This window comes from Pseudomonas sp. 1176_21 (assembly GCF_052850635.1).
This window is the reverse complement of the sequence record NZ_VXCV01000011.1, coordinates 115343-172620: the sequence shown is the minus strand read 5'-3', so window position 1 is coordinate 172620 and position 57278 is coordinate 115343. Positions and strand designations below refer to the sequence as shown.

Sequence of the window (57278 nt, the reverse complement as noted above, 5' to 3'; positions counted from 1 at the left end):
CTGCACAGCCCGCACGCTCTCATCGCCCAGGCGTGCACGCAAACGCTCGCGCAACTGCTCCCAGCCCTGTTGCTGCTGGGGCCGCGCATTGAACAGCTCGCCCGGTTGCGGCACGAACGCCGGCAGGTCGTCGGCCACCAGGCGCACGCTGCGCACCGGTGCGGGCAGGGTCAACTGCTCCAGGCGCCCGCGTGCCAGCTCGAACAGCATGCCCGCCTCGCGTTCGGCGGCCAGCAGGCCGACCACCACCGGCGTGGCGACGCCCCGGGCATGTTCCAGGTGCAGGGTAAAACGCTGCACGCCGCCGTCACGGCTGGCCAGGAATGCCGCCAGGTCGGCAATCAGCCGGCGCAACGGAAACAACAGCGCCTGGTGCGACTCCACATCGAAGTTGAGTTCCAGCCGCGCCTCGAACCGGTCCGGCGGCCGGTAGCACGCCAGCGCCATGGGGCGCAGGCCCAGCAGGCGATCCAGGTGCACCTGCACGCTGGCGGCAAAACGCCTGGCCAGGGTGTCGCGCGGCAACCTCAGCACCTGCCCAAGGTCGCGCAGGCCCATGCGCGACAAGGCCGTGGCGGCCTCCACCGGCAGGCCGATGCGGTCCACGGGCATCTGCGCAAGGGCAGCGCGGGTGGCCTGGGGGTCGTTCAGTGCCAGCCCGTCATGGGCGTTGGCCAGCATGCGCGCCGCCACCGGGTTGCTGGCCAGCACGATGCGATGACGCAGCCCCAGCTCGCCCAGCTCCTTGCGCAGGCGGGCCTCGAACAGCGGCCAGGGCCCGAACAGGCCCAGGCTGGATTCGACTTCGAGCAACACGGTGCGTGGGTAATGCAGGCTGACCTGTGAACTGAACTGGTAGGCCCAGGCGGCCAGCAATTGCTGCAACTGCTCGACCGCCGCCGGGTCATGCTCGACGCAGGTAAAACTGCTGGCCAGGGCCTGCGCGGTGCTCAGGCTCTGCCCGGCGCGCAGCCCCAGGGCCCGGGCCGCCGGGTTGACCGCCTGCAATACGCGCCGCTGCGCCGGGCCGCTGAGCAGCACCAGCGGTGCCTGGGGGTCGTCGCGACCGCGCAGCACGCTGTCGAGTGCCAGTTGCGGCAGCAGGATGCAGGCCCACAGCATCGCCCATCACCCTCGCCCGGCCATGGCGATAGGGGTGGCCGGGGCCAGCCCGCCGCGACACTTGAGCACCCGCCACTGCGCCGGGTGCAGGTCGACGGCAATGCGCAGCGCGGCCGGCGACGGGTTGAGTGCCGCCTGCTGCGGGCGGCAGGCAAAGGCCAGGGTCTGGCCGGTTTCGGCAGCCACCTGCAGGCGGCGCAAGGCGCGGTCGTCGACCTGCTGCGGCCAGCACAGCACCGCGCCGCAACTGCCCGAGCGCAGGCACTGCTCGGCGGCCCACAGGGCCTCGACGCGGGAGGCCTGGATCAGCGACAGCCAGCGCAGGTCGACACCGGCTGCCAGCCAGGCGGGCGGGTACGGAATGAACGGCGGCGCCACCAGCACCACCCGTTCGCCGCTGGCAGTCAGGCGCGCCAGGCTCGGCCAGAGCAGGTGCAGCTCGCCGGCGCCCTCGGCAGCCAGCAGCAGTTCGCTGAGCGCACCCGGTGGCCAGCCGCCGCCGGGCAGCACCGCGTCCAGCGCGGCATGCCCGGTGGGTTGCAGGCCCCGGGGCTGGGCCAGCGGGCGCCCCTTCCAGACCCGCCGCTCGTCGAGCAGCCCGTCGAGGCTGACCACCGCGCCCATCAGTCGCGCCTCAACAGGCCGCAGAACACCCCTTCGATCACGAAGTCGCGTTCTGGCCCCACGTCTATCGGTGCATAGGCCGGGTTGCGCGGCAGCAGGCGGTAGTGCGTGCCTGCGCGCTGGAAGCGCTTGATGGTGACCTCGCCATCGAGCCGGGCCACCACGATCTGCCCGTCGCGGGCATCGGGCTGCTGGTGAATGCCCACCAGGTCGCCGTCGAAGATACCGTCGTCGATCATCGAGTCGCCGCGCACCTTCAGCAGGTAGGTGGGGGTACGGCTGAACAGGTGCGCATCGAGCATCAGCTGTTCGTGGATGTCCACGTCGGGCCCGATCGGGCGGCCGGCGGCCACCTGGCCCAGTACCGGGATCTCCAGCACCTCGGGGCGGCGCAGCGCACCGGCCAGGCGGATGCTGCGCGCCTGGTTGGGGGTGACCTCGATCAAGCCGGCCTCGCACAGCGCCTGGATGTGCTTGCGCGCCACGCTGCGCGAGGCAAAACCGAAGGCCTGGGCGATGTCGGCCAGGCTCGGGGGCTGCCCTTGCTGCGCGATGCGGTCGCGGATGAAGGTCAGGATGGCGGCACGTTTGGGCGATAGTCTGTTCATGGAGCACATTTGTACTCTTTTCGGGTTTATCTGACCAGCCCCGCTGATCGCCACGGCAAAATGGTTATGATGGCCCGCCGTGCAATGGAAACCGCGCCCCATGCTTGAAGCCCTGCTGTTCGACCTCGATGGCACCCTGACCGACACCGATACCCTGCATTTGCAGGCACTGCAGCAGTTGCTGCGTGAGCAGGGTCGCGAACTGAGCGAGGCCGAGTTCGACGCCCACGTCAGTGGCCGGGCCAACGCCGACATGTGCCGCTACCTGTTCCCCGGGCGCCCGGTGGCCGAGCATGAGGCATTCGCCGACCGCAAGGAGGCGCGCTTTCGCGCGCTGTCGCCGACCTTGCAGCCCACTGCCGGCCTCGAACGCCTGCTGGCGCATGCCGAGCGCAGCGGCATCGGCATGGCCGTGGTCACCAATGCGCCACGGGCCAATGCGCAGCACATGCTGGTAGCCATGGGCCTGGCCGAGCGCTTCGAGCATGTGCTGGTGGCCGAGGAACTGGCACGGGCCAAGCCCGATCCCCTGCCCTACCTCACCGGCCTGGAGCGCCTGGGGGCCAGGGCAGACCATGCGCTGGCGTTCGAGGATTCGGTGCCGGGCGTGACGGCAGCGAGCCGCGCGGGGATCCTTACCGTGGGCCTGTCGACCAGCCAGGCGCCACAGCTGCTGCTGGAGGCCGGTGCGCAGCTGGTGGTGAAGAACTTCGACGATGAGCGCCTGTGGCAACTGATTGCGCAGATGAGCGGCTGAAGCCACCCACCGCGCCGGTTTCGCCAGCCAGGCTGGCACGCGCACCATCGGGGGTCACCTTCGAGCGGTGCACGCTCGCTGTCGGTGCACCCCTGAGCCGGCCAATTCACAAAACATGACCAACGGGTCACATTTATCCCGCCCCTCTCCTACACTGTTCAATCGACCTGATACCGTCCGGAAAACTCGATCGAAAATAGTCGAAACTTCTGCAAACCCGGTAGGTCAGCAACTAAGTAGGCCAACGACTCTGGTTACCCAGGCGCAGCCCACCCCCCACTCGTCAGCACGCCATCGGCAGGAGCGCCGGCTGGCGTAGCGCTTGCACGTGTGTCCGGGGCGTTTCACCGCATCACATGACATAGCGAGAACAACAGTACAGACATGCAGCGGGTGGGATACGCCCGCAGAACAAGGGACGGAGACAAGTATGATCAGCGCCGCTGTCGAACCTCATGCAGAGCATTTCAACCCGGATACCAGCGCGCAGGTGCGTGCTGCCCAGATCGTCACGACAGCCAAGGCCCCTGCCCTCGATACCCGGCGCAACCCGAACAAGCGCAAGGTGCTGTTCGTGACCTCGGAAATCGCCGACCTGGTCAAGACCGGCGGCCTGGGCGACGTCTCCGCCGCCCTGCCCCGCGCCATGCGCCACCTGCACGATGTACGCGTGCTGATCCCCGGCTACCCGCAGGTACTCGAAAGCGACAACCCGATCCACCTGGTGGGCGAGCTGGGCGGCCATGCCGCACTGCCCCCGTGCAAGATCGGGCGCATGGACCTGGCCGACGGCCTGGTCATCTATGTACTGATCTGCCCCGAGCTGTACCAGCGCGAAGGTACCCCCTACGGCGCCAACAATGGCCGTGACTGGCCCGACAACCATATCCGCTTCGCCCGCCTGGGCCTGGCCGCCGCCGAAATCGCCGCGGGCGAGGGGATGGTGCACTGGAAGCCCGATCTGGTGCACGCCCACGACTGGCCTGCCGGCCTGGCCCCGGCCTACATGCACTGGCGCGGCCTGAACACCCCCACCCTGTTCACCATTCACAACCTGGCCTACCAGGGGGTGGTCAGCCGCGGCTGCTGCCCGGAACTGGCGATTCCCGAACACGCCCTGCAACAGGAAGGCATGGAGTTCTACGGCAAGCTGTCGTTTCTCAAGGCCGGCCTGGCCTACTCCAGCCACATCACCACGGTCAGCGCCACCTATGCCCGGGAAATCACCACCCCGGCCTTCGGCTGCGGGCTCGACGGTTTTCTTGGCAGCAAGGCGCAGCAGGGCCTGCTCAGCGGCATCCCCAACGGCATCGACGAAAGCTGGGATTCGGCCACCGACACCCACCTGACCCACCGCTTCAGCATCAACGACTGGGAAGGCAAGGCGGCCAACAGCAGCCAGGTGCGCGAACTGTTCGAGCTGGAGCCCTCCACCGGCCCGCTGTTCGCCGTGGTCTCGCGCCTGGTGTACCAGAAGGGCCTGGACCTGACCCTGGGGGTGGCCGAGTACATCGTCGAACAGGGCGGCCAGATCGCCATCATCGGCCGCGGCGAACCGGAGGAAGAACAAGCCATGCGCGAGCTGGCCAGCCGCTTCCCGGGCCGCGTGGGGGTGCGCATCGGCTTCAACGAGACCGACGCACGGCGCATGTTCGCCGGCAGCGACTTTCTGCTGATGCCCTCGCGCTACGAGCCCTGCGGCCTGAGCCAGATGTACGCGCAGCGCTTCGGCTCGCTGCCGGTGGCGCGCAACACCGGCGGCCTGGCCGACACCATCGAGAATGGCGTCACCGGCTTTCTGTTCGACGAATCGAGCGTGGAGAGCTACCGCGAAGCACTCTCGCGGGCCTTCTACGTATACGGCAAGAAACACCTGCTCAATGCCATGCGCTGCCTGGCCATGACCCAGCCATTCAACTGGTGTCAGGCCGTGGAACCCTATGCCCACCTGTACGAGGAACTGGTGACGCGCGCCACGCTCAACGCAGGCTGAGGAGAACTGCCGTATGCCCTTCAGGTCACAGGAACACGCGACCCACGGGGCCGTGATGCTGGACAGCCACACCACCCGCTTCGCCCTCTGGGCGCCCGATGCCCGGCAGGTGGAGGTGGAATGTGAAAACGCCGCCCCGCAACCCATGCAGCGCAGTGACGACGGCTGGTTCGTGCTGCGCCTGCCCTGCCCGGCCGGTACGCGCTATCGCTACCGTATCGACGGCGACCTGTCGGTCGCCGACCCGGCCAGCCGTGCCCAGCCCGACGGCGTGCACGGCCCCAGCCAGGTGCTGGGCACCGAGTATGCCTGGCAACACCCCGACTGGCAGGGCCGCCCGTGGCACGAGGCAGTCATCTATGAAGTGCACGTGGGCCTGCTGGGCGGTTACGCCGGCGTGGCCAGGCACCTGCCGCGCCTGGCCGCGCTGGGCGTGACCGCCATCGAGCTGATGCCCATCGGGCAGTTTCCCGGCCAGCGCAACTGGGGCTATGACGGCGTGCTGCCGTTCGCCCCGCAAGCGAGCTATGGCACCGCGCAGCAACTCAAGGCGCTGATCGACCAGGCCCACGCGCTGGGGCTGATGGTGCTGCTGGATGTGGTGTACAACCACTTCGGCCCCGACGGCAATTACCTGCACCGTTATGCCCAGGGTTTCTTTCGCGAAGACCGGCATACGCCCTGGGGCGCGGCCATCGATTTTCGTCGCCGCCAGGTGCGCGACTTCTTCATCGAGAACGCCCTGATGTGGCTGCACGACTACCGCTTCGACGGCCTGCGCCTGGATGCGGTGCACGCCATCGACGACCCTGACTTTCTGCATGAGCTGGCCCGCCGCGTGCGCGCCAGCACCGCACCGGGCCGGCAGGTGTGGCTCACCCTCGAGAACGAGCGCAACCAGGCGCACCTGCTTCAGGAGGGCTACGACGCCCAGTGGAACGACGATGGCCACAACGCCCTGCACGTGCTGCTGACCGGCGAGCAGGAAGGCTACTACGTCGATTACCGCGAGGCGCCGCTGAACAAGCTGGCGCGCTGCCTGAGCCAGGGGTTCGTGTTCCAGGGCCAGCCGGACCGCAACGGCGAACCGCGTGGCGAAGCCAGCGGCCACCTGCCGCCCAGTGCCTTCGTGCTGTTTCTGCAGAACCATGACCAGATCGGCAACCGCGCGCTGGGCGAGCGGCTCGAGCGCCTGTGCCCGCCCCAGGCCCTGCGCGCCGCCGCCGGGCTGCTGTTGCTGGCACCGATGATCCCGCTGCTGTTCATGGGCGATGACTGGGGGTGCCGCCAGCCCTTCCTGTTCTTCACCGATCACCACGACGACCTTGCCACCGCCGTGCGCGAAGGCCGACGCGCCGAGTTCAAGGGGTTCAAGGCCTTCGCCGACCCCGAGCAACGGGCGCGCATCCCCGACCCGAACGCCGCCCAGACCTTCCTCGACTCGCAACCGCAATGGGGCGAGGACAGCGAGCAATGGGTGGCGCTGTACCGTCGCCTGCTGTACCTGCGCCACCAGCACATCATCCCGCGCCTGCCGGGCACCCGCGCCCTGGGCGCCCAGGTGGTCGACGGCCAGGGCGTGAGCGCCCGCTGGCAACTGGGCGATGGCAGCGAGCTGCGCATCGACCTCAACCTCGGCCAGCAGCCACTGGCCCTGGACCTGCCGGCCCGCGAGCGGCACCTGTTCGAAAGTTGCGAACTGCCCCCGGGCCCACCCTGCCTGCCGCCGTTGAGCTGCGTGGTGAGCCTGACCCCTTCCTGCCCCACGGAGCCTGTGCATGCCTGACCTACCCTTGCTGCAACTGGCCGAACGCGCTGGCCTGGCGGTGGACTGGATCGACGCCAACGGGCGCGCCCAGCGTGTCAGCGAACCGGTCCTGCGGCGCATCCTGGCCGCCCTTGGCCACCCGGCCGCCGACGACATCGCCATCGCCAACAGCCTCAAGGCCCTGGAAAAAGCCCACGATTCCCGTCACCTGCCGCCACTGCTGACGGTCGACCAGCACCAGCCGCTGGACCTGTCGCGCTACTTCGCGGCCAACAGCCGCTGCGAGGTGCAGCACGAGGACGGCACCCGCCAGCAGCTGCAGCTGGATGCCCAGGCCCTGCTGCCGCCAGGGCTGCCACTGGGGTATCACCAGCTGCATATCGACGCCACCACCTTCACCCTAGCCGTGGCCCCGGCGCAGTGCTACAGCCTGGCCGATGCGCTGGGCACCCCGCACCCACGGTGCTGGGGCCTGAGTGCCCAGCTGTACAGCCTGCGCCGCCCGGGCGACGGCGGGCTGGGCGACTGCCTGGCACTGGAGGGCCTGGCACGCAGCGCCGCCGAGCGTGGCGCCACGGCCCTGGCCATCAGCCCGGTGCACGCCATGTTCACCCGCAACCACCCCAGCTACAGCCCCTATTCGCCATCCAGCCGGCTGTTTCTGAACAGCCTGTATGCCAGCCCCCAGGCAGTGATCGACGAGCGCACGGTGCGTATCACGGTCCAGGCCCTGGGCCTTGAGGCCCAGCTCGAACAGCTCGAAGGCCTGCCGTTGATCGACTGGCCACGGGCGGCCGGGGCACGCCAGCAGATATTGCAGGCGCTGTACCAGGGCTTTATCAAGGGCGAGCAACCGCAGCGCGCCGACTTCGACAGCTTTCGCCACGCCGGCGGCCAGGCGCTGGAAGACCACTGCCGCTTCGAAGCGCTGCTCGATGCCGCCGCCGAACGCGGCGAAAGCCAGGACTGGCGCCAGTGGCCGGCCGCCTGGCTCGACCCGCGCAGCGCCGAGATTGCCGCGTTTGCCGCCGACCACGTCGAGCAGATCGGCTTCTATGCCTTCTGCCAGTGGCTGATCGCGCGCAGCCTGGAACGTGCCCAGGAAGCGGCGCGCGGCAGCGGCATGGCGGTGGGCCTGATCGCCGACCTGGCAGTGGGGGCCGACGGTACCGGCAGCCAGGCCTGGAGCCGCCAGGACGAGCTGCTGGCCGAGCTGCACGTCGGCGCCCCGCCCGACATCCTCAACCGATCAGGGCAAAGCTGGGGCATCTGCGCGTTCTCCCCCGAGGGCCTGCGCCGCAACGGCTACCGCGCCTTCATCGAGATGCTGCGGGCCAACTTCGCCCACGCCGGGGGCCTGCGCATCGACCATGTGATGGGCCTGCAGCGCCTGTGGCTGATCCCCCAGGGCGCCGCCCCCAGCGAAGGCGCCTACCTGCACTACCCACTGGACGACCTGCTGCGCCTGCTGGCCCTGGAGTCGGTGCGCCACAAGGCAATCGTGCTCGGCGAAGACCTGGGCACGGTGCCCGAAGGCCTGCGCGAAAAGCTCGCGGCCCGCGCGATCCTGGGCATGCGTGTGCTGCTGTTCGAGCAGGACCCGCCCGGGCAGTTCACCCCCATCCTCGACTGGCCCGACAACGCCCTGGCCACCACCAGCACCCACGACCTGCCCCCGCTGGCAGGCTGGCTGCAGGCCCGCGACATCGACTGGGGCCAGCGCCTGGGGGCGATCGACGCGATCACCGAGCGCGACTGGCGCGACAGCCGCCAGCATGAAATCCAGGGCCTGCGTCGCCTGCTGCACAGCAGCTACGGCGACACCAGCAGCGAAGCCGACACCCTGATCGACGCCAGCCTGCGCCTGCTCGGGCATACCCGCGCGCCGCTGGTGCTGGTACCGCTGGAAGACCTGCTGGGCGTGGACGAACAACCCAACCTGCCCGGCACCGTCGACACCCACCCCAACTGGCGCCGCCGCTTCGCGTTGCCCGCCGCACAGCTGCTGGACGACAGCGATGCGGCGCGACGCCTCGAGCTGCTGGCCCAGGCCCGTGAACAAGCCTTCGAGCGTGACCGATGAACAGCCTCACCGCCACACTGCGCCTGCAATTTCATGCCGACTTCAGCCTCGACGATGCGGTGCCGCTGGTGCCCTACTTCGCCCGGCTGGGCATCAGCCACCTGTACGCCTCGCCCCTGTTGCAGGCGCGGCCCGGTTCGCGCCACGGCTACGACGTGGTCGACCCGACCCGGGTGAGCCCCGAACTGGGTGGCGAGGCGGCGCTGGAACGCCTGGTGGCCGCGCTGCGCCAGCACGGCATGGGCCTGATCCTGGACATCGTGTCCAACCACATGGCCGTGGGCGGCGCACACAACCCCTGGTGGCAGGACCTGCTGGCCTGGGGCCGGCGCAGCCCCTACGCCGAGTTCTTCGACATCCAGTGGCATTCGCCCGACCCGTTGCTCAAAGGCCAGTTGCTGTTGCCGTTCCTGGCCAGCGACTATGGCGCGGTGCTGCAGGCCGGGGAAATCCCGCTGCGTTTCGACGCCCGCCACGGGCGCTTTCACATCGAGCACCACGAGCACCGCTTCCCGATCAGCCCGCCGGACTATGCGCGCATCCTGTGCGTCAGCGGCCACCCCGAGCTAAGCGAACTGGGGGCACGCTTTGCCGCCTTCGAGGGCCAGCGCCACGCCCCGGCCAACGTCGAGGCGGTGCACCAGGCCCTGGCCGAACTGGCCCGCGAGCCGCGCATCGGCCAGGCCATCGACCAGGTACTGGCCGCCTTCGACGGGCGCACCCCCAGCGGTTTCGAGCACCTGCATCAACTGCTCGAACAGCAGCACTACCGCCTGGCCAGCTGGCGCACCGCCGGTGACGACATCAACTGGCGGCGCTTTTTCGACGTCAACGAGCTGGGCGGCCTGCGCGTGGAGCGCCCGGCGGTGTTCGAGGCCACCCATGCCAAGGTGTTCGAGCTGATCGAGCGCGGCCTGGTCGACGGCCTACGCATCGACCACATCGATGGCCTGGCCGACCCGCGCGGTTACTGCCGCAAGCTGCGCCGACGCGTCGACGGCCTGCTCTCACGCCGGCCGCTGAGCGCTGCGCTCGAGCACTTTCCGATCTACGTGGAGAAGATCCTCGGCCCCGGCGAGCGCCTGCACGACGACTGGCGGGTGGACGGCAGCACCGGCTACGAATTCATGAACCAGGTCTCGCTGCTGCAGCATGACCCGCAGGGCGAAGCCGAACTGACCGCGCTGTGGCACGACCTGAGCGAGCGCCCGGCGTTCGTCGAGGAACTGCGCCTGGCCCGCCAGCTGGTGCTCAATGCCAGCCTGGCCGGCGACTTCGAATCGGTGGCCCAGGCCCTGCTGCAGGTGGCGCGCAACGACATCATGAGCCGCGACCTGACCCTGGGCGCCATCCGCCGCGCGTTGCAGGCGCTGGTGGAGCACTACCCGGTGTACCGCACCTACATCAATGCCTGCGGGCGCCCGGCGATGGACGAGGGGTTCTTCCAGCAGGCCCTGGCCGATGCGCGTTCGAGCCTGGGCGAAGCCGACTGGCCGCTGCTGGACTACCTGCAGCGCTGGCTGGGCGGCCAGCCCTGGCGCGAGCTGGGCCCGGGGCGGGCGCGCAAGCAGTTGCGCCACGCCTGCGTGCGCTTCCAGCAGCTGACCTCGCCCACCGCTGCCAAGGCCGTCGAAGACACCGCCTTCTATCGCTCGGCGGTGCTGTTGTCGCGCAACGACGTGGGCTTCGACGCCGAGCGCTTCAGCGCACCGGCCGAGGCCTTCCATGCCAGTTGCCAGCAACGCCTGGCGCACTTCCCCGACAACCTGCTGGCCACCGCCACCCATGACCACAAGCGTGGCGAAGATTGCCGCGCACGCCTGGCGGTGATCAGCGAACGCAGCCACTGGTTCTGCCAGCGCGTGGAGCTGTGGCGTGAACTGGCCTCGCCCCTGCGCACACAACTGGCCGATGGCGTGGCACCGAGTGCCGGCGATGAACTGCTGCTGTACCAGACCCTGCTCGGCAGTTGGCCGATGACGCTGCGCTGCGATGACACCCAGGCCTTGCGCGGCTACGCCGAACGCCTGCGCCAATGGCAGCGCAAAGCCCTGCGCGAGGCCAAGCTGCGCAGCAGCTGGAGCGCCCCCAACGAGGCCTACGAGCAGGCCTGCGCACGCTTCATCGACGCCCTGCTGCTGGAGCCGCAATGCCAGCAGCTGCGCCAGTCGGTGGCCGAGGCGGCGCAGGCCCTGGCCTGCCCGGGCGCGCTCAACAGCCTTGTGCAGAGCCTGCTGCGCATGACCGTGCCGGGGGTGCCCGACCTGTACCAGGGCAACGAATGCTGGGACCTGAGCCTGGTCGACCCGGACAACCGCCGCGCGGTGGACTACGCCGCGCGCCGCCAGGCCCTGGACGACAGCCTGCCCCCCGCCGAACTGCTCGGGCACTGGCAGGACGGGCGGGTCAAGCAGGCCCTGATCGCCCAGGTGCTGGAGCAGCGCCGGGCCTACCCAGAGCTGTTTCGCCACGGCCGCTACCACCCCCTGGAGGTACGCGGCAAACACGCCGAGCGGGTGCTCGCCTTTGCCCGTATCGGCGAGGCGCAACGCGCGGTGGTGGTGGTGCCGCGGCTGGCCTCGGGCCTGCTGGGCAACGCCACGCAACCCTTGATCCCGGCACAGAACTGGGACGATACCCGTGTGCTTTTACCGTTCGCCTTGTGCGCTGCCAATTGCACGGGACTTTTCGCCCAGGGCGCAGTCACACCCTCTAACGAGCTGTGGCTGAGCACTGCGCTCAAAGCCTTCCCCGTCAATCTCTTCATAGAACAGACTGAGTCATCAGGAGCGTCGAGATGAGTGCTGAGGAAAAACGTATCCGCGAATTCGCCTACCAGATCTGGGAGTCGGAAGGTAAACCCGAAGGCCAGGAGGAGCGCCACTGGGAGATGGCGCGCAAGTTGGCCGAAGCCGAGGCCATTGCGCCCAAGGCCGCCCCGCGCAAGCCCCGTACCACCCCGCCAGGCGCACCGCCGGTAGCCCCTGGCGCCAAGCCAAAGCCCGGCGCCGCCGCGTCCAAGGCCAAGCCACCGGCCCCTGCGGCCAAGCCCGACCCGGCAAAGAAGCCGCGTACCGCGAAGAAGCCCGCCACGCCCTGACGCCGCCGTACCTTGCGTCACTACCGCCCCGGGGCAGCGCAACGCTGCCCCGGCGCCCAGTGCGTCGCCTTTCGCCCCCCAAGGATCGCTACAAGGATTGCCATGACCCAGCCCAAGTCCAAACACAACACCCAGCCCGACGCCATTGAACCTTCGCGCATCCGCGAGGGCCTGCCCTTCCCCCTGGGCGCCACCTGGGACGGCCTGGGTGTGAACTTCGCACTGTTCTCGGCCAACGCCACCAAGGTCGAACTGTGCCTGTTCGACGCCAGCGGCGAACATGAGCTCGAGCGCATCGAACTGCCCGAGTACACCGACGAGATCTACCACGGCTACCTGCCCGACGCGCACCCGGGGCAGATCTACGGTTACCGCGTGTACGGCCCCTACGAGCCGCAGAACGGGCACCGTTTCAACCCCAACAAGCTGCTGATCGACCCGTATGCCAAGCAGCTGGTCGGCGAGCTGCGCTGGTCCGAGGCGTTGTTCGGCTACACCATCGGCCACCCCGATGGCGACCTCAGTTTCGACGAGCGCGACAGTGCGCCGTTCGTGCCCAAGTGCAAGGTCATCGACCCGGCCTACACCTGGGGCCGCGACCAGCGGGTGGGCGTGCCGTGGGACCGTACCGTGTTCTACGAAGCGCACGTGCGCGGCATCAGCATGCGTCACCCGGCGGTGCCGGAAGCGGCGCGCGGTACCTTCGCCGGGCTGATGAACGACGAGCTGCTGGGGCACATCAAGGGCCTGGGCGTCAGCTCCATCGAGCTGCTGCCGATCCACGCCTTCGTCAACGACCAGCACCTGCTGCAAAAGGGCCTGAACAACTACTGGGGCTACAACAGCATCGCCTTCTTCGCGCCCCACCCGCGCTACCTGGCCAACGGCAAGATCGCCGAGTTCAAGGAGATGGTCGCGCACCTGCACGACGCCGGCCTGGAGGTGATTCTGGACGTGGTCTACAACCACACCGCCGAAGGCAACGAGCAGGGCCCCACGCTGTCGATGCGCGGTATCGACAACGCCTCGTACTACCGCCTGATGCCCGACGACAAGCGCTACTACATCAACGACTCGGGCACCGGCAACACCCTGGACCTGAGCCACCCCTGCGTACTGCAACTGGTCACCGACTCGCTGCGCTACTGGGCAGGCGAGATGCACGTTGATGGCTTTCGCTTCGACCTGGCGACCATCCTGGGCCGCTACCACGAAGGCTTCGACGAGCGGCACAGCTTTCTGGTGGCCTGTCGCCAGGACCCGCTGCTGAGCCAGGTCAAGCTGATTGCCGAACCCTGGGACTGCGGCCCCGGTGGCTACCAGGTGGGCAACTTCGCGCCGGGCTGGGCCGAATGGAACGACCGCTTTCGCGACACCGTGCGCGCCTTCTGGAAAGGCGACGAAGGCCAGCTGGCCGACTTTGCCGCGCGCATGACCGCCTCCGGCGAGTTGTTCAACCGCCGCGGCCGGCGCCCCTATGCCTCGGTCAACTTCATCACCGCCCACGACGGCTTCACCCTGCGCGACCTGGTGTCGTACAACGACAAGCACAACGAGGACAACGACGAGAACAACCAGGACGGCAGCAACAACAACATCTCCTGGAACCATGGGGTCGAGGGGCCCACCGACGACCCCGAGATCAACAGCCTGCGCCAGCGCCAGATGCGCAACTTCTTCGCCACCCTGCTGCTGGCCCAGGGCACGCCGATGATCGTGGCCGGCGACGAGTTCAGCCGCACCCAGCACGGCAACAACAACGCCTACTGCCAGGACAGCGAGATCGGCTGGATCAACTGGGACCTGGACGAGCAAGGCAGCGCCCTGCTCAAGTTCGTCAAGCGCCTGACCAAGCTGCGCCTGGCCTACCCGATCCTGCGCCGCAGCCGCTTCCTGGTGGGCGACTACAACGAGGCGATCGGGGTCAAGGACGTGACCTGGCTGGCGCCGGACGCCAGCGAGATGAGCGTGGAGCAGTGGGAAGACCCGCAAGGGCGTTGCCTGGGCATGCTCATGGACGGGCGCGCGCAGGTCAGCGGCATCCTGCGCCCGGGGGCAGACGCCACCTTGCTGCTGATCGTCAACGCGCACCACGACGGCGTTGACTTCACCCTGCCCGACGTACCCGAGGGCGAGTACTGGAACTGCCTGATCGACACCGACCGGCCGCAGTTGCGCAAGGCCCAGCGCCTGGAATTCGGCAGCGTGTTCAACGTCACCGGACGCTCGTTGCTGCTGTTGGAACTGCAACGGGACGAGGACGCCTGACGCTTTAGCAATCATTCGAAATAGCCAGCCGCGTTGTCATTCGCAACGCGGCTATGCCCATTCAGTAACCGCTATTTTTCAACCGCTTACCCCCTCCAACACAGCCATCACAAAATAATCACACTATCTTGACGCCTGCCTGCGACTCTCCTTAGCTACACCTAGAACCACCGTGTTCAACTTCATTCCGGGCCTCTGGCACGCGGCTTTGCGCGCGCCATGGGGCAGGTTTGCTGGTTTGGGTCGCTCTCTGTTCCTGCCTTACAGCCCGTGACATCAGGCCAGACCTTTGGCTGTAACACACAGAGGAGATCGGCCATGAAAAGCGCACCCTGCCCTTCGGGGCTCGAGTATGTTTTCTACGCACTGTCGACGTCGCTGCTGCTGGCAACCCCGCTGGAAAGCCTGGCGGCGGGGCTGGAAGACGACGACCCGATGTTCAACCCGGCACACGGCCTGGCACTGCCGTCGCTGGTCCCGGCCAGCGTGTCGGGGCTGAGCCTGGGCACGCTGGGGGCGTTTTCCGAACGCCTGGCAGAGCGCACGGCGGTGTTCGGCGACGAAGGCATTGCCAGCCAGTGGGCGCAGTTCTTTCCCACCCCGGTCAGGACCGCCCCGCAACGCCTGGATGCCCCCAACCAGAACCTGCAGATCGCCCCCGACCTGTTCGTGCGGGAAACCGCCGGCGGCAACACCCACCGCGCCGGGATCTTCATGGGCCACAGCAACCTGCAGGGCGGCCTGGACAATCGCCGGCCACAGCTGGGCGACAAGCAGAACGCCGTGCGCCTGGAAGGGCAAAGCCTGGGCATGTACTGGAGCCTGCAGCATGACCAGGGCTGGCATGTGGATGCGGTGGCCATGGGCACCCGTTTCGACGCCAGCGGGCGCGGCAGCGACGGCGAACGTCTCGATGGCAACGGGCACGCGCTGACCTTCTCGGTGGAGGGCGGCTTCCCCATCGGCCTGGGCAAGCACTGGGTGATCGAGCCCCAGGCGCAGTTGATCAACCAGCAGTACTACCCCGGCAACGACGCCCAGGCCCAGACCCTGCAGGCCTATGACAGCCAGCCGAGCTGGACCGGTCGGGTGGGGGCGAAGCTGTCGGCCCGCTACGAGGTGCGCGGCATGCCCATCGAACCCTATGTGCGCACCAACGTGTGGTACGACTTCTCGAACGCCGACACGGTGAGCCTGGACAAGGTCGACAAGATCAGCAGCGGACGCAACGCCACCACCGTGGAGGTGGGCCTGGGCCTGGTGGCACGGGTGACGCCCAAGGTGGCGCTGTTTGTCAGTGCCGATTACAGCAGCGACGTGGACGACAACGACTTGAACGGGTTGATCGGCAACCTGGGGGTGCGTGTGCGCTGGTGAGCGGCGCTGAATGCATCGCGGGTCAGGCCCGCGATGCGACACGCATACCCCCGTCAACCTGAGGTTGACAGCTTATGTATACTGGCCGGCCATGCCCTCGCCAAGGACACCCCAGCGCATGACCGAAAACAGCTTCGCCTTTCGCCTCAAGGAACTGCTCGAACACCACAAGCTGACGCTGCAGGCGGTAGGCACGGCCCTGGGGATCTCGCGCACCGCCGTGCACAAATGGACCCGCGGCGGCGAGATCGACTATGCCAACCTGCGCAAGCTGGCCGACTTTCTCAAGGTCAACTGGATCTGGCTGCGCTACGGCGAAGAAGCCCTGCAGGACGTGCAGCAGACCCAGGTGGTGGAGCTGCCGATGACCGACCTGCGCCGGCGCTACACCGCCGAGATCATGGAGAGCGAAACCCGCATGAAGCTGGCCCAGGAAGGCGCCCGCATCGTGACCTGGGAATGGAACCTGATCAGCGACGAACTCACCTACTCGCCCAACGTCGAGGCCGTGTACGGCTGGCAGGTGATCCGCAACGAAGACTTCTGGGTGCACCTGCCCCCCGAAGACGTCGAGATGCTGCAGGCGCTGTACAGCAAGACCCTGCTCGAAGGCGAAGGCTGCGAGTGCGACTTTCGCATCTATCGCCCCGACGGCGAGATGCGCTGGATCGCCTCCCGCGCCACGGTGGTGCGCGACAGCGCCGGGCGCGCGGTGAAAATGGTCGGCATCAGCATGGACAACACCGAGCGCAAGGTCGCCGAAGAGCAACTACGCAACAGCGAGGAACGTTTTCGCGCCATCTTCGAACTGGCCTGGGGCGCGCTGGCCTACATCGACCCGGACGGCACCTGGCAGCGGGTCAACGGCAGCTTCTGCGAGCTGCTGGGCTACAGCGCCGAAACGCTGTACGGCATGACCTTCCAGCAACTGACCCACCCCGACGACCTCGCCGCCAACCTGCAGTTGCTGCAGCGCCTGCTGGCCGGCGAGATCGAGCGCTACGAAGTGGAAAAGCGCGTGCGCCACAAGCAGGGCCACTACATCTGGGTACGTGCACGTACCGCCCTGCAGCGCCGCCAGGACGGCCAGCCGCAGCATCTGATCAGCGTGTTCGAGGACATCGGCGCCGAACGCCAGGAACGCGAACGCCTGCAGGCACGTATCGAGGCGCTTGAAGCACAGCGCGGGGCTTCGCAGGCATGAGCCGCTTCGTGGGGGTGTTTCACTTGCGAAGCCGGCATGCCGTGGACAGGGGCTTCAAGGTGCACGCGCTACACAGCGACAATCATGCCGATGCGCACCTTGAAGCGGGCGACATACGCAATGAACAGGGCTACCAGGACGATCAGACCTGCGACTTCACCGTGATCGAGATTGCCAGCACTGCCCAGGCGCCCCGGCGCCTGAGCTGGCTGGAGCGCATCACGGGCAAGCTGCATGCATGACCCCATCCCTGATCTGACTGCGGGGCGCACATGAGCCGCTTTGTCGCTGTGTTTCACCACTGGCATATCACCAAACGCAACCTTGGCTTCGAGGTGCACAGCCTGGCAGGTCGCGATCAGGCACAGGCGCACCGCGAAGCCTGCGCACGGTTGGCCGATCAGGAAGTGAGCGATATCGTGCGCTGCGCCTTCACCCTGGTTGAGATCGGCGCGCATGAACACGTTGCGCGCCCGCTGAGCTGGCGCGAGCGCATCACCGGGCGTTTCGAGGGGCGTGGCTAGAGGCAGGTGGCCAACGCCGCCATGCGCCGCTGGGCCAATGCATCGTCCTTGAGGGTGTAGAACTTGACCACCGTGCCGCCGGCTTCGGCGCGCACATCGGCGAAGTATTCGGCATCGCGTGTCGACACCGTGGCCCCACCGTTGGGGCCGGCGTCGAGGTAGCCGCTGGCATCCACGCCGAAGACGGCTTCGTCCTGCCAACCGAACTGGATGCACTCGGCCACCAGCGGCTCGGCCTTGGCCGAGGTGAAGGTCTTGTGCGGTGCGCCCAGGCGAGCCTGGTTCATCGTCGACGAGGCGCATCCGGCCAGCACCAGTGCCGTACCCAATAGCATTGCTGCGCGCATGGTTGTCTCTCCCGTTGGTTGTGTGTCGGCAGCACCGGGCTCTTCGCTGGCCCTGCAGAAGCTGGCCTTGCCAGCGAAGAGTCCTGGCCTGCTGATTGAAAAAGGAGCGACTGTAGCATTGCCCCGGCCCCCGGTGAGAGAATGCCGCGCAGAAAAACGGACCCTCCCCCCCTGTGCCAAGGAACAGCACCATCCGAATCCTCTCGCTCGCCCTCATCGTCTCCACCCTCGCCCTCACCAGCTGCGGCACCATGATGCGCGGTGGGTACTGCGCCGAATGTGCATCCCCAGGCATGTACCGGGGCGTGCGCAACAACTTCTCGTTCCTGTTCAGCGCCACCTCGGCGCAGTTCTGCTGGCCGCTGATCGTGTGCCCGCTGGCGTTTATCGTCACCGCGCCCGTGGATATCGTGATCGATACCGCGATGATCCCCGCCGACCTCTCGCGCTGAGTGCCAAACAATCGAATCCCTCTATAGGTTCATCGACAAGGTCGATTAGTCACAAATTAAGTAAGGGCATAAACTGCCCCCGATTGCGCGCAATACACCCACGATAGAAAGGGCCTTGGCGCGCACCCTCTGTGACTAGCCTGCATACCACTTACCGATCCTGACGCTGATCTCGGCGGGCCTGCGCGTGCGCGGCCGATTCTGGAGCTCGTTTGTACAAGGAGATAACCATGGGACTGGGCAGAAGACAGTTCTTCAAGCTGTGCACCGTCGGCGCTGCCACCGCCACTGCGGCCAGCCTGGGCTTCGCCCCGGGCATGGCCCAGGCCACCCAATCACGCCAGTACAAGCTGCTGCGCGCCAAGGAAACCCGCAACAACTGCACCTACTGCTCGGTGGGTTGCGGCGTGCTGATGTACAGCCTTGGCGACGGCGCCAAGAACGCCAAGGCGCGTATCTTCCACATCGAAGGCGACCCCGATCACCCGGTCAGCCGCGGCTCGCTGTGCCCCAAGGGCGCGGGCCTGGTGGACTACATCCACAGCGAACAACGCCTGCTCTACCCCGAATACCGCGCCCCTGGCTCGGACAAATGGCAGCGCATCAGCTGGGATCACGCCATCGAGCGCATCGCACGCCTGATGAAGGACGACCGTGACGCCAACTTCATCGAGAAGAACGACAAGGGCACCACGGTCAACCGCTGGCTGAGCACCGGCATGCTGTGCAGCTCGGCCGCCAGCAGCGAAACCGGCTCGCTGGACCAGCGCTTCACCCGCGCCCTGGGCATCCTGGGCACCGACAGCCAGGCCCGTGTGTGCCACGCCCCTACCGTCTCGGCCCTGGCGCCGACCTTCGGGCGCGGCGCCATGACCAACAACTGGGTCGACATCAAGAACGCCAACGTGGTGCTGATCATGGGCGGCAACCCCGCCGAGGCGCACCCGGTGGGCTTCAAGTGGGTGATCGAGGCCAAGATCCGCAATGGCGCCAAGGTCATCGTGGTGGACCCGCGCTTCAACCGCAGCGCCGCCGTGGCCGACATCTACTCGCCGATTCGCGCCGGCTCCGACGTGACCTTCCTGATGGGCGTGGTCAACTACCTGATCACCCACGACAAGATCCAGCACGACTACGTGCGCGCCTACACCAACGCCAGCCTGATCGTGCGCGAGGACTACAGCTTCGACGACGGCCTGTTCAGCGGCTACGACCCGGCCAAGCGCAGTTACGATCGCAGCTCCTGGACCTACGAGCTGGGCGCCGACGGCTTCGCCAGGCGCGACATGACCCTGAGCCACCCGCGCTGCGTGTGGAACCTGCTCAAGGCCCACGTCAGCCGCTACACCCCGGACATGGTCACCAACATCTGCGGCACGCCCAAGGCCGACTTCCTGCAGATCTGCGAGATCCTCGGCACCACCAGTGCCCCGGACAAGACCGCCACCTTCCTCTACGCCCTGGGCTGGACCCACCACACCAACGGCGCGCAGATGATCCGAGGCTCGGGCATGATCCAGCTGCTGCTGGGCAACATCGGCATGGCCGGTGGCGGGGTCAACGCCCTGCGCGGCCACTCCAACATCCAGGGCTACACCGACCTGGGCCTGCTCTCGCTGCGCCTGCCCGGCTACATGAACCTGCCATCGGATGCGCAGACCGACCTGGCCACCTACCTCAAGCAGACCACGCCCAGCGCGGTGCTGCCCGACCAGGTCAACTACTACAAGCACACCCCCAAGTTCTTCGTCAGCCTGATGAAGAGCCTGTGGGGCGACAAGGCCACCAAGGACAACGACTGGGGCTTCGACTGGCTGCCCAAGTGGGACGACAGCTACGACGTGCTCAACTACAGCAACCGCATGTACGAGGGCAAGGTCAACGGCTACATCGCCCAGGGCTTCAACCCGGTGGCGGCGTTCCCGGACAAGAACAAGGCCCAGGCCGCGCTGGAGAAGCTCAAGTTCCTGGTGATCATCGACCCGCTGGCCACCGAGACCTCGAGCTTCTGGCAGAACCACGGCGAGGAGCACGACGTGGACACCGCGGCGATCCAGACCGAGGTGTTCCGCCTGCCCTCCTCCTGCTTTGCCGAGGAAGACGGCTCGATCGTCAACTCCGGGCGCTGGCTGCAATGGCACTGGGCCGGCGCTGCGCCGCCCGGCGAGGCCTGGCACGACGGCAAGATCCTCGGCCACCTGTTCCTGAAGATCCGTGAGCTGTACGAGAAGGAAGGCGGTGCCAACCCCGAGCCGATCCTCAACATGGCCTGGGACTACGCCGACCCGTTCGACCCCAAGCCCGAGGAAGTGGCCAAGGAATCCAACGGCCGCGCCCTGGCCGACCTGCACGACGAACAGGGCAACCTGATTCTGCGCAAGGGCCAGTTGCTCGACGACTTCTCGCAGCTGCGCGACGACGGCACCACTGCCAGCTTCAACTGGATCTTCGCCGGCTCCTGGACCGAAAAGGGCAACCAGATGGCACGGCGCGACAACGCCGACAGCGGCCTGGGCTGCACCCCGGGCTGGGCCTGGGCGTGGCCGCAGAACCGGCGCATTCTCTACAACCGCGCCTCGGCCGACCCCCAGGGCAAGCCGTGGGACCCCAAGCGCAAGCTGATCGGCTGGGACGGGGCGCGCTGGAGCGGCGTGGACGTGCCGGACTTCGCCGTCACCGCTGCACCGGGCAGCAACACCAACCCGTTCATCATGCTGCCTGAAGGCCTGGGCCGGCTGTTCTCGGTGGGCGCGATGAACGACGGGCCGTTCCCCGAACACTACGAGCCCACCGAAAGCCCGCTGGCGAACAACCCGCTGCACCCGAACGTGACCTACAGCCCCACCGCGCGGGTGTACGAAAGCGATCGCAAGCGCATGGGCAGCCGCGAGCAGTTCCCGTATGTGGCCACCACCTACTCGATCACCGAGCTGTTCCGCCACTGGACCAAGCATGCGCGGCTCAACGCCATCGTGCAGCCCGAGCAGTTCATCGAGATCGGCGAGAAGCTGGCCGCCGACAAGGGCATCGTGCAGGGCGACCTGGTGCGCGTCAGCACCCAGCGTGGCTACATCAAGGCCAAGGCCGTGGTGACCAAGCGCATCCGCCGCCTGGCCATCGACGGGCAGGACGTCGATACCATCGGCATCCCCTGCCACTGGGGCTATGAAGGCACCACGCGCAAGGGCTTTCTGGCCAATACCCTGACCCCGGGGGTGGGCGATTCCAATACCCACACGCCGGAATACAAGGCGTTTCTCGTGAACATCGAAAAGGCCTGAGGGAGCGAACTTCATGTCCATGCAATCCCAAGACATCATCAAGCGCTCGGCCACCAACGTGCTGACCCCGGCGCCGCGTGCGCGCGACCACCAGGCCGAAGTGGCCAAGCTGATCGACGTGAGCATCTGCATCGGCTGCAAGGCCTGCCAGGTGGCCTGCAACGAGTGGAACGACCTGCGCGACGAAGTCGGCCACAACGTCGGCGTGTACGACAACCCGGCCGACCTGTCGGCCGAAACCTGGACGCTGATGCGCTTCGATGAAGTCGAAGATGAAAGCGGCAAGCTCGAATGGCTGATCCGCAAGGACGGCTGCATGCACTGCGCCGACCCGGGCTGCCTGAAGGCCTGCCCGCAACCGGGGGCGATCATCCAGTACGCCAACGGCATCGTCGACTTCCAGTCCGACCACTGCATCGGCTGCGGCTACTGCATCGCCGGCTGCCCGTTCGATGTGCCGCGCATCAGCAAGAAGGACAACAAGGCCTACAAGTGCACCCTGTGCGTGGACCGCGTGTCGGTCGGCCAGGAGCCGGCCTGCGTCAAGACCTGCCCCACCGGGGCGATCAACTTCGGCAGCAAGCAGGACATGCTGCACCAGGCCAGCGAGCGCGTGACCGAGCTGCAGGGCCGCGGCTTTGCCGGCGCCGGCATCTACGACCCGCAGGGCGTGGGCGGCACCCACGTGGTGTACGTGCTGCAGCACGCCGACAAGCCGCACCTGTACCACAAGCTGCCCACCGACCCGCGCATCAGCAGCGCCATCCATGGCTGGAAGGGCTGGCTCAAGCCGGTGGCGGCCGTGGCCTTCTTCGCCACCCTGGCCGGCACCCTGTTCCACTACGTGGGCGTGGGGCCGAACGAGGTCGAGGAAGCCGACGAGAAACACGAGGAGGACACCCACGCATGAACAAGGACAAACTGATCCTGCGCACCCGCTTCATCGAGCGTGCCAGCCACTGGGTAATGGTGCTGTGCTTCCTTGCCGTGGCCCTGTCGGGGCTGTCGTGGTTCTTCCCGTCGCTCAACGGGCTCAACGCCGTGTTCGGCACCCCGCAGCTGGCGCGCATCCTGCACCCGTTCTTCGGGGTGGTGGTGTTCCTGCTGCTGGCGTTCCTGTTCGTGCGCTTCGTCAAGTACAACCTGCCCGAGCGTGAAGACCTCGCGTGGTTCAGGAACGTGCGCCAGGTGCTGGCCGGCGAGCACGAGCCGGCGCTGCAGATCGGCAAGTACAACGCCGGGCAGAAGATCCTGTTCTGGGGAATCATGGGCCTGATCAGCGTGCTGCTGGTCAGTGGCGTGGTGATCTGGCGGCCTTACTTCGCGCCGTGGTTCAGCATCCCGTCGATTCGCATCGGCCTGCTGGTACACGCCATTGCCGGCATCTGCCTGATCCTGCTGATCATCGGCCATGCGTACCTGGCGTTCTGGGTCAAGGGTTCGATTCGCGGCATGGTCACCGGGTATGTGAGCCGCAGCTGGGCCAAGACCCACCATGACCGCTGGTACCGGCAGATCAGCAACAAGCAGAGCGGGAGTGGCAAGCAGCAATGAACAGCATCCAGATGACCCCTGCCGAGCAGCGTAGCGCCGGCGTTGGCGAAATACCTGCCGTGCTGCTGCCGACCCTGGGCGAGCGCTACCGCCAGCGCGCCACCCGCCTGCGTCAGCTGGCCGAGGGGCACCCGATGGCCGACTACCTGCGGTTCGTGGCACAGGTGGCCGATGCCCAGCAGCAACTGCTCGAACGCCTGCCGCTGCCGGCAACGCTGGTGAGCAGCCTGGCCGGGCGGGTAGCCGCCGGCAAGGCGCCGCTGGCCTGGGCCAGCCTGCCGCGCGATGCCTACTGGCAGCAACTGTTGCGCGGGCTTGGCGAGCACATCGAACACGCCACCCTGCAGGGCCTGTGCGCGCAGGGCGAGGCCGCCCTGGACGTGGCGGCCGATGCGTTGCTGGCAGGCCGCTTCAGCGAGATCGACAGCGGTCAGGCGCTGTTTCTGTGGGCGGCCCTGTCGCTGTACTTCACCCAGCTGGCGGCGCACCTGCCCGCCATCGGCAATGCCGGCGTGGGCGAGCAGCGCCAGCATTGCCCGGTGTGCACCGGGGCGCCGGTGGCCAGCGTGATCATGACCGGTGCCCAGGCCGGGCTGCGCTACCTGCACTGCGGGTTGTGCGAGAGCCGCTGGCACATGGTGCGGCTCAAGTGCAGCAACTGCGAAGAGACCGGCAGCCTGGACTACTGGTCGCTGGATACCCATGAAACCGCGATCAAGGCCGAGAGCTGCGACGACTGCCACAGCTACCTGAAGGTGTTCTACCCCGAGCACGAGCGCGACCTTGAGCTGGTGGCCGATGACCTGGCCTCGATCGCGCTGGATGCCGAGGTGGAGCGCCAGGGGTTCGATCGCAGCGGCGTGAACCCGTTTCTGTTCCCGGGCTAGAGCGGGTACTGCATCAGCCAGTGTGATTTGCCCCAGGCCTGGAACTGCTCGAGGTACTGCCACCCCCGCTTGTGGTAGTACTCGGCGCGGTCGTGGGTGTGCAGGTAGAGGTGCGTATGCCCCAGGGCCCTGGCCTTGGTGCAGATGCCCTCGATCAGCGTTTCGGCCAGGCCTTGGCCGCGGGCTTGCGGGCTGACGAACACGCAGGCCAGCCAGGGGCTCAGGTCGGGCCGCAGGGGCAGGTCGTCGCGCGCCAGTGAAGCGCTGCCCAGCAGGTTGCCGTCATCCAGCGCCAGCAGGCTGTACAGGCTGCCGTCAGTCTGGCCATGGGCGAACTCCTGTTGCCATTGGGCCAGCGGTACATCGGCGTATTCGTAGGCGAACTGCTCGTGCAGCCAGCGGGCCAGGGTATCGCTGTGGTGTGGGTGGTTGCTGAGCCAGTCGATCATGGGTGTGCTCTGGGCGTTGGGGGGATGCAAAGGTACACCGAATTGGATGAGGGGTGTGGCCACCTGCATCTACACTTGTCAGTGCCACCGCACCTTCCCGGAGGACCGCGCCATGCCCCACTCTGACGTCCTGATCATCGGCGCCGGGCCCACCGGCCTGGTCCTGGCCCTGTGGCTGAGCAAGCTGGGCATCTCGGTACGTATCCTCGACAGGACCAGCGCCGCCGGCACCACCTCCCGCGCGCTCGCCGTGCAAGCCCGCACCCTGGAGCTGTACCGCCAGCTGGACCTGGCCGACGCGGTCGTTGGCGCCGGCCACCAGGTGCCCGCCGCCAACCTCTGGGTCAAGGGCGAGCCCGCCGCACGCCTGCCTTTGGACAGCATCGGCGCCAACCTCACGCCCTACCCCTTTCTCGAAATCTACCCGCAGGACCAGCACGAGAACCTGCTGATCGAGCGCCTGCGCGGCCTTGGCGTGGAGGTCGAACGCAGCACCGAACTGCTCGGTTTCACCCAGCACGACACCACCGTCAGCGCACGCCTGCGCCTGCCCGACGGCAGCGAGCAAGACTGCGAGACGCATTACCTGGCCGGCTGCGACGGCGCCCATTCGGCCGTGCGCAACGGCCTGCATGTCGACTTCCCCGGCGGCACCTACCAGCAGCTGTTCTACGTGGCCGACGTGGATGCCAGCGGCCCGCCCATGAACGGCGAGCTGCACGTGGACCTGGACGAGGCGGACTTTCTGGCGGTGTTCCCGCTGGCCGGCACAGGCCGCGCGCGGTTGATCGGCACGGTGCGCGACGCACGCGCCGAACACCCCGAGCAACTGCGTTTCGAGGATGTCAGCCAACGTGCCATCGAGCACCTGCAACTGCAGGTGCTCAAGGTCAACTGGTTTTCCACCTACCGCGTACACCATCGCGTGGCCGGGCATTTCCGCCAGCAGCGCGCCTTCCTGCTCGGCGACGCCGCGCACGTGCACAGCCCGGCCGGCGGCCAGGGCATGAACACCGGCATCGGCGATGCAATCAACCTGGCCTGGAAGCTGTGCAGCGTACTCAAGGGCAAGGCCCACGACGACCTGCTCGACAGCTACCCGGTCGAGCGCATGGCCTTCGCCCGGCGCCTGGTGGCCACCACCGACCAGGTGTTCACCTTCGCTACCGCCGATGGCAGCATCGCCAACCTGTTGCGTACGCGCCTGGCACCGGTGCTGATACCGCGCATGGCGGCATTCGCCAAGGCGCGCAGCCTGCTGTTTCGCACGGTCTCGCAACTGGGCCTGAACTACCGCCTGATGCCGCTGAGCTTCGGCAGCGCCGGCCATGTGCAGGGCGGCGACCGCCTGCCCTGGGTGGTGACGCAGGAACACGACAATTTCAGCGCGCTGTCGCACCTGGGCTGGCAGGTGCACGTGTACGGCCTGGCCAGCAAGGAACTGAGCGCCTGGTGCGCCGCACGCCAGCTGCCACTGCAGGTTTACCCCTGGTCGGCCGCCTGCACGGCCGCCGGCCTGGCACGCAACGCGCTGTACCTGCTGCGCCCCGACAGCTACGTGGCGCTGGCCGAACCCTCGGCCTCCACCGCCGCCGTGGAGCGCTACTTCAGCGAGCGGGGCCTGCGCCCCTGGTGAGGTGCTTACGCCGGTTTGTCGGCGCCCAGCACCCCGGCATAGCGGTAGGTGGTCACGCAACACAGCACCAGGCCGCTGACCGCGACCGCGCCGCCCACCAGGCCGATGTCGCCAAGGCCCATGTGGGTGCTGACCAGGCTGCCCAGCAACGCCCCGCCACCGATGCCCACGTTGTACAGCCCCGAGAACATGGCCATGGCCACGTCGGTGGCATCGGAAGCCAGCACCAGCACCTTCGATTGCAGGGCCAGGCTGAAACACATGATCGCCATGCCCCACACCATGCTCAGCGCGCAGAGCAGGGTCGGGTTGACTGCCAGCGGGGCCAGCAGCAACAGGCTCAGGGCGATGGCGCCGATGGCGCCAATCGCGAACCCCCGCGGGAAACGCTCGCTGTAGCGACTGAACAGAATCGAGCCGAAGATGCCCGCCCCGCCATACAGCAACAGCAGGATGGTGGTCATCTCGCCGCTCATCGCCGCGACCTGCTGGCTGAACGGCTCGATGTAGCTGTAGGCGGTGAACTGCGCGGTGATGCCCAGCACCACCAACGCATACACCGAGAGCAGCGCCGGCCGCTTGAGCAGCATCGGCAGGCTGCGCAGCGAACCGGAGTTCTGGCTGGGCAGGCGCGGCAGCGAGCGCATCAGCCACAGCAACGTCAGTACCGAGACCCCGGCGATGCCCATGAAGGTGGTGCGCCAGCCCAGCGCCTCGCCCACCACTCGCCCCAGCGGAATGCCCAGCACCATGGCCAGGGTGGTGCCGGTGGCCAGCACCCCGAGGGCCTTGGCCTGCTTGCCCGGCGGCGCCACCCGCACCGCCAGCGACGCGGTGATGGCCCAGAACACCGCGTGGGCCAGTGCGATACCGATGCGGCTGAACAGCAGCATGCCGAAGCTGGTGGCCATGCTCGACAGCACATGGCTGGCGATGAACAGCACGAACAGGAACGCCAGCAGCTTGCGCCGCTCGATGTTGCGGGTCATCAGCATCATCGGCAGCGAGGCCAGCGACACCACCCAGGCATAGATGGTCAGCATCAGCCCGACCTGGGCGGTGGGCATGTCGAAGCTGCGGCCGATGTCGCTGAGCAGGGCCACCGGCACGAACTCGGTGGTGTTGAAGATGAATGCAGCCAGGGCCAGCGCGAAAACGCTGAGCCAGCTGCCATTACGGGTATCTGCGGGGTTGTTCATCGGACGGGGCAAGGCTCCGGGGCGGGCGCGTCAGACGCGACCCTGGGTTCAATGAAACCTGCGCGGCAAAAGGCGCGCAGGCAAAAGCCACCCCTGGGCCGGCGGCCTGGGTGTTGCGCTGCAGAAGGTTGTTATAGGTAGGTGCGGGTCGCAGGCCCGATGGTACGTCATGCATCGGGGGGGCGACAATAACGCTCGCCGCGCCGCGCCGGCCCCACCGATGAAACTTGCCACGGACATGCAGTGTCTTTGTCATGAGCCCGTAGTAGTGCAAAGCCTGACAAGGGCTGCAGCATTGTCCGATGGTCAGGGTTTACCGACACACGCCTAATCGGGGTCCCTTGAGTACCGGATCTGCCAGGAGGCCGTATGCGCCTAGTTTCGCAACTGCTCCAACGTCTAAGACAAAAAGGCCTGCGTCGCGCCTTGCGCCCGCTGTGGCAACGCCACGTGTTCCAGCACTGGCAACTGGTGTGGCTGGACCGCGACCCGTTGGCCAGGGTGCCTCGACAACGCACCCGCCCCTGCCCTCCCGTGCGGCTCGTCCAGATCACCCCGAGCAATACCGACGCGTTCGCGCGCCATTTCCCCGGCCAGTTGCAGACCATGAACGACCTTGCACGCGAAGGCCACACCGGCCACATGTACCTGGACGAAGCCGGTGACGCGGTGGCGATGGTGTGGGCCAGCACCCGTGACTATCACGACCGGCACTACTACGGCTGCACCTTCCCGGTACAGCCCGGCGAATACTTCCAGTTCGCCGGCGAAGTCGAGCGCGCCTACTTCGGCACCGGCCTGTCCACGCGGGTACAGACCGAGCTGTGGGAGGCCATGCTCGCCAAAGGCTGCACGCGCATCGTGGTGGTGGTGGCGCTGGACAACGCACAGGCAGTCAAGATGCATCTGCACCTGGACTACCACGAACAGGGTCGCATCACCCACGCGTACAGGTTCTTCGGGCGCTGGTACTTCTCCCGCGTGACCCACTACAGCGGCTCGCGCCTGGCCCACCTGGCCCCGCGGGCCAGACGCAAGGCCGACAGCGAGCCGGCGCCGCAGCTGCACGACACCGACGCCTGAGCGCCTACGCCCCGGGTTGCAAGGTCATGCAGCGCGCATGACCTTCAGCTTACCAGGGCTGTAGAGAAGGCCGATGGCATGCAACTGCCGGTGGACGCCTAATCGGAGCTCCTGGAATAAAACCTGTCGGAGTTCTCATGCAATTGATCGAAATCGCCCACCAGCGCATCAGACAAAAAGGCTTGCTGCGTGCGCTTCGCCCGCTGTGGCGCCGCTACATCTTCTCGCACTGGCAACTGGTGTGGTTGCAGCGCAGCCCCCTTGCGCCCGTCGCCGCGCAACGCAGGCGCACCTGCCCGCCAGTGCACCTGGTAGCGATAACACCCCACAATACCGAGGCCTTCAGCCGTTACTTCCCTGGCCAGGTGCAGGCCATGACCGACCTCGCCGAACAGGGCCACACCGGCCACATGTACGTGGACAGCCACGGCAACGCGGTGGCGATGGTGTGGGCCAGCACCCGCGATTACCACGACCGCCATTACTACGGCTGCACCTTCCCGGTGCAGCCGGGCGAATACTTCCAGTTTGCCGGGGAAGTCGACCGCGCCTACTTCGGTACAGGCCTGTCGACCCGGGCCCAGCTCGACCTGTGGTCCACCATGCTGGCCAAGGGGTGTACGCGCATCGTCAATGTGGTGGCGCTGGACAACGTGCAGGCGGTGAAGATGCACCTGCAGCTGGATTATCAGGAACAGGGTCGCATCACCCACGCCTACAGAGTGTTCGGTTGCTGGCGGTTCTCGCGCACCACCCACTACAGCGGCAAGCGCCTCGCTCACCTGGCGCCGCGGGCCCGGCCACGGGCCCCTGACACCTTCATCGCCTGAGCAGAACCGCGCCTTGATTCAGGCGCCATAAAATCGTCAAAAAAGCGTCAGACCTTTCCGATCAACTGCTCTATGCCGGTAACCTCCGGTGTAGAGCGGTTCACCCTTGTTACACATATTTTGAAACAACCGCTGCGATGGCTTTTTGACACGCCGTCAAAACGCTGGGCTATACCATGAAAAAGATTTCATCAAACCCACCGTTTCATCCGCCCTATCCGGCAAGGAGGCACCATGGGTGCTTTGCAGAACCTGCGCGACAAGATCAGAAGAAAAGGCCTTCGCCGCGTCGCCAGAACCCTCTGGGAACGCCATGTGTTCTATCACTGGGAACTGCTGTGGATGGAGCGCGACCTGGTCAGTGCGGTACCGCCGCACAACCTGCGGCCGCACAAGCCGGTGCGCCTGGTGACCATCACCGAGGACAACGCCGTCGCCTTTGCCCGCCACTTCGGCGACCGTGTGCAAACCATGGCCGAGCTTGCCCGCGAAGGCCACACCGGGCACATGTACCTGGACGATGCCGACAATGCGGTGGCGTTCATCTGGGGCAGCAAGCGCGACTACCTGGACCGTCACTATTACGGCTGCACCTTCCCGGTCAAGGAGGGCGAGTTCTTCGAGTTCGGCGGCGAGATGACCCCGTCGTACTTCGGCACCAGGCTGTCGGTGGATGCCCAGGTCAACCTGTGGGCGGCCATGCAGGCCCAGGGCTGCAACAAGGTGGTGGACGTGGTCGAGACGCACAACGTACCGGCCATGAAGCTGCACCTGCGCATGGGTTATCACGAACAGGGGCGCGTGGCGCACGTGTACTGCCTGTTCGGGCGCTGGAAGTTCTTCCGCGAGACCACCTACAGCGGTTCACGCCTGGAACAGCTGCGCAAGCCGCGGGCAGTCAAGACAGCCGCCGCACCGGCATGAACCTGGCAGCCCCTGCGCCCGCGCTGCGGGTGCAGGGGGCTGCTCGACATCCCTGCTCAACCCCGCATCTACCCGCCCTGCGCGGCGCTTGACCGTACCTGGAGCGCATGCAAGCATCCGCCGGCCATGACGCCCACGAATGCAGTTCAGAGACGAATGACCCGGGATGAAGATTCCATTGCAGATCCACGCATTGAAGACGCTCGCCTGGCAGGCCGGGTGCTGCACGGAACGACAATGGCGCGAGAGAGTCTAGGCATTGGCATTACCAATGCCTGCTCACTGCCGACATGAGACCCCGACCATGAATGCCCCCGCCTCCCCTGCGCCCGAACCCGGCCGCTGCCAACGCCTCAAGGCCGCCAGCCGCCGCGAGCACGACAGTGTCGATACGCTGGTGCTGGGCGTTCGACCGTTCGAGAGCCGCGAGCGCTATGCATTGTTTCTGCAAGTGCAGCACCGCTTTCATGGCAGCCTTCAAGCCTTGTATGGCGATGCGCAGTTGAACCGCACATTGCCCGGGCTGGCGGCGCTGTCGCGGTTCGAGGCAGTGCAGGCCGACCTGCGCGACCTTGGCCTGCCGGTGCCCGGTGTACCGGCACCTGTGCAGCTGTCTGCGCCAGCTGAAGCACTGGGCTGGCTGTACTGCAGCGAGGGCTCGAACCTGGGGGCGGCGTTTCTGTTCAGGCAGACCCAGCAACTGGGGCTGGGCGCGCAGCGTGGCGCCCGGCATCTGGCGCCGCACCCGGACGGGCGTGCGCTGCAGTGGCGCCAGTTCGTGGGGTTGATCGATGCACTGGTGCTGAGTGAGGAACAGGAGCGCCAGGCGGTGGATGGGGCGCTGGCGGCGTTCGAGTTCTATCGCAGCAGCGTGCGCGACATTTTCGGCTGAGGCCTGTGGCGACGTCTTCGCCGGCTCCTGCAGGGGTCACGATGATCCTGCAGGAGCCGGCCTTGCCGGCGATCGAGTGCGCAGCGCGCGCTAACCCTGGTCGGTCATCGCCTGCGGCTGATGCTCGATACGCGCCCGCTTGCGGTAGAACGCGATGCCCAGGATCAACGCCGTCACCGCCGCCGTCATCAAGGTCTCGTAGCGGTAGTCGGGGCTGAACAGCATGTAGCCCAGCACCAGCGAAATCACCACGATCACCAGCCAGGTCAGCCACGGGAACAGCCACATCTTGAACGCCAGCTCGGTGCCCTCGCGCTCGACGATGGCACGCATGCGCAGTTGCGACACGGCGATCACCAGGTACACCAGCAGCGCGATGGCCCCGGTGGTCGACAGCAGGAAGCCGAACACCTTGCCCGGGAAGGCGAAGTTCACGAAGCAACCGACAAACCCGGCCAGGGTCGACAGCAGCACCGCCACGGTGGGCACGCCACTGCCGGAAATACGCTTGGTCAGCGGGTGCGCCTCACCGCGCGCGCCCAGTGAATAGAGCATGCGCGAAGCGGTGTACAGCCCCGAGTTCATGCAGCTGGTGACCGCCACCAGCACCACCACGTCGATCAGGAACTTGGCGCCCGGCACGTTGAGGATTTCCAGCGCGCGCTGGAACGAACCCACCTGCAGCAGGCGCGGGTCATTCCACGGCACCAGCGCGACGATGAAGAAGATCGAGAACACGTAGAAGATCGCGATGCGGTACACCACCAGGTTGGTGGCGCGGCGGATCTTGTCTTTCGGGTTGGCGGTTTCGTCGGCGGCAATGGTGACGATCTCGGCACCGAAGAACGAGAAGATGGTCACCAGCACGCCGGCCAGCACGGCGCCGAAGCCGTTGGGCATGAAGCCGCCATTGGACCACAGGTTCTCGACGCCCGAGGTCTGCGCCAGCGGCCATACACCGCTCACCCCCATCAGGCACACCACCAGAAAGCCGATGATCGCCACCACCTTGACCAGGGCGAACCAGTACTCGAACTTGCCGAAGTTCTTCACGCTGATCAGGTTGCTGCACGACAGCACGATCATGATCAGGAAGGCAAAGGCCCAGGACGGCACGTCGGGGTACCAGGCGTGCAGGATGTCGGCACCGGCGATTGCCTCGACCGGAATGATCAGTACCCAGAACCACCAGTACAGCCAGCCGATGGTGAAGCCAGCCCATGGCCCGATGGCCCGCCCGGCGTAGGTGGAGAACGAGCCGCTGTTGGGGTCGGCGATGGCCATTTCGCCGAGCATGCGCATCACCAGCAGCACCAGCAGGCCGGTAATCATGTAGGAGATGAGGATGGCCGGACCGGCCTTGGCGATGGCGTTGGACGAACCGATGAACAAACCGGCGCCGATGATGCCGGCGATGGAGATCATCGAGACCTGACGCGAGGTCAGGCCGTGCTTGAGCGAGCGTTGCGGTTTTTCTTGTAGGGACGACATGGTTGCCTCTCTGGCCAATGACTGCTGCACCTGGTTGCGCGATGACCGCGCAGGTCAGGCCAAGGTCTTCATGGAAAGTGTGCGGCAGCAGAAATGTAAGGAGCCGTTATTGTTTTTTGGGCATCAAACGTAATGTAACGGGTACTGATCGGCCTCTTTTCGATAAGTTTCGGACGCACTTTTCCCGGTCCCTCGGGGCATCGAAACTAGCAGTTGAAATGATTGACGCAGGTCAGTATTAATCTGCGAACAGGCTGCTTACAAACGACCTTTTATCACCACATGATTCCTCCATGGAATGAACTCAGTCCTTTTCATCTGCCCGGTGCCCTCGATGTCCAAGCGTTTGATGCCCTCCACCACCACCCTGCAATGCTTCGAGGCGGCGGCCCGCCACCTGAGCTTCACCCGCGCCGCGCAGGAGCTGCACCTGACCCAGAGCGCGGTGAGCAAGCAGGTGGCGCAACTCGAGGAGATGCTCTGCCACAACCTGTTCCAACGCGTGCGCCGGCGCCTGCACCTGACCCCTGCAGGCTCGCTGTACCTGGCCGAGGTGAACAAGATCCTCACCCAGCTGGACATCTCCAGCCGCTACATCCTGACCTACGGCGGCGAGACCCAGGTGCTGACCGTGGCCACCCAGCCCACCTTCGGCGCACGCTGGCTGGTGCCCAACCTGCACGGTTTCAGCCGGCAGCACCCGAACATCCATCTGGACATCAAGAGCGAGCTGGAACCCTTCGACCTGCTCAACAACAAGGCCGACATCGCGTTTTTCTTCGGCCAGGGCACCTGGCCGGGGGCCACCTGCATCGAGCTGTTCCATGAAGAGGTGGTGCCGGTGTGTCACCCCGAGCTGATCGCGGCAGCGCTGCCACGCAGCGCCGAAGACCTCGCCCGCCACCCCTTGCTGCAATGCACCTCGCGCCCGGAGGCCTGGCACGAGTGGTTCCTGCAGCAGGACCTGCAGTCCCAGCACAGCTACCACGGGCCGCGCTTCGACACCTTCTACCTGTGCATCCGCGCGGCCCAGGCCGGCTGCGGCATCGCCCTGGTGCCACGCTACCTGGTGGCCGAAGAACTGGCCGAGGGCAAGCTGGTGGTGGCCTGGGCGCACACCATGCCCAGCGAGGGCGCGCACTTCATCGCCCATGCCGAGCATGCGGCGCAGGTGCCGAAGGTGAAGGCGTTCGTCGAGTGGATACAGGGCAGGATCACGATTTGACGGAATGATTGCTCGACTTTATTTCGCTTGTGGCGTTTGCCGGATGTTGGCTTAGATATATAAAAACTTCCGTCACCCAGGTACTTGCCCATGACGCACGAAACAATCAGCCGATCTCTTTCCATTGTGCATCCCATTACACTTTCACACGGGCGCAATGCCCAGGTGTGGGATACCGATGGCAAGCACTACATCGACTTCGTGGGCGGTATCGGCGTACTCAACCTGGGGCATTGCAACCCGGCGATCGTCAGCGCCATCCAGCACCAGGCCACGCAACTGACCCATGCGGCGTTCAACGCCGTCCCGCACGGGCCCTATGTGCAGTTCATGCAACGCCTGGAGGCGTTCGTGCCACTGAGCTACCCGATGGCAGGCATGCTCACCAACAGTGGCGCCGAGGCGGCGGAGAACGCCTTGAAAGTGGCGCGCGCCGCCACCGGGCGTACGGCGGTGGTGGCCTTCGATGGCGGCTTCCACGGACGTACCCTGGCCACGCTCAACCTCAATGGCAAGGTGGCACCCTACAAGCTGAAGGTCGGCGTGCTGCCCGGCCCGGTGTTCCACCTGCCCTACCCCAGCGCCGACAACGGCGTGACCGGCGAGCAGGCGATGCAGGCGCTGGAGCGCCTGTTCAGCGTCGAGATCGACGTCAACGAAGTGGCCTGCTTCATCTTCGAGCCGGTGCAGGGCGAAGCCGGCTTCCTGGCAATGGACCCCACCTTTGCCCAGGCCCTGCGCACGTTCTGCGATGCACACGGCATCCTGATCATCATCGACGAGATCCAGTCGGGCTTTGGCCGCACCGGCCAGCGCTTCGGCTTCCCGCGGCTGGGCATCGAGCCGGACCTGCTGCTGTTGGGCAAGAGCATTGCCGGCGGCGTGCCGCTGGGCGCGGTGGTAGGCCGGCGCGAGCTGATGGCCAGCCTGCCCAAGGGTGGCCTGGGCGGCACCTATTCGGGCAACCCGCTGGCCTGTGCGGCAGGGTTGGCGACCCTGGAACTGATGAGCGATGCCAACCTGGCGACCTGGGGCGAGCTGCAGGAGCGCGCCATCGTCGGGCGTTATGAAGCGTGGAAGGCCCGCGGGTTGACGCCGTACCTCGGGCGCCTGACCGGTGTGGGCGCCATGCGCGGCATCGAGCTGGTCACGCCACAAGGCAAGCCGGCCACCGCACAACTGGCCGAGGTGCTGGAGAAGGCACGCGCGGCCGGGCTGCTGCTGATGCCGGCGGGCAAGGCGCGGCACATCATCAGGTTGCTGGCGCCATTGACCGCCGAGGCAGACGTGCTGGAGCGCGGGCTGGATATCCTGGAGCGCTGCCTGGCAGAACTGTCATGAGCAAGTGCTTTTGCCCAGCGCAATCAGGCTTTATCCTGCATCGTTTCGCACGCTGGCCCTGGGAGTTCCAATGTACATCGATGTACCGCGCCGCCTGGTGTTCTTCGACAAGGACGACACCGTTCGCCCGCCCTGCCTCGTGCAGTACCATCCCGACACCGGCACCCTGAGCCGGCCGACTTTCGCCCAGCCCGACGACAGCGTGTGGGACATCGCGCGCGACCAACGCCGCATCGCGCTGAGCGGGGTCAAGTGGCTGGTGGTGCGCGGGGCCAGCCGCTCGCGGCTGAACCTTGTGCACGACGGCGCGCCGCTGCATGCAACCCAGAACCTGCTGTCGTACTGGGCACGCTTCGACCCCAGCGCCCGCTACGCGCTGGTCAGCGTGGCCAATGGCAAGAAACGCCCGGTGATCATCGACCTGGACAGCGGTGAACACAGCGACCCTGTGGAGCGTGACGTGGACGCCAGGTTCGGCAGCATCGACCCGCTGCAGGGCAGGCTCTGGGCCCCCGACGAGCGTGCCCGCAATGGCGTGCTGACGGTCGATTGCGCCAGCGGCGAAGTCGGCAGGGTCAGCGTGCCGCTGGAGGCAAAGGTGCGCAGCCTGCGCTTTTCCCGCGACGGGCAGTACCTGTTCGTGACCGGGGAAAACAACCGGCTGCTGTGCTGCGACCGCGAGGGCGCAACGGTATGGACCAGGGACGTCAGTGCGTATGGCCATGTCGGCTCGGGCCGGATCCTGTTCAACGAATCCGGCAGCCACCTGTGCCTGCCGACCTCGCCCACCGACAGCTCCACGCTCGCCGGCAATCTCATCATCGCAACCGCCACCGGCCATACCGAGACCACCATCATGCCCAAGGCGCGACTGGCCGCTGACTGGTTTGGCGACCACGTGCTGAGCCATCGTGGCGAGGTGGTGGACTTCTTCACCGGCGCCATCGTGGCCAAGCTGGACCTGGCCAGCCCCTGCTGATCGTCACCTGACCCGCCCCTTCAACGGCCCCCGCCGCCCCGTGTGCTAGCGTCTATGGGTGGCCTGCGCCTTGCGCACGGCCACGCCCATAAGAAATCAAGACCTGATCGACTGATGACGGGTGAGCCATGCAACTGCGAATCAACCAGACGACCTACGAGGTCGATGCTGACGCGGACACGCCCCTGCTGTGGGTGATCCGCGATGACCTGGGCCTGACCGGTACCAAGTACGGCTGCGGCCTGGCCCAGTGCGGCGCCTGCTCGGTGCTGGTGGACGGCGCCGTGGTGCGTGCCTGCGTGACCCCGGTGGCCGGCGTGGTGGGGCGCGAAATCACCACCATCGAAGCCGTGGAGGCCGACGCCGTGGGCAAGCGCGTGGTCAGCGCCTGGGTCAAGCACCAGGTGGCCCAGTGCGGTTACTGCCAGTCGGGCCAGGTGATGGCGGCCACCGCCCTGCTCAAGCACACCCCGCACCCGAGCGATGCCCAGATTGCTGCCGCAATGGTCAACCTGTGCCGTTGCGGCACCTACAACGCCATCCATGCCGCCGTGCACGACGTGGCCGCCGCGCAGGAGAACGCCTGATGAACGACAGCCTGCGCGTTACCGGCGTGGCCCAGCCCTTCCCTGTGGGCGAGCCGGTCAATATCTCGCGCCGCAGCTTTCTGCTGGCAAGCGCCGGCACGGCAGTGGGCGCACTGGTGCTGGGCTTCGGCCTGCCCCTGGGCCTGAGCCGTGTGCAGGCCGCCACGGGCAACGCAGCGGCGCCCGGCACCCAGGTGCCGGCCTTCCTGGAGATCCGCCCGGACGGCCGCATCCGCCTGCTCAGCCCGTTCATGGAGGGCGGCCAGGGCATCTTCACGGCCATGGCGCAGATCGTGGGCGAAGAGCTCGATGCCGACCCCGCCACCTTTTTGATCGACAGCGCACCGCCCGGCGAGCAGTACGTGGTGATGGACAACGGCATGCGTATCACCGGCGGCAGCATGTCGGTGCGCACCAGCTACCCGACCATGCGCCGCCTCGGCGCCCTGGCCCGCGCCATGCTGCTGCAGGCCGCTGCCGAGCGCCTGGGCGTGCCGGTGGGCGACCTGAGCACCGAGCCCGGCCGGGTGATACACGCCGCGTCGGGGCGCACGCTGGGCTATGGCGAACTGGCAGCCCAGGCCATGGACCTGCCCGTGCCAGACCCTGCCAGCGTGACGCTGCGCGACCCCAGCCAGTTCCGCTGGATCGGCAAGCCGGTGCAACGGGTGGACGCCTATGACAAGTCCACCGGCAAGGCCGTGTACAGCATCGACGTGAAGGTCGACGGCATGCTGCATGCCGCGGTGCAGCATGCACCGCGCCTGGGCATGCGCGTGGGCGAGCTGCGCAACGAGGCGCAGGTGAAAGCCATGAAGGGCGTGCATTCGGTGCATCGGCTGCCCGGTGCGGTGGCCGTGGTGGCCGAGCGCTGGTGGCACGCCAAGCGCGCGGTGGAGGCCGTGCAGGTGCAGTGGCTGGAGGCATCGGCCGACTCGAAGGTGCGCCAGATGCCTGCGGACTTTTCCAGTGACGCCTTTCGCGACCAGTTGGCCGCGGCCACCGGCCCGGCCCGCGACGAGGAGAATGAAGGCGACTTCGGCAAAGCCTTTGCCGACGCCGCCACCCAGGTGGAGGCCACCTACCACAACCAGTTCCTCAACCATGCACAGCTGGAGCCGCCTTCGGCCCTGGCGCGCTTCAACCCCGACGGCACGCTGGAGGTGTGGCTGCCCAACCAGGCGCCCGACATGTTCCGCGCCGACATGGCCAAGCGCACCGGCCTGGACCCGTCACAGATCACCCTGCACTCGCCGCTGCTGGGCGGCTTTTTCGGCCGCCACTTCCTGTACGACAGCGCCAACCCCTACCCGCAGGCGATCCTGCTGGCCAAGGCGGTCGGGCGCCCGGTCAAGCTGATCTGGAGCCGCGAAGAGGAGTTTCTGCGTGACGCGCTGCGCCCCATGGCCGTGGTCAAGTTCCGCGCCGCACTCGACGCCCAGGGCCTGCCGGTGGCCATCGAGGCAGTCAGCGCCACCGAAGGCCCCACCGAAGCCATCGCTGGCAAGCAGGGCGAGAAAATCGACCCCACGGCGCTCGAAGGGCTGTCGGGCAAGGCCTACGCCATCCCCAGCAAACGTATCGCCCAGGTCTATGTGAAAGGCCCGGCGATGCTCGGTTACTGGCGTTCGGTGGGCAACTCGCTGAATGACTTCTTCTATGAGGCGTTCCTCGATGAACTGGCCGACAAGGGTAAGCAGGACCCGTTCGAACTGCGCCTGCACCTGCTGCGCGACAACCAGCGCCTGACCAACCTGCTGCAGGCGGTGGGCGATCTGTCCGGTGGCTGGAAGCGTGGCCCGTTCACCGCCGAGGACGGCTCGCGGCGCGCTCGGGGTGTGGCCATGGCCTCGCCGTTCGGCTCGGAGGCGGCGGTGATCGCCGAGGTGTCCATCGAGCAGGGCCAGGTGAAGGTGCACGATATCTGGGAGGCCATCGACCCCGGCAGCATCGTCAACCCGGCGATCATCGAGGCGCAGGTCAATGGCGCGGTGTCGCTGGGGCTGTCGCAGGCACTGGTGGAGGAAGCGGTGTACGTGAACGGCCAGCCGCGCGCGCGCAACTATGACCTGTACCCGATCCTGTCGGCGCAGCGCATGGCGCGGGTGCATGTACGCATCGTCGAGAGCGGCGCGAAGATGGGCGGTATCGGCGAGCCGCCATTGCCGGCGGTGGCCCCGGCGGTGGCCAATGCGGTGGCGCACCTGACCGGCCAGCGCATCCGCAGCATGCCGCTGTCGCGCTACACCTTCAGCTAGGCCTCGATCAGGGACATCGCGCACATGACCAAGAGTCGACTCGCAACAACGCTGGGCTGTTTCGCGCTGCTGTGCCTCGTCATCGCAGCCGTGCTGGCCTGGTACGTGACCCGCACGCCGGCGTCGCCCTTCGCTGCCCAGGCCAGTGCCGCACCGCCAGACCCGGCCCTGGTGCAACGCGGCGAGTACGTGGCGCGGCTGGGCGACTGCGTGGCCTGCCACAGCCTGCCAGAGGCGGCGCCGTTTACCGGCGGGCTGAAGATGGCCACCCCGCTGGGCGCGATCTACGCCACCAACATCACGGCCGACCGCGCCACCGGCATCGGCGCCTACAGCCTGGCCGACTTCGACCGCGCCGTGCGCCATGGGGTGACCCCGGACGGTCGCCGGCTGTACCCGGCCATGCCCTACCCCTCGTACGCCAAGCTGAGTGACGACGATATCCGCGCGCTGTATGCCTTCTTCATGCACGGGGTGAGCCCGGCGGCGCAGGCCAACAAGCCCAGCGAAATCCCCTGGCCACTGAACCTGCGCTGGCCGATTGCGCTGTGGAACGGCCTGTTCACCGACCCCGCGCCCTACCCGGCCAAGCCGGACCAGGACGCGCAGTGGAACCGCGGCGCCTACATCGTGCAGGGGCCGGGCCACTGCGGCAGTTGCCATACGCCGCGCGGCCTGGCCTTCAACGAGAAGGGCCTGAACGAGGCCAGCAAGACGTACCTGGCCGGCGGGCTGCTGGATGGCTGGTATGCGCCGAGCCTGCGCAACGACCCCAACACCGGGCTTGGGCGCTGGAACGAGGCGGATATCGTCAGCTTCCTCAAGCACGGGCGCAACCGGCACGCGGTGGTGTACGGCTCGATGACCGAGGCGTTCAACAATTCCACGCAGTTCATGAGCGACGAAGACCTGGGCGCGATCGCGCACTACCTCAAGTCGCTGCCCGGCGACCCCAGCCGCGACGGGCCGGCATGGCAGTACCAGGCCAGCGAGCTATCGGCCGCATCCTCGGCCCCCGGCGCGCATACCTACGTGAGCCGCTGCGCGACCTGCCATGGCCTGGACGGGCGCGGCCAGGCCGAGTGGATGCCACCCCTGGCCGGCGCCACCTCGGCGCTGGCCAGGGAGGACGCATCGGCCATCAACATCACCCTGAACGGCTCGCAGCGCATCGTCGCCGCGGGCGTGCCGGACGCCTACCGCATGCCGGCATTTCGCGAACAGCTGTCGGACCGGGAAATTGCCGAGGTGCTGAGTTTTGTGCGCAGCACCTGGGGCAATCACGGTGGCGCGGTAGAGGCCAAGGCGGTGGGCAAGCTGCGCGAGCACACCGGGCCGGCCAGCAGCAACCCGATCATCTTGCAGATGCGTTGAGCATCACAATCAGGAAGCCCCCATGCCATTGCAACGCCTGTCGAGGACGCCCCATGGAAAGCATTGACCTGCTGGTGCTGCGAACTGCCCGGGAGTGGCTTGCCGGCGGCGAGCGCTGCCTGCTGGCCACCGTGGTGCGCACCTGGGGCTCGTCGCCGCGACCGGTGGGCTCGATGATGGTGCTCAGGCAGGACGGGCGCGCGGTGGGCAGTGTGTCGGGCGGGTGCATCGAGGACGACCTGATTGACCGGTACAGCAGCCTCCATGGCGGGCCGGGGATACCCGGCGGCGCGCCACAGGTGGTGCGCTACGGCGTGAGTGCGGACGAGGCGCACCGGTTCGGCCTGCCATGTGGCGGCACCCTGGAACTGGTGCTGGAGTTCGCACCCTGCGCGCAGGCGCTGGGCCGTTTGCTGGCGCTGCTCGATGAGGGAGTACTGATGCGCCGCGAGCTTGACCTGGCCTCGGGCGAGGTGACGGTGCAGGCCGACCAGCCCCATGCACCGTTCAGCTTCGATGGGCAGCGGCTGAGCAACCCGCTGGGGCCGGCTTACCGGATGCTGCTGATCGGCGCCGGTGTGCTGGCCGAGTACGTGGCGGTGATGGCGCTGTTCAACGGGTTCAAGGTGTCGGTGTGTGATCCGCGGCCCGAGCACATGGACGTGTGGACGGTCGCCGGGGTAGAGAAGCTGATGGGCATGCCGGACGACGTGGTGCGCGCGTTTGCGGTGGATGTTCGCACCTGCGTGATTGCCCTGAGCCATGACCCCAGGCTGGATGACCTGGCGCTGATCGAAGCGCTGCGCGGGCCGGCGATGTACATCGGGGCGATTGGCTCGCGGCGCAACAGCGAGAGCCGCCGCCAGCGCTTGATCGGGCATTTTGGCCAGACGCCGGAATCGCTGCGGCGCCTGCATGGGCCCATCGGGCTCTATATCGCCAGCAAGACCCCAGGGGAGATTGCGGTGAGCGTGATGGCCGAGGTGCTGGCGGTGAAGAACGGCGTGCCCCTGCCCGGCGCTGTCGGCGCGGGGCCGACCCAGCCCCAGGTGGAGCACCCGCCACTGACTCAGGCATCGTGTTGTGCGCACCCAGGGTGACTGCATCGCCCTGGTGCTGGCTGCAGGCCGTGCCAGGCGCTTTGGCAGCGACAAGCGCCTGGCACGGCTGGCGTCGGGGCAAACGCTGCTGGCAGCCACGCTGGCACGGGCACTGGAGGCGTTCGACGACGTCCGGGTGGTACTCAGGCCCGGGGACGATCCCGCGCCCCTGGCAATTGACGGGCGGGTACGGGTTCTGTGGGCCGAGCAGGCCGACCAGGGCATGGGCAGCAGCCTGGCAGCCGGGGTGCGTGCGCTGGAACAGTCACCGGCCCCGGCCGTGGCGGTGTTGCTGGGCGATATGCCCTGGGTGCAGGGGCAGACGCTCAAGCAGTTGAAGGCCCTGTGCAACGCCCGGCAGATCGTGCTGCCGCTACATCACGGGGTGCGTGGGCATCCGGTGATCTTCGGTCGACAGTTCTGGCCGGCCCTCGCATGCCTGCAGGGCGATCAGGGCGGCAAGGACATCGTGCGCGGCGCGCACGACGCCTGCGTCCAGGTGCCGGTGGAGGATGCGGGCGTCCTCAGGGATGTGGATCAGCCGCGGGACATCCCGGCTGGCTCGAGGTGAGCGACGCCACCCGCGCCCAGCCGCCGCTGCGCGCTGGCACCTTGCTCAAAGCGCCGCATAGACAAGGGCTGACAGCCGGCCGGGGCGCGGATCGATCATGCTGTGGCCGCCCGAGGTCGTGGTGACGAAACCGAAACTCACGCGCCGCTCGGGGTCGGCAAAGCTGATCGGGCCGCCCAGCCCGATATGGCCGAAGGTGTCCGGGCCCATGGCGTGGGTAGCCGCCGGGTCGACCTGCTGCTCCAGCATGCAGCCCAGCCCGTAGCGCATCGGCCGCATCCATACCCGATCCATGCCATGACTGTGCTCTCGGGTGAATTCGTCGAGCAGTTCAGGGCCGATGAAGTGGCCCGCCAGCAGCGCACTGTAGAAACCGGCCAGGCCGTGAGCGGTGGCATGGCCACACACCCCCGGTTGCCGATAGGCCCACCAGCGCGGGTCACTGGTGCGCCGGGGCACCATGCCGGGGTTGGTGAAGGCGAATGTGGCGATATGCGAGGGCTCGCTCTTCACCACCGTGCGCAGCGCTTGCGAGTAGGGGTCGCCAACGCGCCCGGAGGCACTGTCGAAACGAGCGATACGGTGAAACTGCGTCTCGTCCACGCCAAGGTGCACGTCCAGGCCGTGGGGGTCCAGCATCTGTTCATGGATGAAGGCGCAGGGGTCGCGCCCGTCCACCCGACGAATCAGCTCGCCCAGAATCCAGCCAAAGGTGGTGGTGCCGTAGCCCAGGTCGGTGCCCGGTTCCCACCACAGCGGCTCGTCTTCCAGCACCCGCACCATGTGCTCCCAGTCATACATCATCGGGTTATGGTCGGGGCCCCGCAGCGCCGGCAGGCCGGCGGTGTGGTTCATCACCTGACGCACACTGACCCTGGCCTTGCCGTTGCGGGCGAACTCGGGCCAGTAGCGGGCCACCGGCGCATTCAGTTCCAGCCGGCCCGCCTCGACCAGCATCAGGATGGCCACTGCCACATAGGGTTTTACAACACAGAAGGTGTTGGCCAGCGTGTCGTGCGTCCAGGGCCTGCCGCCCTCCTGGTCCGCCACACCGGCCCACAGGTCGACGACCCGCTCCCCGTCCACCTGCACACAGAGCCCGGCACCCCGCTCCTGCGGATCATCGAACATCGCTTCGAAGGCCTGCCGGACCGCCTCGAAGGGCTGGGCACATATCCCTTGCGCTTTCATGCCTCGTCTTCCTCGTCGTTGAAATGTTGCCCTGTAACCGAGCGACGTTGCTGCGTAGCAGACCTGCCAGGCGACAATGATTGTCTCGGCGCCTGACAGACCCGAACGCATTACTGTTGGCTCGTGAACCTGACTATCGACTGCGCCCCCTGGGGCGCCCCCTCAAACACACAGGTTGATGGAACGTTCATCCACGCGAGCGCGTGTGCGTGTGTGCCAGGGAATAACGATTCGCGCGTTTATAGGTGCCGAAGTCATTGAACCGAACACCGGCCTCGGCCATGACTTGATGCGCATAAGGCGCGGTCATCTGGCGCAGGTAGAACGGGTCCCTGACAACGAAGTGGTGAATACTGTGGGTGCTGCCGAAGTTGAAGCAGAACAATTGAAACGGCCATAGCCACCAGGCGTTCATTACCTGAGTTTGCTGCAGCGCATTGCGCGGTGCCACATCACCGTAATAGTGCATGTTCGAACTGATGAAAAACAGGCAGAACTGCCGGATCAGGTTGGGCGCGACCAGAATCACGACCACACTGTTGACCACATCCATTACCGCCAGGGTGGTCGCGGAACTATGCACCTCGTGCCCGCTGACCGCGCCAAGCCAGGCATACAGGTGGTAGCCGAGAAACACATACCAGCAACCCCAGTACAACAGCCCAAAGGGTGTATTGAGCCGGACGATCTTGACCAGCAAGCGGACTTTCTCCCGCCAGCCTGGGGCAAATACCGCATTGAGAAAACCGAAGATGAACCCGTCCACCAGTTTCAACAACCGCAGTACACCCCAGGGGCTGCCACTGGTGGTGATCCAGGCTTCCACATCCGTCTCGGTGCCTGACTCTTTATGGTGATGAAAGTGCAAACTTCGCCTTAACCAGGGGCTGGGCATTCCCGGCCGAGCCAACCAGCATAAAAACATCATGGCATTGTGCGCCAGCGGCTGTTTTCTGAAATAAAGACGATGAATCAGATCGTGTTCTATTTCATGAATGAACGAGGTCAGCAGCGCGTTGATCAGAATGCAGCCCCAGGCAGGAATGGACCCCTGCAGGTAGGGCCCCCCACTCACCACCATGCCGATCAGCGACACCGCCATGACACCTGCGCCCAGCGCATTCTGATGTTGCAGGATCGGATAGCGCTGGCGCAGGTAATTACCATGTTCGGTAATACGCCGGGTAACATGATCAATCTTTTGCTGATCGGTAGTGGGGCGTTCAAGTTCCATTGCTGCCTCCAAGACTTTCATACCTCATCCTCTGTTTGTGTCGGACAATCCCCCGCCAGGACAAACCGGCCGCGTCAATTGTTCGGGCTATACAACGGGTAGGTGAATGCATGCGCGCATTATATAAACGCAAATCGACTGTTTGCGTGAAGCTTGTTAAGATCCTTTCAAGCTTCAAAATGATAAGGCAAGTAAAAGTCTTTGCAACTGTGTATTTTGGGTGGGTTCAGCGTGACAGTTACGTGTAAGGATTTTTAATTTAGTTACAGGTTGTACAGTTATAAAACGACGCCGTACAAGTATTGCCAAGGATGCATCATGAGATTGCATCGCATCAGATATTGCCGGCTCGCCTCACCGAAACCAGACGCCAGCGTACCCAGCCCAGCCAGCCCCGATGCCTTCGACGCGGTGTTTTACGATGCCCCTGCAGACACGGCCACCCACCGCGCAGGCTTTGAAAAGCTGCTGCGTTACCTGCAGTGCGGGGATACCGTGATCGTGGACAGCATGGCCTCGCTCTCGGCCAATACCGAGCAGTTGTGCAACTTCATTCGCCGCTTGATCGAAAAACAGGTCACGCTCAAGTTTGTGGATGAAAACCTGACATTCCGAGATGACGGCCGTGAAGTTGCGGGCCCCATCGTCGCGGCCATGGAGTTGCTTGCAGAGTTCGAGCGCGCGGCACTGCGCGAAAAACAGGCCGCCGGTATTGCAACTGCAAGAAATCGGGGTTCCTACCGAGGCCGAAAGAAGAAACTGTCCGACAATCAGGTTGTAAGTTTAATTGAGCGCGCCCGCGCGGGAGAAAGTAAATCCCGGCTGGCGCGTGATTTCGATATCAGTCGCCAGACGTTGTATCGGTATTTGAAATCGACCTAGGGCTCTTCAGAAGAAGAGCCCTGGGTACTAGTTGTTCCAGGCCGCCTGGACTACCCTCACTGCTTGACCAGGTCGCTCGGCTTCCAGCTCTGGTCGAAGAACGCCTGTTTGGGCCCATACAACCGCACAATCACCAGAAAGCCCTTGTCTGGCAGGGTCTTGATCCAGTTCTTGCCCTCGCCCGGCGAGGTGGGGCCGAAGTAGATGTCGGTGGAGCCGTCGCTGTTGGGCGTCGGCTTGTCCATCTGGTTGAGCGACGGGAACGGCTGGCCGTTGTCCAGGCCCGATGCCGTGAGGTTGTCGTAGGCGGTAACCGACCAGAACAAGGCCGCCGGCACGTTCGCCGGCAGGTTGAGCTTGTAGGTGTGGGCACCGTCGAGGAACTTGCCCTCGGCATCGCGGGTGGTGGCCGGGTATTTGGCACCGGCGCCGACCAGGTTCATCACCATGCCCGGGCTGTCCGAATAGGCCGAGGTGAAGAACGCCACGCGCTGCTCCAGGTTGGTGAAGGTGCCACTGGCCTGGAACTCGGTGTTCTCCCCGGCAAAGGTGTTCACGAACTGGCGATCCTTGTAGTACAGGCCGCCAGGCTCTTTGGGCAGCAGGTGGCTGGTGACCACCTTGCTCATCTTGAACGCGGTGCGCGCCGCTTCATCGAGCAACTTGCGCCGTTCGGCATCCGGGGCGAAGGGCTTGCCCTTCTCGATGCCCAGGGTGTGCAGGAACCCGCGCATGTCCATGTCGGCCGGGTCCACCGCTTCGGCGTCGATGAAGCGCGACAGCATGTCGAAGTAGCGACCGTCCTCGGGGAACAGCATGTTGATCGGTGCGCCGGTGGCATCGGGAAACTGCATCGCCAGTGCCGAGTCCTTCTTGCCCAGCGGATAGATCCTGGTGCGCTCGACCTCGGCCACCGGCACGCTGAGGTCGTTGGGGTCCTTGAAGAAGGTGCGCCAGAACAGGAACACGTTGTTGGTGCGCGAGCGATAGACGTAACCCTCGGTCGGCTCCGGGCCATTGTAGCCCGGCGGCAACAGCACGTAGGTGCCACCCTTGCCCTTGTCAGGGCCGGCCAGACCCACGTCGCCGCGCCAGGTCTTGCCGTCGATGGTCGGGCCGACGATGGGGCGCTGGAAGAAGTCGTCGAACATGCCCTGCACCCCAGGCGGGGCTTCGACCACCAGCGGGCCGTACTTGGCCAGGTCCAGGTAGCTCATGGCGTAGACCAGGTCGGAGTTGGGCGTGGTCACCAGTGTCTTGGCGTTGATGCGTTTCTTCCAGGTGGGCAGGATGTTGTAGCCGGCGCCGAAGTGCTTCTCGGAGGCCTCCTTCATCGACCAGATGTTGATCGCCGGCAACGCCCACAGGTACGACTGCACGGCGCGCTGGAACACCAGCTCGTCGATGAGGCTGCGTGCGGTTGCTTCGGTCGGGAAGCCCTTTTCGAAGGGCTGGTTGGCCAGTTCTTCGTACCGGGTGGCGGCATTGGCCACGCTGCTCAGGGAAATGGCTACGGCCAGGGCCGTCACGGTGCTGCTCAAACGGTTCATGAGGTGTCCTCGTGGCGCGATGGGGTAATCCGTTCAGTTGACCTTGACCACTGCCGGCGGCGTCCACTGGCCGTTCATCGCCGCCGCCTGTGGCCAATAGGCCCGCACGTAGAGCGAGAAGTCGGCCCCCTTGGGCGCGGGCAGCCAGTTGCTCTCCTTGTCCGCGCCGGGCGAATCGCTTTGTACGTAGAGCGTCAGCGAGCCATCGGGGTTGGTCTTGAGCGACGTGTTCTTGGTACCCAGGGAGTAGCGCCCCAAGGGGTTTTCGGCGAAGAAGTGCTGCTGGTTGTACAGCGTCAACGACCAGAACCCCTTGACCGGCGGCAGCGCGCCCTTGGGGAAGGTCACGCTGTAGCGCTGGCCACCGTTGAGCCGGGTGCCGGAGGCATCCAGGTCCTGGTAGAAGTACTTGGTCTCGATCTGCTTGTTGACGAAGATGTTCGAACGGGCCACCGCGGTGCGCAGGAAATAATCAGTGCCGAACGCCGCGCCGTTGCTGATGGTGCTCCAGTGGTGGGGCAACTGCTGGCCGTAGTTGCGAAATTGCAGCAACGGCTTGACCACCTCGCTGTCAGCCTTCTGCGCCTCGTCGATCATGGCTTTCTTCAGCTCGGGATCGCGCTGGGCTATCTGCGCCAGCACCGTCAGTTGCGCATAGCGCGCCTCTTCGCCGGGCAGCGGCCTGGCATCCTTGAGAATCGCCGGCAGCTCGTCGAAGAAGGTTTCCGGGAACACCCAGCGGGTTTCCTCTTCACCCGCCGCCTCGGCCGGGAATTTCGGCGACTGGCTCCAGTCACGCTGCTTGGGCTTGCCGTCGTACTTGGACAAGGGGTACATGTCGATGCCCGACAGATAGTGCTGGATGGCCTTGCGATCGTCGTCGGTATCGTCCTGGAACACCCGTGGAATCACGAACCCGGTGTTGGTGCTGGCGCGGAACACCTGGGTGATGCCCTGCGGCACCTTGCCGTTCCAGTCCGGGCCCACCAGCAGGTAGAAGCCGGGCTTGGTGCCGTACATCTTGCCCAGCTCGGCAAAGCTGTCGGAGCGCAGGTCCACCATCTGGTACACCCAGAAACGGTCGCCGAAGTCCGGTACCTGGATCACCACGGGTTCGATGTCCAGGGCGATGCTGCCTGCGCCATACACCACATCCTGGTTGGGGCAGGCCACGAGCCGTTCCCCGGGCGAGATGTAGTCGGTGAGCATCGACAGGTGGTTGATCGGCGCCACAGGCACGATGCCGCCCATCAACCCCGCCTCGGGCAGGTCCTTGAACTTCTGCCGGCGGTTGAAGATGTTGGCCATGGGCCAACCCCAGAAGTACGCCTCCCTGGCCATCATCCGCACGTAGGTTTCCGTGACCTTCACATCCGCTTCGGGCCCGGAAACCTGCACTACCGGCTGGGTATGTGCCTGGGCCGCTGCGCTACCGAACAGTACCGCGGTAGCGAGCAATCCACTGAAAAACAGGGGTGTCTTGTTCATCGGGTGCTTCCTTGCCTGTATGCCTGGGGGTGGGGTGACAAAAGGTGATGGTTAGAAACCTAGCAGAGGACGCGGCATCGGCCAGAACGCCGCTATTTATTGCGACACACCTTGACACATCATTTGGTAACGATTCTCATATGTATTATATTTATCACTACCACTGGAATCCTTCATGTCGCGCCCTACCCCGCCGCATTGCTCCGGCCTGCCCCGCAATCTGTTGGCCATGGCCATCTGCATGGCCACCCTGACCCCCGCCCTGGCCGATGACAGCTCTGCGACACCGCAGCCAGCCAAGGCTGCGACCCTGGAGCTGGGCGCCACCGAAATCCTCAACACTCAACTGGGCAGTACCACCGAAGGCACCCAGTCATACACCACCGGCGCCATGTCGACGGCGACCAAGTTGCCGCTGACCCTGCGCGAAACGCCCCAGGCCGTTACCGTGATTACCCGCCAGCGCATGGACGACCAGGCCATGACCAGCATCAACGACGTGGTCAAGGCCACCCCGGGGCTGTTCCTCGACTTCTCCAGCGGCCCTGGCCGGCAGACGTACTCGGCGCGCGGTTTCGACATCGACAACCTGATGTACGACGGCATCCCCAGTGGCTACCAGGGCTGGACCGTGGGCGCCCAGCCGAACCTGGCGATGTTCGACCGGGTGGAGGTGGTGCGCGGCGCCACCGGGCTGGTGACCGGTGCGGGTAACCCTTCGGCAGCCATCAACCTGGTGCGCAAGCGCCCGCTGGCCGAACAGAAGGTCACCCTCACCGGTGCGGCCGGCAGCTGGGACGACTACCGCGGCGAGGTCGATGCCTCCAGCCCGCTCAACGACAGCGGCACCCTGCGCGGTCGGGTGGTGACGTCCTACCGCGACAGCAACAGCTTCGTCGATGGCGTGGACGAGACCCACGGCCTGTTCTACGCCATCACCGAGGCGGACCTGAGCGACGACACCACCCTGACCCTCGGCTTCTCCAACCAGAAGGACAAGACCAACTACTTCTGGGGCGCCTCGATGATCGGCCTGGACGGCCATCACCTGAACCTGCCGCGCTCGTACAACCCGGGTACCCCCTGGGAGAACAAGGACCAGGAGATCAACACCGTCTTTGCCGAGGTACGCCAGCGCCTGGCCAACGACTGGAAGCTGCAGGTCAACGCCAACTATTCCGAACAGAACGCGCTGTTCTCCGGCTCGTACCAGTCGCGCTGGGTCAACAACACGCTGGCACGCACCGTGTACCAGTCGGCCCACGATGAAAACCAGGCCGGCGTGGATGCCTTTGTCAGCGGGCCCTTCGAGGCGCTGGGGCGCACCCATGAACTGGTGGTGGGTGCCAGCAAGCGCATCTACGACATGACCACCCACAACTATGCCCCCTACGACCCCAACTGGCCGATCGATGCCGGCAAGCCGAACTTCACCCACACCGGCAACAGCCGCGAAGTGACCACCCAGGACGGCGTGTACCTGACCACCCGCCTGAGCCTGGCCGACCCGCTCAAGCTGATCCTGGGCGGGCGCCTGGACTGGTATGACTACGACAACCGCGATGGCGACGGCGACTACAAGGTCACCCGCAACGTCACCCGCTATGCCGGGCTGATCTACGACCTGGACGAGCATCACTCGGTCTACGTCAGCTACAGCGACATCTTCACCCCGCAGAGCAGCAAGGGCACCTCCGGCACCCCGGTCAAGCCGATCGTGGGCAAGAACTACGAGGTGGGCATCAAGGGCGAGTACTTCGAGGGTGCGCTCAACGCCAGCCTGGCGCTGTTTCGCATCGACCAGGAAAACCGCGCGGTGCAGGTGTTCGTGCCGAACTGCCCGCAGACCGAATGCTACGAGGCCTCGGGCGAGATCCGCAGCCAGGGCATCGACTTCGAGCTGCAGGGTGCGCTGACCGAGAACTGGCAGGTGGGCGGTGGCTACACCTATGCCCGCGTGCATACCCTCAAGGACGCCGCCAACCCGCAGAACGTCAACCAGCGCTTTGACACCGACACGCCCGAGCACCTGTTCAAGCTGACCACCACCTACCGCTTCCAGGGCCCGCTGGAGAAACTGCGCGTGGGCGGCAACGTGTCGTGGCAGAGCCGCCTGTACAACGACGTGGCGTTGGCCAACGGTGGCAGCTATCGCCTGGAACAGGGTGGCTACGCCGTCACCGACCTGATGGCCGGCTACCGGCTGACCCGCAACCTGGACCTGCAGCTGAACGCCAACAACGTGTTCGACCGCAAGTACTACTCGTCCATCTCCAACTCGACCAGCTACGGCGGCGACACCTACGGCACACCGCGCAACATGATGCTCACGGCCAAGTACAGTTTCTGATGTGAAGTGGCGCAGGGATGCGCCGTGTTGTGACCCGCACCAACGCCACCCGGGCTGACGCGCCGGAGCGCTTCGCCCTGACAGACCGCCGGGGTAGGATGGCGCATGAACAGAACAATGCGTATCTACATAACCGGCGCCTCCTGTGCCGGCGTGACCACCCTGGGTCACAACCTGGCCTGCTCGCTGAACCTGCGGCATGTCGATGTCGATGACTTCTACTGGCTGCCCACCAACCCGCCCTTCACTACCAAGCGACCACCCGCCGAACGCGTCTGCCTGATCGAACAGGCACTCGGTGATCAGGGCTGGGTACTGACCGGCTCGTTCGATGGCTGGGGTGATGCGCTGATCGCGCATGTCGACCTGATCGTGTTCGTGATCACGCCGACACCTGTTCGCCTGGAACGACTGGCAGCACGAGAACAGCAGCGCTTTGGCAATCGCATCGCGCCCGGTGGCGACATGCATGCCATTCACCTGGCCTTTCGCGAATGGGCTTCCCAGTATGACGACCCGGCGTTTTCCAGCCGAAGCCGTGTGCGGCACGAGGCGTGGCTTTCAAGGCAGATAGCGCCCGTCCTGCGAGTCGACGGTGAGCGCAGCGCTGAAGACATGCTGGCGCACACCCTGCGCGCCGTGGCGCAAGGCCCGCACACCACTGGCCATCGAGGCCTGGCGGGTACCCGGTAGGCGTTCGGCCAGTAAGGCCATACGGCTTGTCCGGGGGGTATGCTCCAGCGACAGGCGCTGCCCCGTGTGTTGCCACGGCAATCACACTCCCCGGTTTTGCGTGCGCCAAGACATCAAGCATCGAAGATGCGCTGGTCTACCTGTCGATCATGATCCAGTGTGTTGATTTTGCTATTAGATAAATTTACAACTCTATCGTGCACTGGCTAGAATCAAGTAAACTTTAAAAAACCATGCCCTGGGCGAGCTCATGAAAAGTATCAACATTGCATATATCCTGTTCGGCTCCGTGCTTTCTTTAAAAGTGATGGCGAGCGGGCTAGACGTCGAGCACACACTAATTGAGCATCGCTGGTACACTTTTGAAGACGTGATAGAAAAGAGAAAAACATACAACAGGGTGGATATTTCGCGAGGGTACATCGAATACCATTTCGAGGGTGATGAATATAAACCCAAGCAGCCAGAAGAGAAATTGACGCCCCGTCAAAAATTCTATTCCAACCATGGCAGCGTTGGAACCTACGCGGCTGCTGATTATGAGACCGCGCTAGACAAGGAGTGCATAGATGTTGTCTCCGGTTCTTTAGGATCATTTATAGGCGACTATGAAAATTCCAAAAGACCTGATAGACAAAAATACAAGCGCACCGTTGTTGGCATAAAATCCTTAATGTACAAAGGCCCTGAGCATAACTTCAAGAGCCCTTCATCCTGGTCGCCTGCAGTGTTGCCCAAGAACAACAAAAGTCTTCTTTGTGAAATCTATGAAGTCAAGAGCAAAGAAAGTGATGTGAAATACATTGTTTATGCTGCTTCAGTGGCAACCGCTATGTTTGACGAAATTCATACGGCCCCATTGCCAGGTAAAAAGGTCGAGTAATTAAAGGTCTTCGCACTCATGCTGCGGCGCCCACTGCTGCGGCATTGGCCGATTGCGGCCTTCGTGAATGGCTGCTGTGGGTTGTTAGCGGTCTTTCACCCAAGACCGCATACGGCCAGAATCTCTAGCTGCCGCAACAGACTGCAACGTATTGGTCAGCCTCAAGCGCAGGCCACTCTGCGCGCCTCAAACCTTTGAATTCAAAAGCAAGCCACATCGTCAAAATGAATGCATCAGCACTCGGACGGTAACGCCTCCTCCTTCCCTCTCCCAGAAACTTGAATCCCCACCCCAACCCCGTTAACCTTGCTCAGTCGCTGTAAATCCAGCGTCCAGGTTTGGTCACCTGAGATAAATCAAGGCGCACAAAGCGCCGCATCCGAATCAGTGGCGCTTTTTTGTGTCTGCTGTTTCGTGTTATGGCGGCTGTGCGTGGGGCGCATTCGTGCGCGCCGGGTTCCTTGATTCCCGGTTGACCAACCTGCGTACAGCCGCCACCCATCGTTTGGTCACGATGCTGGTCGGCTCCACCAATCAAGGAGCTGCACAATGACAAAAATCGTCCCTGATCCCCCACTCCCCAACACCCCGCGCAAACCCGCCTACACCTCCTTCGGCTGTTGCCACGGCGATCACCCTCCCCTGTTTTCCGTGCGCGAAGACATCAAGCTCGAAGATGCGCTGGTCTACCTGTCGATCATGATCCAGTGTGCAAGGGACACCACAGCACAAGCCTGCGAACGAGCCGATGAGCAGTTCAAAAGCCTGCTGATGGCCTCGCAACATTCGCTGGAATTGAGCAATGCATTGATCGAGTCGGTGCTTGATGGCATGGAGGCCAAAGCGGTCAGTAGTTGATGACGCAACACACGGGCCGCAGACGCGGCCTATCGAAATCAAAGAGGTGCGAGCGACCGCGTTCGGCCTTGTCTCAAATAGTGCCAAGGCCGCCCAAGATGGCCCACCCGCTCATCCCACTCAGTTTCAGATGGCAGCCGACTGCCTCAACCTGCGACTCAACCCAGGCGTGTTACCCGTAACACGCTTGAACGCCCGACTGAACGCTGCCTGAGACGTACCGCAGGCGCACTCGACCCAACCTCGAACGACCCTGGCTGCGACCACGTCGGCCAATAACTCCATCACGCCAGGCGACACGGCAGCGAAGAATCGGTCAGCGGCCCCGGGGGCTATCTGCGAGCCAGTAATAGTCTGGCCAGTAAGGCCAGACATGGCGGTCGCGATGCACATGCTTGAGCGACAGGGTCTGGCCCGGGTGAAAGTGATCAGCCGGGTACTGACCTGACAACAGCACGGTGCGCGTTGTTGCGATCAGCGACTGGCAATAGTCACGCGTGGCTTTGTCGGCCCCCAGCACCTGACTGTGCGCAATTGAAAAGCCGAAGGCCGTCATCGGATGCCCGTCATTTTTCAGCCGGGTGAAGACAGGGGTCGGCTGCCGATACTCGGCAACGGGAACGATCTTGCCACCCAGTTGGCAGGCGAACTCCTGGGCCAACAGCGGTGGGCAGACAAGCAGCAGCAGGCACAGTTTGAGCTTCATGTTCACGTCACAGTTCAAGTGTCCGGCCCGGCGCGTGGCGACTGACAGGCCCAAGCCACGCAGTCTAAGCCCGGCCATGGCGTGTGACCACACCGGGTGCCCCTCACCCGGTGTGCGTCAGGCTCGCCTCAGTAGATATACGCCAACCTGAACTGCAGCGAATGGTCGGTCATGGGCCCCGAGCGCACGTCCACATCCCGCCAGTACTGCCCCATTACCTGCCACTGCTTGCCCAGCATGGTGGTCGCCGACAGGCCGACCGTGCCGTTGTTGTGGCTGGTTTCCAGGGTCTGCCCGTCCAGCGTCTCGCGCGAGCCCCAGTTGTGCCGGTACGACAGCGCCACCGAGGTGGCCGGGGTGAAGTTGTAGCGCAGGTGGTTGTGCAGCTGGATCAGCGGGTCACGGTGCGCACCGGTGTCGCGCTGCTCCTGGTAGAACTCGGTCTCGGCGATCACGTCCCACGTCCAGCGCTCGTTGAAGCCGTGCACATAGCCCACCTGGAAGTCCGCCGCCCAGCGGTTGCCGCTCAGGGCAAAGCCCTGGTTCTTGTCGGCGCCGGTGGGCGCGGTGACGAACAGCGACCAGCCCAGGTGGCGGTTGCGCTCCATGTCGGCCAGGCTCCACACCGTGGCGCCGAAGGTGATGTCGCCCAGGCCGCTGTTCTTCTGGCCGGTGGCGCCGATTTCCTGATGGCCGTAGGGGATGATGATCTGCGGGTCCCAGATCAGGCCGGTGTTGAAGAACTCGGTGAAGTGCACCAGACGCAGCACGCCCACGGTCAGGTCCAGGTCGAGGTTGTCGGCGGCGCGCTTGCCGCCCATGTACGAGCGGTCGATGCGCGGGTTCTGCTGGTACAGCAAGGCCAGGTCGGTGCCCGGTGGCAGCGCGGCATAGTCGCCGGAGTCGGGGCGTACATCGGCCAGCGCGGGGCTGGCGCACAGGGCAAGGAACAGCGAGCACGGCAATGCGCCGCCTTTGTGCAAAAGCGCTTTCATGGAAGTCACCTGTCTACCGGTTAATTGTTATTGGAACGGGTTGAGGCTGCCCCACTCGCACGCCTGGCGAGCGGGGTCGAGGGGTGGCTTACTGCGCCGCAGTGGCGTCGGCGGCGGCGCGCAGGTCAAGGCTGCGCTTGATGATGTATTGCTGGATCAGTTGCATCTGCGGCATGTCCAGCACCCCGGCAAAGCTCGGCATGCCCTTGCTCATGAACGCACCGCTGACGATGCCGACGAAGGCCTGGTGCTTGTCCGGGCTCAGGTAGCGCAGGTCGGGGATCACCCCGCCGCTGGCGGCGTTGAGGCCGTGGCAGGCGCCGCACATGCCGTTGAACAGGGTGCGGCCCTGGGCGATTTCATCCGCCGAAGCGGTCAGCGCGGGCACCTGCGGTGGCAGCACCGGGGCCTTGCGCGGCGGCGGCAGTTCGCCCTTGGCGCCAAGCTTGAACACCAGCACGCGGGATTCGGGTTGCACCTTGCCCTTGTCGGTCAGGCCGCCTGCGATCAGCGGCATGATGCCGCCCCAGCCGGCCATGAACGCCACGTACTGCTCGCCCTTGACCTCATAGGTGACCGGCCCGCCGAGCACGCCGGAGTTGGCGCGGTGCTCCCACAGCTGCTTGCCCTTGTCGGCGCTGAAGGCCATGACGCGGCCGTCCGAGGTGCCCTGGAACACCAGGTTGCCGGCGGTGCTGAGGGTGCCGCCGTTGCCGGACTCGACATAGTCGTGGGCCCAGGCGGCCTGCTGTTTGACCGGGTCCCAGGCAATCAGGTGGCCGCGCCAGGCGCTGCGGATCTGGTTGAACACTTTCGGGTCTTCCGGCAGGTCGGGCACGTCCAGGCCGAAGTTGACCACCGACTTGGTCGGCAGGAACAGCGGCTTGTCGGCGGCCTTGAGTTCGGCCACGGTGTCCTGGGCCGGGATGTACACATAGCCGGTGTTGGGGTTGTACGACATCGGGTGCCAGCTGTGGCCGCCGAGGAAGCTTGGCTGTATCACCTTCGGCGCCTTGGCGTAGTCGGCCTGGTCGGTGAGGATGGGGCGCCCGGTCTTGGGGTCCAGGCCGCTGGCCCAGTTCACCTGCACGAAGTTGTTGCCCGAGATGAACTCGCCGTTGGTGCGGTCGATCACGTAGAAGAAACCGTTCTTGGGTGCCTGCATCAGCACCTTGCGGGTCTTGCCGTCGATCTGGATGTCGGCCAACACGATCTGCTGGGTGGCGGTGAAGTCCCAGCGATCGCCGGGCGTCACCTGGAAGTGCCACACGTATTCGCCGGTTTCCGGGCGCAGCGCGACGATCGACGACAGGTACAGGTTGTCGCCCTCGCCCTGGCTGCGGAACTGGTAGTTCCACGGCGAGCCGTTGCCGGTGCCCACGTACAGCAGGTCCAGCTCGGGGTCGTAGGACATCGAGTCCCATACGGTGCCGCCACCGCCCCACTTGACCCAGCCATTGCCCTTCCAGGTTTTCATGGCCTTGGCCATGGCCTCGTTTTCCGGTGGCAGCGCCGGGTCGCCGGGCACGGTGAAGAAGCGCCAGGCCTGCTTGCCGGTATCGGCATCGTAGGCGGTGATATAGCCGCGCACGCCGAACTCGGCGCCGCCGTTGCCGATCAGCACCTTGCCTTTGACGATGCGCGGGGCGCCGGTGATGGTGTAGCTCTTGTTGGGGTCCAGAACGGTGTCGACGCTCCACACCTCCTTGCCGGTGGCCGCATCGAGGGCGATCAGGCGCCCATCGAAGCTGCCCACGTAGACCTTGCCCTGCCACACGGCCACACCGCGGTTGACCACGTCGCAACAGCCCTGGCTGAGTTTTTCCATGGGGATCTTGGGGTCGTACTTCCACAGCGGCTTGCCGCTGGCGGCGTCGAAGGCATACACGATGCTGAAGGCACCGGTGGTGTACATCACGCCGTCGACCACGATGGGGGTGGCTTCGGTACCGCGATCGATGTCGAGCTTCTGCGTCCAGGCCAGGCCAAGCCCGGCGACGTTCTGGTCGTTGATGCGGGTCAGCGGGCTGAAGCGTTGTTCGTCGTAGGTACGCCCGTGGGCGAGCCAGTTGGCGGCGTCCTGGTTGGCGTTGAGCAGTCGGTTGGCGTCGATGTTGCCGGGCGTGCCGGCGTGGGCGAGCGTTGACACGTAGAGCACGGCAAGCGGCATCAAGCGTTTCATTTTTTATTGTTATCCCGTTCTGGGTGGATCAATGAGTGGCGTGGCAGGCCATGACGGGATTAGAGCAAAGTCGGAGGGGGTAAAGCGCTTGCGTGTGTGCCAGGTATTTTTGTGTGCGTGCCATATTGCGGAGGCTGCTGCGTAGCCCATCGCGGGTCAAGCCCGCTCCCACAGGGATGGCGATAATCCTTGTGGGAGCGGGCTTGACCCGCGATCGAGCGCGCAGCGCTCGGCGTTACACCGGGCGCTTGAGCACCAGCGTCAGGATGTCGTAGCTGGCCACCAGCTCACCCAGCTGGTTGGTCACTTCCACATCCCACGCCACCACCCCTTGCGGCTGGCCCAGCGGGCTGGATTTGCCCTGGTCGATCTTGCGCT

General features: G+C 65.6%; 49 protein-coding genes (1 of these 49 cut by a window edge). 34 read left to right on the top strand and 15 right to left on the bottom strand.

Annotated features, from left to right (window positions below; genetic code table 11):
* The 3 genes from FW760_RS22130 to lexA all read right to left on the bottom strand — a co-directional run.
* Window positions 1-1122: Y-family DNA polymerase (locus FW760_RS22130; protein WP_446443963.1), on the bottom strand; the 1122-nt coding region annotated here is incomplete at its 3' end.
* A 6-nt stretch (window positions 1123-1128) separates the two neighbouring features.
* Window positions 1129-1746, bottom strand: coding sequence for a translesion DNA synthesis-associated protein ImuA (gene imuA, locus FW760_RS22125; RefSeq protein ID WP_043862945.1), 618 nt, complete (start codon window positions 1744-1746; stop codon window positions 1129-1131).
* Entirely contained in the window at window positions 1746-2363 is a 618-nt protein-coding gene (gene lexA, locus FW760_RS22120) for a transcriptional repressor LexA (RefSeq protein ID WP_043862946.1), read from the bottom strand. Before lexA ends, imuA begins: the two co-directional genes overlap by 1 nt.
* Window positions 2364-2454: 91 nt before the next feature.
* On the opposite strand from lexA, the gene FW760_RS22115 reads away from it, so the two are divergent.
* The 11 genes from FW760_RS22115 to FW760_RS22065 all read left to right on the top strand — a co-directional run bounded on the left by FW760_RS22115 (window position 2455) and on the right by FW760_RS22065 (window position 17428).
* On the top strand, window positions 2455-3111 hold the full coding sequence (locus FW760_RS22115; protein ID WP_116054453.1) for an HAD-IA family hydrolase: 657 nt from the start codon (window positions 2455-2457) through the stop codon (window positions 3109-3111).
* A gap of 430 nt (window positions 3112-3541) precedes the next feature.
* Window positions 3542-5104, top strand: coding sequence for a glycogen synthase GlgA (gene glgA, locus FW760_RS22110; RefSeq protein ID WP_058541106.1), 1563 nt, complete (start codon window positions 3542-3544; stop codon window positions 5102-5104).
* A gap of 13 nt (window positions 5105-5117) precedes the next feature.
* On the top strand, window positions 5118-6890 hold the full coding sequence (gene treZ, locus FW760_RS22105) for a malto-oligosyltrehalose trehalohydrolase (protein ID WP_446443962.1): 1773 nt from the start codon (window positions 5118-5120) through the stop codon (window positions 6888-6890).
* Entirely contained in the window at window positions 6883-8955 is a 2073-nt protein-coding gene (gene malQ, locus FW760_RS22100) for a 4-alpha-glucanotransferase (RefSeq protein WP_054915393.1), read from the top strand. The genes treZ and malQ overlap by 8 nt, the downstream gene beginning before the upstream one ends.
* Window positions 8952-11756, top strand: coding sequence for a malto-oligosyltrehalose synthase (locus FW760_RS22095; protein ID WP_446443961.1), 2805 nt, complete (start codon window positions 8952-8954; stop codon window positions 11754-11756). The genes malQ and FW760_RS22095 overlap by 4 nt, the downstream gene beginning before the upstream one ends.
* Window positions 11753-12055, top strand: coding sequence for a DUF2934 domain-containing protein (locus FW760_RS22090; protein ID WP_043862952.1), 303 nt, complete (start codon window positions 11753-11755; stop codon window positions 12053-12055). Before FW760_RS22095 ends, FW760_RS22090 begins: the two co-directional genes overlap by 4 nt.
* Window positions 12056-12157: 102 nt before the next feature.
* A complete protein-coding gene (glgX, locus tag FW760_RS22085; protein WP_043862953.1) occupies window positions 12158-14323 on the top strand; it encodes a glycogen debranching protein GlgX in 2166 nt (721 codons plus the stop codon).
* 318 nt (window positions 14324-14641) lie between these two features.
* Window positions 14642-15700, top strand: coding sequence for an autotransporter outer membrane beta-barrel domain-containing protein (locus tag FW760_RS22080; protein WP_043862954.1), 1059 nt, complete (start codon window positions 14642-14644; stop codon window positions 15698-15700).
* Window positions 15701-15818: 118 nt separating this feature from the next.
* Window positions 15819-16904, top strand: a complete 1086-nt coding sequence (locus FW760_RS22075) for a helix-turn-helix domain-containing protein (protein WP_043862955.1) — start codon at window positions 15819-15821, stop codon at window positions 16902-16904.
* Between the two features lie 59 nt (window positions 16905-16963).
* The gene (locus FW760_RS22070) at window positions 16964-17146 is read left to right on the top strand and encodes a hypothetical protein (protein ID WP_147303881.1); all 183 of its coding nucleotides are present in this window, start codon (window positions 16964-16966) and stop codon (window positions 17144-17146) included.
* 30 nt (window positions 17147-17176) lie between these two features.
* Window positions 17177-17428, top strand: a complete 252-nt coding sequence (locus tag FW760_RS22065; protein ID WP_043862957.1) for a hypothetical protein — start codon at window positions 17177-17179, stop codon at window positions 17426-17428.
* On the opposite strand, the gene FW760_RS22060 is transcribed toward FW760_RS22065, so the two are convergent.
* Window positions 17425-17775 (bottom strand): hypothetical protein, encoded by a 351-nt coding sequence (locus FW760_RS22060; RefSeq protein ID WP_043862958.1) that lies wholly within the window; start codon window positions 17773-17775, stop codon window positions 17425-17427. The genes FW760_RS22065 and FW760_RS22060 overlap by 4 nt on opposite strands.
* A 173-nt stretch (window positions 17776-17948) precedes the next feature.
* Here FW760_RS22060 and FW760_RS22055 point away from each other — a divergent pair, with 173 nt between their 5' ends.
* From FW760_RS22055 to fdhE, 5 genes are all read left to right on the top strand, one after another.
* Window positions 17949-18227: a YceK/YidQ family lipoprotein gene (locus tag FW760_RS22055; RefSeq protein ID WP_116054465.1), complete on the top strand. Its 279-nt coding sequence runs from the start codon at window positions 17949-17951 to the stop codon at window positions 18225-18227.
* Between the two features lie 230 nt (window positions 18228-18457).
* Window positions 18458-21508, top strand: a complete 3051-nt coding sequence (gene fdnG, locus FW760_RS22050; RefSeq protein WP_446443960.1) for a formate dehydrogenase-N subunit alpha — start codon at window positions 18458-18460, stop codon at window positions 21506-21508.
* 19 nt (window positions 21509-21527) lie between these two features.
* Window positions 21528-22418 (top strand): formate dehydrogenase subunit beta, encoded by an 891-nt coding sequence (fdxH, locus tag FW760_RS22045; RefSeq protein ID WP_269210608.1) that lies wholly within the window; start codon window positions 21528-21530, stop codon window positions 22416-22418.
* On the top strand, window positions 22415-23062 hold the full coding sequence (locus FW760_RS22040) for a formate dehydrogenase subunit gamma (protein ID WP_043862960.1): 648 nt from the start codon (window positions 22415-22417) through the stop codon (window positions 23060-23062). The genes fdxH and FW760_RS22040 overlap by 4 nt, the downstream gene beginning before the upstream one ends.
* A complete protein-coding gene (fdhE, locus tag FW760_RS22035; RefSeq protein WP_043862961.1) occupies window positions 23059-23949 on the top strand; it encodes a formate dehydrogenase accessory protein FdhE in 891 nt (296 codons plus the stop codon). The genes FW760_RS22040 and fdhE overlap by 4 nt, the downstream gene beginning before the upstream one ends.
* Here fdhE and FW760_RS22030 read toward each other — a convergent pair.
* Window positions 23946-24398 carry a GNAT family N-acetyltransferase gene (locus FW760_RS22030; RefSeq protein WP_088515395.1) on the bottom strand — a complete coding sequence of 151 codons (453 nt, stop codon included), beginning with the start codon at window positions 24396-24398 and terminating at the stop codon, window positions 23946-23948. The two genes, fdhE and FW760_RS22030, sit on opposite strands and share 4 nt — an antisense overlap.
* Window positions 24399-24510: 112 nt before the next feature.
* Between FW760_RS22030 and FW760_RS22025 the strand changes: the two genes are divergently transcribed.
* Window positions 24511-26034 (top strand): FAD-dependent oxidoreductase, encoded by a 1524-nt coding sequence (locus FW760_RS22025; RefSeq protein WP_058541110.1) that lies wholly within the window; start codon window positions 24511-24513, stop codon window positions 26032-26034.
* A gap of 5 nt (window positions 26035-26039) precedes the next feature.
* On the opposite strand, the gene FW760_RS22020 is transcribed toward FW760_RS22025, so the two are convergent.
* Window positions 26040-27233 carry a sugar transporter gene (locus tag FW760_RS22020; protein WP_043862964.1) on the bottom strand — a complete coding sequence of 398 codons (1194 nt, stop codon included), beginning with the start codon at window positions 27231-27233 and terminating at the stop codon, window positions 26040-26042.
* 369 nt (window positions 27234-27602) lie between these two features.
* Between FW760_RS22020 and FW760_RS22015 the strand changes: the two genes are divergently transcribed.
* The 4 genes from FW760_RS22015 to FW760_RS22000 all read left to right on the top strand — a co-directional run bounded on the left by FW760_RS22015 (window position 27603) and on the right by FW760_RS22000 (window position 30962).
* Window positions 27603-28316 carry a GNAT family N-acetyltransferase gene (locus tag FW760_RS22015; RefSeq protein WP_260328905.1) on the top strand — a complete coding sequence of 238 codons (714 nt, stop codon included), beginning with the start codon at window positions 27603-27605 and terminating at the stop codon, window positions 28314-28316.
* Between the two features lie 137 nt (window positions 28317-28453).
* Entirely contained in the window at window positions 28454-29146 is a 693-nt protein-coding gene (locus FW760_RS22010; RefSeq protein WP_088515398.1) for an N-acetyltransferase, read from the top strand.
* Between the two features lie 234 nt (window positions 29147-29380).
* Window positions 29381-30070: an N-acetyltransferase gene (locus tag FW760_RS22005; RefSeq protein ID WP_104573074.1), complete on the top strand. Its 690-nt coding sequence runs from the start codon at window positions 29381-29383 to the stop codon at window positions 30068-30070.
* Window positions 30071-30374: 304 nt separating this feature from the next.
* Window positions 30375-30962, top strand: coding sequence for a biliverdin-producing heme oxygenase (locus FW760_RS22000; protein WP_058541112.1), 588 nt, complete (start codon window positions 30375-30377; stop codon window positions 30960-30962).
* Window positions 30963-31052: 90 nt separating this feature from the next.
* On the opposite strand, the gene FW760_RS21995 is transcribed toward FW760_RS22000, so the two are convergent.
* On the bottom strand, window positions 31053-32453 hold the full coding sequence (locus FW760_RS21995) for an amino acid permease (RefSeq protein WP_043862968.1): 1401 nt from the start codon (window positions 32451-32453) through the stop codon (window positions 31053-31055).
* 334 nt (window positions 32454-32787) lie between these two features.
* On the opposite strand from FW760_RS21995, the gene gcvA reads away from it, so the two are divergent.
* The 8 genes from gcvA (at window position 32788) to FW760_RS21955 (ending at window position 41888) form a co-directional block, all read left to right on the top strand.
* Window positions 32788-33678, top strand: a complete 891-nt coding sequence (gcvA, locus tag FW760_RS21990) for a transcriptional regulator GcvA (protein WP_043862969.1) — start codon at window positions 32788-32790, stop codon at window positions 33676-33678.
* Between the two features lie 90 nt (window positions 33679-33768).
* Window positions 33769-35019 carry a 2-aminoadipate transaminase gene (locus tag FW760_RS21985; protein ID WP_446443959.1) on the top strand — a complete coding sequence of 417 codons (1251 nt, stop codon included), beginning with the start codon at window positions 33769-33771 and terminating at the stop codon, window positions 35017-35019.
* A gap of 70 nt (window positions 35020-35089) precedes the next feature.
* On the top strand, window positions 35090-35998 hold the full coding sequence (locus FW760_RS21980) for a YncE family protein (protein ID WP_446443958.1): 909 nt from the start codon (window positions 35090-35092) through the stop codon (window positions 35996-35998).
* A gap of 128 nt (window positions 35999-36126) precedes the next feature.
* Window positions 36127-36585, top strand: a complete 459-nt coding sequence (locus FW760_RS21975; RefSeq protein WP_043862972.1) for a (2Fe-2S)-binding protein — start codon at window positions 36127-36129, stop codon at window positions 36583-36585.
* Complete coding sequence (locus FW760_RS21970; RefSeq protein ID WP_254999457.1) at window positions 36585-38843, top strand: xanthine dehydrogenase family protein molybdopterin-binding subunit; 2259 nt, start codon at window positions 36585-36587, stop codon at window positions 38841-38843. The genes FW760_RS21975 and FW760_RS21970 overlap by 1 nt, the downstream gene beginning before the upstream one ends.
* Window positions 38844-38867: 24 nt before the next feature.
* Window positions 38868-40217: a c-type cytochrome gene (locus FW760_RS21965; protein ID WP_253086980.1), complete on the top strand. Its 1350-nt coding sequence runs from the start codon at window positions 38868-38870 to the stop codon at window positions 40215-40217.
* A 53-nt stretch (window positions 40218-40270) separates the two neighbouring features.
* A complete protein-coding gene (locus FW760_RS21960) occupies window positions 40271-41317 on the top strand; it encodes an XdhC family protein (RefSeq protein ID WP_446443957.1) in 1047 nt (348 codons plus the stop codon).
* Window positions 41301-41888, top strand: a complete 588-nt coding sequence (locus FW760_RS21955) for a nucleotidyltransferase family protein (protein ID WP_446443956.1) — start codon at window positions 41301-41303, stop codon at window positions 41886-41888. The genes FW760_RS21960 and FW760_RS21955 overlap by 17 nt, the downstream gene beginning before the upstream one ends.
* A 45-nt stretch (window positions 41889-41933) precedes the next feature.
* On the opposite strand, the gene FW760_RS21950 is transcribed toward FW760_RS21955, so the two are convergent.
* Window positions 41934-43079 carry a serine hydrolase domain-containing protein gene (locus FW760_RS21950; RefSeq protein ID WP_446443955.1) on the bottom strand — a complete coding sequence of 382 codons (1146 nt, stop codon included), beginning with the start codon at window positions 43077-43079 and terminating at the stop codon, window positions 41934-41936.
* Between the two features lie 187 nt (window positions 43080-43266).
* Window positions 43267-44334: a fatty acid desaturase gene (locus FW760_RS21945; protein ID WP_446443954.1), complete on the bottom strand. Its 1068-nt coding sequence runs from the start codon at window positions 44332-44334 to the stop codon at window positions 43267-43269.
* A gap of 297 nt (window positions 44335-44631) precedes the next feature.
* Between FW760_RS21945 and FW760_RS21940 the strand changes: the two genes are divergently transcribed.
* Complete coding sequence (locus tag FW760_RS21940; protein WP_043862978.1) at window positions 44632-45195, top strand: recombinase family protein; 564 nt, start codon at window positions 44632-44634, stop codon at window positions 45193-45195.
* 56 nt (window positions 45196-45251) lie between these two features.
* Here the strand turns inward: FW760_RS21940 and FW760_RS21935 are convergent, their stop codons facing one another.
* Window positions 45252-46745 carry a DUF1254 domain-containing protein gene (locus tag FW760_RS21935; RefSeq protein WP_043862979.1) on the bottom strand — a complete coding sequence of 498 codons (1494 nt, stop codon included), beginning with the start codon at window positions 46743-46745 and terminating at the stop codon, window positions 45252-45254.
* 33 nt (window positions 46746-46778) lie between these two features.
* A complete protein-coding gene (locus tag FW760_RS21930) occupies window positions 46779-48233 on the bottom strand; it encodes a DUF1254 domain-containing protein (RefSeq protein ID WP_078480184.1) in 1455 nt (484 codons plus the stop codon).
* Between the two features lie 175 nt (window positions 48234-48408).
* Here FW760_RS21930 and FW760_RS21925 point away from each other — a divergent pair, with 175 nt between their 5' ends.
* The 4 genes from FW760_RS21925 to FW760_RS21910 all read left to right on the top strand — a co-directional run bounded on the left by FW760_RS21925 (window position 48409) and on the right by FW760_RS21910 (window position 53017).
* On the top strand, window positions 48409-50583 hold the full coding sequence (locus FW760_RS21925) for a TonB-dependent siderophore receptor (protein ID WP_446443953.1): 2175 nt from the start codon (window positions 48409-48411) through the stop codon (window positions 50581-50583).
* A 117-nt stretch (window positions 50584-50700) separates the two neighbouring features.
* Entirely contained in the window at window positions 50701-51276 is a 576-nt protein-coding gene (locus FW760_RS21920; RefSeq protein WP_446443964.1) for an ATP-binding protein, read from the top strand.
* A 250-nt stretch (window positions 51277-51526) separates the two neighbouring features.
* Window positions 51527-52159: a hypothetical protein gene (locus tag FW760_RS21915; RefSeq protein ID WP_446443952.1), complete on the top strand. Its 633-nt coding sequence runs from the start codon at window positions 51527-51529 to the stop codon at window positions 52157-52159.
* 549 nt (window positions 52160-52708) lie between these two features.
* A complete protein-coding gene (locus tag FW760_RS21910; RefSeq protein ID WP_213605773.1) occupies window positions 52709-53017 on the top strand; it encodes a DUF3077 domain-containing protein in 309 nt (102 codons plus the stop codon).
* Between the two features lie 316 nt (window positions 53018-53333).
* On the opposite strand, the gene FW760_RS21905 is transcribed toward FW760_RS21910, so the two are convergent.
* The 4 genes from FW760_RS21905 to paaZ form a co-directional block, all read right to left on the bottom strand.
* Complete coding sequence (locus FW760_RS21905) at window positions 53334-53723, bottom strand: hypothetical protein (RefSeq protein ID WP_147303882.1); 390 nt, start codon at window positions 53721-53723, stop codon at window positions 53334-53336.
* Window positions 53724-53851: 128 nt separating this feature from the next.
* Entirely contained in the window at window positions 53852-54718 is an 867-nt protein-coding gene (locus FW760_RS21900) for a transporter (protein ID WP_043862995.1), read from the bottom strand.
* 88 nt (window positions 54719-54806) lie between these two features.
* Entirely contained in the window at window positions 54807-56900 is a 2094-nt protein-coding gene (locus tag FW760_RS21895) for a PQQ-dependent dehydrogenase, methanol/ethanol family (RefSeq protein ID WP_446443951.1), read from the bottom strand.
* Between the two features lie 235 nt (window positions 56901-57135).
* Window positions 57136-57278 carry the 3' portion of a phenylacetic acid degradation bifunctional protein PaaZ gene (paaZ, locus tag FW760_RS21890; protein WP_446443950.1) on the bottom strand. The gene runs 1912 nt beyond the window's last position, so the window shows 143 of its 2055 coding nt (coding positions 1913-2055); its start codon lies beyond the right edge, outside the window; the stop codon is at window positions 57136-57138.

What these genes read in the sequence shown, in the direction of transcription:
- gcvA (WP_043862969.1), top strand. Translation starts at nt 32,788, where the DNA reads ATGTCCAAGCGTTTGATGCCCTCCACCACCACCCTGCAATGCTTCGAG.
- FW760_RS21980 (WP_446443958.1), top strand. Translation starts at nt 35,090, where the DNA reads ATGTACATCGATGTACCGCGCCGCCTGGTGTTCTTCGACAAGGACGAC.
- FW760_RS22025 (WP_058541110.1), top strand. Translation starts at nt 24,511, where the DNA reads ATGCCCCACTCTGACGTCCTGATCATCGGCGCCGGGCCCACCGGCCTG.
- FW760_RS22065 (WP_043862957.1), top strand. Translation starts at nt 17,177, where the DNA reads ATGAGCCGCTTTGTCGCTGTGTTTCACCACTGGCATATCACCAAACGC.
- FW760_RS22005 (WP_104573074.1), top strand. Translation starts at nt 29,381, where the DNA reads ATGGGTGCTTTGCAGAACCTGCGCGACAAGATCAGAAGAAAAGGCCTT.
- FW760_RS21915 (WP_446443952.1), top strand. Translation starts at nt 51,527, where the DNA reads ATGAAAAGTATCAACATTGCATATATCCTGTTCGGCTCCGTGCTTTCT.
- fdnG (WP_446443960.1), top strand. Translation starts at nt 18,458, where the DNA reads ATGGGACTGGGCAGAAGACAGTTCTTCAAGCTGTGCACCGTCGGCGCT.
- FW760_RS21940 (WP_043862978.1), top strand. Translation starts at nt 44,632, where the DNA reads ATGAGATTGCATCGCATCAGATATTGCCGGCTCGCCTCACCGAAACCA.
- FW760_RS21935 (WP_043862979.1), bottom strand. Translation starts at nt 46,745, where the DNA reads ATGAACCGTTTGAGCAGCACCGTGACGGCCCTGGCCGTAGCCATTTCC.
- FW760_RS22020 (WP_043862964.1), bottom strand. Translation starts at nt 27,233, where the DNA reads ATGAACAACCCCGCAGATACCCGTAATGGCAGCTGGCTCAGCGTTTTC.
- FW760_RS21945 (WP_446443954.1), bottom strand. Translation starts at nt 44,334, where the DNA reads ATGAAAGTCTTGGAGGCAGCAATGGAACTTGAACGCCCCACTACCGAT.
- FW760_RS22015 (WP_260328905.1), top strand. Translation starts at nt 27,603, where the DNA reads ATGCGCCTAGTTTCGCAACTGCTCCAACGTCTAAGACAAAAAGGCCTG.
- FW760_RS21925 (WP_446443953.1), top strand. Translation starts at nt 48,409, where the DNA reads ATGTCGCGCCCTACCCCGCCGCATTGCTCCGGCCTGCCCCGCAATCTG.
- malQ (WP_054915393.1), top strand. Translation starts at nt 6,883, where the DNA reads ATGCCTGACCTACCCTTGCTGCAACTGGCCGAACGCGCTGGCCTGGCG.
- FW760_RS21965 (WP_253086980.1), top strand. Translation starts at nt 38,868, where the DNA reads ATGACCAAGAGTCGACTCGCAACAACGCTGGGCTGTTTCGCGCTGCTG.
- FW760_RS22060 (WP_043862958.1), bottom strand. Translation starts at nt 17,775, where the DNA reads ATGCGCGCAGCAATGCTATTGGGTACGGCACTGGTGCTGGCCGGATGC.
- glgX (WP_043862953.1), top strand. Translation starts at nt 12,158, where the DNA reads ATGACCCAGCCCAAGTCCAAACACAACACCCAGCCCGACGCCATTGAA.
- lexA (WP_043862946.1), bottom strand. Translation starts at nt 2,363, where the DNA reads ATGTGCTCCATGAACAGACTATCGCCCAAACGTGCCGCCATCCTGACC.
- FW760_RS21970 (WP_254999457.1), top strand. Translation starts at nt 36,585, where the DNA reads ATGAACGACAGCCTGCGCGTTACCGGCGTGGCCCAGCCCTTCCCTGTG.
- FW760_RS22115 (WP_116054453.1), top strand. Translation starts at nt 2,455, where the DNA reads ATGCTTGAAGCCCTGCTGTTCGACCTCGATGGCACCCTGACCGACACC.
- FW760_RS22090 (WP_043862952.1), top strand. Translation starts at nt 11,753, where the DNA reads ATGAGTGCTGAGGAAAAACGTATCCGCGAATTCGCCTACCAGATCTGG.
- FW760_RS22000 (WP_058541112.1), top strand. Translation starts at nt 30,375, where the DNA reads ATGAATGCCCCCGCCTCCCCTGCGCCCGAACCCGGCCGCTGCCAACGC.
- FW760_RS21975 (WP_043862972.1), top strand. Translation starts at nt 36,127, where the DNA reads ATGCAACTGCGAATCAACCAGACGACCTACGAGGTCGATGCTGACGCG.
- fdhE (WP_043862961.1), top strand. Translation starts at nt 23,059, where the DNA reads ATGAACAGCATCCAGATGACCCCTGCCGAGCAGCGTAGCGCCGGCGTT.
- FW760_RS21895 (WP_446443951.1), bottom strand. Translation starts at nt 56,900, where the DNA reads ATGAAACGCTTGATGCCGCTTGCCGTGCTCTACGTGTCAACGCTCGCC.
- FW760_RS21995 (WP_043862968.1), bottom strand. Translation starts at nt 32,453, where the DNA reads ATGTCGTCCCTACAAGAAAAACCGCAACGCTCGCTCAAGCACGGCCTG.
- FW760_RS21950 (WP_446443955.1), bottom strand. Translation starts at nt 43,079, where the DNA reads ATGAAAGCGCAAGGGATATGTGCCCAGCCCTTCGAGGCGGTCCGGCAG.
- FW760_RS22040 (WP_043862960.1), top strand. Translation starts at nt 22,415, where the DNA reads ATGAACAAGGACAAACTGATCCTGCGCACCCGCTTCATCGAGCGTGCC.
- imuA (WP_043862945.1), bottom strand. Translation starts at nt 1,746, where the DNA reads ATGGGCGCGGTGGTCAGCCTCGACGGGCTGCTCGACGAGCGGCGGGTC.
- FW760_RS21910 (WP_213605773.1), top strand. Translation starts at nt 52,709, where the DNA reads ATGACAAAAATCGTCCCTGATCCCCCACTCCCCAACACCCCGCGCAAA.
- FW760_RS21930 (WP_078480184.1), bottom strand. Translation starts at nt 48,233, where the DNA reads ATGAACAAGACACCCCTGTTTTTCAGTGGATTGCTCGCTACCGCGGTA.
- FW760_RS22080 (WP_043862954.1), top strand. Translation starts at nt 14,642, where the DNA reads ATGAAAAGCGCACCCTGCCCTTCGGGGCTCGAGTATGTTTTCTACGCA.
- FW760_RS21920 (WP_446443964.1), top strand. Translation starts at nt 50,701, where the DNA reads ATGCGTATCTACATAACCGGCGCCTCCTGTGCCGGCGTGACCACCCTG.
- FW760_RS21905 (WP_147303882.1), bottom strand. Translation starts at nt 53,723, where the DNA reads ATGAAGCTCAAACTGTGCCTGCTGCTGCTTGTCTGCCCACCGCTGTTG.
- fdxH (WP_269210608.1), top strand. Translation starts at nt 21,528, where the DNA reads ATGCAATCCCAAGACATCATCAAGCGCTCGGCCACCAACGTGCTGACC.
- FW760_RS21985 (WP_446443959.1), top strand. Translation starts at nt 33,769, where the DNA reads ATGACGCACGAAACAATCAGCCGATCTCTTTCCATTGTGCATCCCATT.
- FW760_RS22095 (WP_446443961.1), top strand. Translation starts at nt 8,952, where the DNA reads ATGAACAGCCTCACCGCCACACTGCGCCTGCAATTTCATGCCGACTTC.
- FW760_RS22075 (WP_043862955.1), top strand. Translation starts at nt 15,819, where the DNA reads ATGACCGAAAACAGCTTCGCCTTTCGCCTCAAGGAACTGCTCGAACAC.
- FW760_RS21900 (WP_043862995.1), bottom strand. Translation starts at nt 54,718, where the DNA reads ATGAAAGCGCTTTTGCACAAAGGCGGCGCATTGCCGTGCTCGCTGTTC.
- FW760_RS21960 (WP_446443957.1), top strand. Translation starts at nt 40,271, where the DNA reads ATGGAAAGCATTGACCTGCTGGTGCTGCGAACTGCCCGGGAGTGGCTT.
- treZ (WP_446443962.1), top strand. Translation starts at nt 5,118, where the DNA reads ATGCCCTTCAGGTCACAGGAACACGCGACCCACGGGGCCGTGATGCTG.
- glgA (WP_058541106.1), top strand. Translation starts at nt 3,542, where the DNA reads ATGATCAGCGCCGCTGTCGAACCTCATGCAGAGCATTTCAACCCGGAT.
- FW760_RS22010 (WP_088515398.1), top strand. Translation starts at nt 28,454, where the DNA reads ATGCAATTGATCGAAATCGCCCACCAGCGCATCAGACAAAAAGGCTTG.
- FW760_RS22030 (WP_088515395.1), bottom strand. Translation starts at nt 24,398, where the DNA reads ATGATCGACTGGCTCAGCAACCACCCACACCACAGCGATACCCTGGCC.